This window comes from Pseudomonas sp. H1_D04 (assembly GCF_054683855.1).
Genome location: NZ_CP162826.1, coordinates 172,309 through 229,509 on the forward strand (window position 1 = coordinate 172,309; position 57,201 = coordinate 229,509).

The window sequence follows — 57,201 nt, forward strand, 5'->3', positions numbered from 1 at the left end:
ACCCTCGATTATCTGTTCGTAATTCTGGTGACGCTGATCACCGTCGCGGCAGTCAAGGTCATCGGCGCGATTCTGGTCGGCGCCCTGCTGGTGATTCCAGCGGCGGCGGCGCGCCTGTTGAGCCAGTCGCTCAAAGGTTTCTTCTGGGTCTCGGTGGTGATCGCCACCGTCAGTACCCTGTGCGGGATCCTGCTGCCGATCATCTTCGACCTGCCGATTCCTTCCGGTGCCGCGATCATCCTGATGGCCGGTATCGCTTTCGCTTTTGCCGCCATCGCGCGCGGCACCGTGCCCAGCCTCAAAGGGAACTTTGGATAATGCGCTCTGTTCTTCAGCCTCTCGCCTTGGCCATCGCCTGTTTAATCACTCCGCCGCTGATCGCCGCCGAGGCAGTAAAACCGGCTGCCCACGCCGCCAAACCGGTCAAGGTGCTGGCGTCGCTGCCAATCACTTATGGCCTGGCCGAGGTGCTGCTCAAAGGCACCGACGTGCAGCTTGAGCGCGCAGCCCCGGCCAACCTGCCGGGCTCGCGCCAGGTGTCGTACTTCACCGGCCGTGGCGCCTCCGCACTGAGCGCGCTAGCCCAGGACGCCGACGCCGCCATCGGCCTGCGCTCGCTGTGGGCAGATGACCCGCTGTACCCCGTGGCACGGCGCAGCAACATCCGCATTGTCGAAGTCGATGCCGCACGCCCCGTGGACGGCGGGTTGCCAGGGATCGCCGTGCAACCGGGCGTCGCTGACGGTTTGAACAGCCAACCATGGCAATCGAGCAATAACCTGGGGCGCATGGCCGATGTCTTGTCCACCGACCTGAGCCGCCTGGCACCGGGCGCCAAGGTGAAAATCGACGCCAATCTGGCTGCACTCAAGCAACGCCTGCTCAAGCTCACCGCCGACAGCGAAGCCCGGCTGGCCAAGGCGGACAACCTGAGTGTGGTCAGTTTGAGCGATCACTTTGGGTATTTGGTCAGCAGCCTGAACCTGGAACTGATCAGCACCGATGCGCGACCGGATGCCGAGTGGACACCTGAGGCGTTGCACACACTCAGTACCGAATTGAAGGACAACGATGTGGCCGTGGTGCTGCACCATCGCCAGCCGAGTGATGCGGTGAAAGCCGCCATCACGGCAGGCGGCTCGACATTGCTGGTGCTGAATGTCGACGGTGCAGACCCGGTGACGGAGTTGGAAACCAATGTGGATCAGGTGATCAAGACGCTCAGTCACTGATATGGAGGTGACCAGCATCCTGTTTTAGGGCTGCTTTGCAGCCCAGCGCAGGGCAAGCCTGCTCACTACAGAAGCAAGCTCAGCGCCGGGAGAGCGGTGGTTAAACCACATCCACGCCCACATGAATCGCATCATGCCGCCAGAACTCCAGGTCGCAGTCGATCAAGCGCTGGTGCTGGTCATAATTAACCCGAGCAATCCGCAAACCCGGGCTGCCCACCGACACGCGCAATGCGGCGGCGGCTTCCACCGGCAGTGACGTCGGCACAATCTCGAAGCGCACCCGTCCGTAGTGCAAGTCGTATTTGCGCACGTACAACTCGGTCATCGACTGATTCAGGTCGCACTCAAGAATCCCGGGGAAATATTGCGGGTTCAGGTAGTGCTCCACATACAACACCAGTCGCCCATCGATCCGCCGGCTTCTGCAGATCTGGATCACGCTGGACAATGCCGGCAGTTGCAGCCATGCACACACCGCCGCCGATGCAGGTTGCAGGCGCGCCGAAATCACTTCGGTGGACGCCACGCGGCCCTGGTCGTTGACCATCGCGTGAAAGTGGCTGCGCTGCATCAGGTTGTAGGCCAATCGTGGCGGCGACACGAACCAACCCCGGCGTTCCTCGCGATAAATCTGCCCTTGGGCCTCAAGTTGTAACAAGGCTTCCCGCACGGTAATTCGGGTGGTACCGAACAACTCGCTGAGCTTGCGCTCGGCGGGCAGTTTGCTTGCAGGCGGCAAAAGTCCATGGTCGATCTGCTCTTGCAGCGCCAGGCCGATGGATGTCACCGCCTTGATTGCCTCATCACGCATCAACGTTACCTATCTGGACTAGACCAGCACCGTTCAGGTGCATAAAAGCTCCGCAATCGGGCCCTTGCGACTGCGTGCAAGCGTAGGCATTGCAGATGACCGACAGATGACAGCCCGCCTCAAGTGCATGCCGCACCTCTTGCAATACACCGGCCAAGTCCAGAGCCTACGGGCACTTGGGCATGGTCTACGCTCAGCCTGTGCCGAGCGACATCGGCGCGTTAAAAACGACAACGACATGAAACTGTCATCCATCGAGCCTAAATTGGCTCAGGTATTGCTCTGACCTAGACCAACACCACCGCAAACGTTCATAAAAACGCAGCGTTGAAAACGCCCAAAGGAGCTTCGGATGAAACAGCTTTTCCTGGCATCACTGTTAGGCTCGACCATTGCCATGTGCACCGCCGCCATGGCCGCTGATACCGATCTAAAAACCTTGGAAGCCGCCGCGAAAGCGGAAGGCGCCGTCAACAGCGTCGGCATGCCCGATGACTGGGCCAACTGGAAAGGCACCTGGGAAGACCTGGCCAAGACCTACGGCCTCAAGCACATCGACACCGACATGAGCTCGGCCCAGGAGATCGCCAAGTTCAAGGCCGAGAAAGACAACGCCAGCGCCGACATCGGCGACGTTGGCGCAGCGTTCGGTCCGATTGCGGTGAAGCAGGAAGTCACCCAGCCGTACAAACCGTCCACCTGGGCTTCGGTGCCGGACTGGGCGAAAGACAAAGACGGTCACTGGGCCCTCGCCTACACCGGCACCATCGCGTTTATCGTCAACAAGAAGCTGTTGCACGGTTCCGAAGTCCCCACCAGTTGGGCCGACCTGCAAACCGGCAAATACAAAGTCTCGGTGGGTGACGTGAGCACCGCAGCCCAGGCCTCCAACGCCGTGCTGGCGGCGGCCATCGCCAACAAAGGCGATGAAAAGAACATCGCGCCAGGCCTGCAGTTCTTCACCAAGATCGCCCAGCAAGGCCGGCTCGGCCTGTCCAACCCGACCATCGCCACCATGGAAAAAGGTGAAGTCGAAGTAGGCATCGTCTGGGACTTCAACGGCCTGAGCTACAAAGCCAAGATGGCCAACCCGGATGACTACGTGGTGCTGATCCCCTCGGACGGCTCGGTGAAATCCGGCTACACCACCATCATCAATAAATACGCCAAGCACCCGAACGCCGCCAAGCTGACCCGCGAGTACATCTTCAGCGATGCCGGCCAACTCAACCTGGCCAAGGGCAATGCGCGTCCGATCCGTGCGGAAACCGACCTGAAACTGCCGGCTGAAATCGCCAAGAACCTGATTCCGGGCGAGCAGTACACCAAGGCCAACCCGCAACCGATCAAGGATGCCGATGCCTGGGAAGCGACTTCCAAGAAGCTGCCGCAGCTGTGGAATGAGCAAGTCATCGTAGAGATGAAGTAAGGGTTTTATCCCACATTGGAGCTCCAGTGGAGATCCAATGTGGGAGGGGCTTGCCCCCGATGACGGTGGATCAGCTAACAAATCCGTTGCATGACACACCGCTATCGGGGGCAAGCCCCCTCCCACATTTCTGACCCCGTTCCTCCAGAGGAATTGAGCCAAGTCAATCGTTGCGGAGCGCTCTCCCCCATGAAGCACACTGTCATCCTTGTCGTGCTCGACGGCCTGAACTTCGAGGTTGCCCGACACGCCATGGGGCACTTGCAGGCCTATGTCGGCGCAGGACGCGCAGCCCTCTACAAGCTGGAATGTGAACTGCCCTCGCTGTCCCGCCCGCTCTATGAATGCATCCTCACCGGCGTGCCACCGGTCCAGAGCGGTATCGTGCACAACCAGGTCGCGCGCCTGTCCAACCAGCGCAGCATTTTCCATTACGCCACCGACGCAGGTCTTAGCACTGCGGCTGCGGCTTACCATTGGGTCAGCGAGTTGTATAACCGCACGCCCTTTCTCGCCGCTCGTGATCGCCATACCGACGACACGACGCTGGCGATCCAGCACGGACATTTCTACTGGAATGACCATTACCCCGATTCCCACCTGTTCGCCGACGCCGAAAGCCTGCGACTCAAGCACGCGCCGGACTTTCTGCTGGTGCACCCGATGAACATCGACGACGCCGGCCACAAGCACGGCCTCGACAGCGCGCAATACCGCAACAGCGCACGCTCGGCCGACATCATCCTGGCTGACTACCTGCAAGGCTGGCTCGACGCAGGCTACCAAGTGCTGGTGACCGCCGACCACGGCATGAACAACGACCGCTCCCACAACGGCCTGCTGCCGGAAGAACGTGAAGTGCCGCTGTTCGTCCTCGGCGATGCCTTCAGCCTGGATGCCAACGCCACGCCGAAACAGACCGACCTGTGCGGCACCGTCTGCGAACTGCTGGGCGTGCCCCACGACAAACCTGTATGCCGGGAGCTATTGAAGTGAATGCCATGACTCGCGGCAAATGGCTGGCATTGCTGTGCCTGGTGCCCTTCGCGCTGTTCTTTATCGTGTTCGAGATCGCACCGCTGGTGTGGGTGCTGATCAACAGCCTGCAAACCGAAGAGGCCGGCTGGGGTCTGGAAAACTTCACCCGGATCTTCAGCTCGAAGTTCTACCGGCAAGCGATCCAGTTCAGCCTGGAGATCAGTTTTTACTCCAGCATTTTCGGCATCATCATCGCCACTCTCGGCAGTTATTCGCTACGCCGCGTCGATGGGCCGCTGCGCAACTTCGTTACCGCCTTCGCCAACATGACGAGCAACTTCGCCGGCGTCCCCCTGGCGTTCGCGTTCATCATTTTGCTGGGGTTCAACGGCAGCATCACTCTCATGCTCAAGCAGGCCGGGATCATTCAGGACTTCAACCTGTATTCCAAGACCGGGCTGATCATCCTCTACACCTACTTCCAGATCCCCCTCGGCGTGTTGCTGTTGTACCCGGCCTTCGATGCGCTGCGTGAAGACTGGCGTGAGTCCGCGTCGTTGCTCGGCGCGAATGGCTGGCAGTTCTGGCGGCACATTGGTTTACCGGTGCTGACGCCTGCGCTGCTGGGCACCTTCGTGATCCTGCTCGCCAATGCCTTGGGCGCCTACGCCACGGTCTACGCCTTGACCACCGGCAACTTCAACGTGCTGCCAATCCGTATCGCAGGGCTGGTCTCCGGCGATGTGTCCCTGGATCCGAACATGGCCAGCGCCTTGGCCGTTGTGCTGGTGGCGCTGATGACCGTGATCACCGTGGTCCATCAACTGCTGCTCAAGAGGAGCTACCATGTCTCGCGCTGAAGCCGGCCCGGCCTCCCTTTACCACCGCGTGGTGGTGTACCTGCTCTTTGCGATCCTGGTATTGCCGTTGGTGGGCACGTTCGTTTACTCGATTGCCAGTAGTTGGTCGGCAACCATCCTGCCGGCGGGCTTCACCGTGAAGTGGTACGTGCAGCTCTGGAGCGACCCGCGCTTTCTGATGGCCTTCGGGCAGTCGCTGCTAGTGTGCGTGGGCGCGTTGATCCTGTCGGTGGTGCTCATTCTGCCGCTGCTGTTCGTGGTGCATTACCACTTTCCCAAGCTCGACGCGCTGATGAACATCCTGATCCTGCTGCCCTTCGCGGTGCCGCCAGTGGTGTCATCGGTGGGCCTGCTGCAACTCTATGGTTCCGGGCCGTTGGCAATGGTGGGCACGCCATGGATTTTGATCGGCTGCTACTTCACCGTGGCGCTGCCGTTCATGTACCGGGCGATCACCAACAACCTGCAAGCCATCAACTTGCGCGACCTGATGGACGCCTCCCAACTGCTGGGCGCCAGCACTTGGCAAGCGGCGATCTTCGTCGTGCTGCCCAACCTGCGCAAAGGCTTGATGGTGGCGCTGCTGCTGTCGTTCTCGTTCCTGTTCGGCGAGTTCGTGTTCGCCAACATCCTGGTGGGCACCCGCTACGAGACCCTGCAGGTGTACCTCAACAACATGCGCAACAGCAGCGGACACTTCACCAGTGCCGTGGTCATTTCCTATTTCTTCTTTGTGCTGGTGCTGACCTGGGCCGCCAATATCTTGAACAAGGACAAAAGCCAATGAGCTTCGTCAGCGTCCAACACTTGCAAAAGGGCTACTCCGGTACTCCCGTGTTTAGCGATATCAACTGCGAAATTGCCAAAGGCGAGTTCGTCACCCTGCTCGGCCCGTCCGGGTGCGGCAAGTCCACGCTGCTGCGCTGCATTGCAGGTCTGACCTCGGTGGACAGTGGGAAAATTCTGCTTGATGGCCAGGACATCGTTCCGCTGAGCCCGCAGAAAAGAAACATCGGCATGGTCTTTCAGAGCTACGCGCTGTTCCCCAACATGACCGTGGAACAGAACGTCGCCTTCGGTCTGCGCATGCAAAAGGTCAACGCCGACGACAGCCACAAGCGCGTGCAGGAAGTACTGCAACTGGTAGAGCTCAAAGACCTGGCCGGGCGCTACCCGCACCAGATGTCTGGCGGCCAGTGCCAGCGCGTGGCCCTCGCCCGCTCCCTGGTGACACGCCCACGCCTGCTGCTGCTGGATGAGCCGCTGTCGGCGCTGGATGCACGCATTCGCAAGCACCTGCGTGAGCAGATTCGCCAGATCCAGCGCGAACTGGGGCTGACCACGATTTTCGTGACCCATGATCAGGAAGAAGCCCTGACCATGTCCGACCGCATCTTCCTGATGAACCAGGGCAAGATCGTGCAAAGCGGCGATGCCGAGACCCTCTACACGGCGCCAGTTGACGTGTTCGCCGCCGGTTTTATCGGCAACTACAACCTGCTCGACGCCGACAAGGCCAGCCAATTGCTGCAACGCCCGATCAGTGGGCGCATCGCGATTCGCCCCGAAGCCATCGAATTGAGCCGCAGCGGCGAACTGGATGCACTGGTGCGCAGCCACAGCCTGCTGGGCAACGTGATCCGCTACCGCATCGAAGCGCGCGGCGTGGAACTGGTGGTCGATGTGCTCAACCGCTCGGCGGACGATCTTCACCCGGATGGTCAACGCCTGGCACTTTCCATCGACCCCAGTGCGCTGTGTGAAGTAGCCTGATGCAACGATTTACAAAGAGAGCGTGACGGATGGCATTGGTAATTTTTGATCTGGACGACACCCTGATCCACGGCGACTGCGCCACCCTGTGGAGCGAGCAGATGGGCCGCCTGGGATGGGTCGACCCCGAGTCGTTTATGCGCAGGAACAACGAACTGATGGACGCCTACAGCCGCGGCGAACTGGCCATGGAGGACTTCATGGACTTCAGCCTGGAGCCAATGATCGGCCGCACCCCGGAAGAGATCGATCACCTGGTCGAGCCATGGGTGGAGGACGTGATTGAACCGCTGATCTACAGCGAGGCCACCAAGACCATCGCCAGGCATCGTGCGAATGGCGACCGGATTTTGGTGATTTCGGCATCGGGAACGCATTTGGTGAAACCGATTGCGGCGCGAATCGGTATTGATGAGGTGTTGGGGATTGATCTGGACGTGAGCCGTGGCGTGTACAGCGGCCGTACCGTGGGTGTACTCACCTACCGCGAAGGCAAGATCACGCGATTGCTGGATTGGCTGGAGCAGGAACGTGAGACATTGGATGGCGCGTACTTCTATTCGGATTCGCGCAATGATCTGCCGTTGCTGCTGAAGGTGGATCACCCGCAGGTGGTGAACCCGGATCCGGTGCTGCGCGAGCATGCAGAGAAGGCTGGTTGGCCAATCCACCATTGGATCTGACACCCGCTATCTTGAATTGAAATCCAATCAGGCGAATGTGGAGGGGGCTTGCTCCCGATGCCGGTGGGTCAGATGAAATATTCTTCACTGACACACGGTTATCGGGAGCAAGCCCCCTCCCCATTTGGTCGCATTTCAATTCAAGGTCAGGTCACGCTTTCGTCGATCACCAACACCAACTTCCCTGAAATCTGGTTAGTCGCAAGCTCAGCAAACGCCGCCTCGGCATCCTTGATTGGGAAGGTCTTGGCCAACTGCGGGCTCAAGCGCCCTTCGGCAAACAACGGCCAGACATGCAGGCTCAAGTCACTGAACAGGTCTGCCTTGAACTGATCGTCACGGCTGCGCAGGGTCGAGCCCAACAACTGGATACGCTTGCCCAGCACTTGGGCCAGGTCCAACTGCGCTTCGCGACCGCCCATCAAACCGATCAACACCCAACGGCCGTCCAGCGCCAGCAGCTTTAGATCCAGCGCCGCATAGCTGCCGCCGACCCGGGTCAAGGATCACATCAAACGGCCCGAAATCCCGCAGCCCTTCGATCCCATCGGTACGTACCACGCCGCCCTGGGCGCCCAGGTCTTCACAGTAAGCCAGGCGTTGCGCCGAGCCGACGCTGACCCAGCACGGGCTGCCAAACGCCTTGCACAGTTGGATCGCCGCCGAGCCCACGCCACTGGCACCGGCATGCAGCAGCACTTTCTCACCGGGCTTGAGGCCCGCCAGTTGGAACAGATTGAGCCATGCAGTGCTGTACACCTCAGGCAAGGCCGCCGCTTCAATCAACGACAGACCTTCCGGCACCGGCAGCACATGGCGAGTATCTACCACCACCTCTTCGGCCATGCCACCACCGGCGAGCAGCGCACAGACTCGATCCCCCACTTGCCACGAGGAACCAGGCCCCACTTCGCTGATCACCCCGGAACATTCCAGGCCCAGCACAGAGCTGGCGCCAGGGGGTGGCGGATAGAGCCCGGCACGCTGTAATAAATCGGCGCGATTAAGACCCGCAGCCGCCACGCGAATGCGAACTTGGCCTACGTCACATGTAGGACTTGGTTCGTCCAACCACTCCACATGACCTTCAACGCCTTGCAATGCTTTCACAGTGCCTCCATAGTGAGTCTGGACTGAGCCCGTAGCAGTAGCGCGGGCTTTTTGCATTATGCGACCGGCCCCTATGGAACCGGCAACTTCAAAGACGGCCTAATATGCGTTATCAATTGCCCCCGCGTCGAATCAGCATGAAGCATCTGTTCCCCAGCACCGCCCTCGCTCTTTTCATTGGTCTCGGCTTCGCGTCGATGTCGACCAATACGTTCGCAGCCAACAGCTGGGACAACCTTCAACCGGATCGCGATGAGGTGATTGCCAGCCTTAACGTGGTCGAGTTGCTTAAGCGCCATCACTACAGCAAGCCGCCGCTGGACGACGCTCGCTCGGTGATCATCTACGACAGCTACCTCAAGCTGCTGGATCCGTCGCGCAGCTACTTCCTGGCCAGCGATATCGCTGAGTTCGACAAGTGGAAGAGCCAGTTCGACGATTTCCTCAAGAGCGGCGACCTGCAGCCCGGCTTCACCATCTACAAGCGCTACCTGGACCGCGTCAAAGCGCGTCTGGATTTCGCCTTGGCTGAGCTGAACAAAGGCGTCGACAAGCTCGACTTCACCCAGAAGGAAACCCTTCTGGTGGATCGCAAGGACGCCCCTTGGCTGACCAGCACCGCCGCCCTCGATGACCTGTGGCGCAAACGCGTCAAGGACGAAGTGCTGCGCCTGAAGATCGCCGGCAAAGAGCCCAAGGCCATTCAGGAGCTGTTGACCAAGCGCTACAAGAATCAGTTGGCGCGTCTGGACCAGACCCGTGCAGAAGATATCTTCCAGGCCTACATCAACACCTTCGCGATGTCCTACGACCCGCACACCAATTATCTGTCGCCAGATAACGCGGAAAATTTCGATATCAATATGAGTCTGTCGTTGGAAGGCATTGGTGCCGTCCTGCAAAGCGACAATGACCAAGTGAAGATCGTGCGTCTGGTGCCGGCCGGTCCGGCAGACAAGACCAAGCAGGTCGCTCCGGCGGACAAGATCATCGGTGTGGCCCAGGCCGACAAAGAGATGGTCGATGTGGTCGGCTGGCGCCTGGACGAAGTGGTCAAGCTGATCCGTGGGCCGAAAGGCAGCGTGGTGCGCCTGGAAGTGATTCCGCACACCAATGCGCCAAACGACCAGACCAGCAAGATCGTGTCCATCACCCGTGAAGCGGTGAAGCTCGAAGACCAGGCGGTGCAGAAGAAAGTCCTCAACCTCAAGCAGGATGGCAAGGACTACAAACTGGGCGTGATTGAAATCCCGGCCTTCTACCTGGACTTCAAGGCCTTCCGCGCTGGCGACCCGGACTACAAGTCCACCACTCGCGACGTGAAGAAAATCCTGACTGAACTGCAGAAGGAAAAAGTCGACGGCGTGGTCATCGACCTGCGCAACAACGGCGGCGGCTCCCTGCAGGAAGCCACCGAGCTGACCAGCCTGTTTATCGACAAAGGTCCGACCGTGTTGGTGCGCAACGCTGACGGCCGTGTGGACGTGCTTGAAGACGAGAACCCGGGCGCCTTCTACAAAGGCCCGATGGCGCTGCTGGTCAACCGCCTCTCAGCCTCGGCCTCGGAAATTTTCGCCGGCGCCATGCAGGACTATCACCGCGCGTTGATCATCGGCGGCCAGACCTTCGGCAAAGGCACCGTGCAGACGATCCAGCCGCTGAACCATGGCGAGCTCAAGCTGACGTTGGCCAAGTTCTACCGGGTTTCCGGGCAGAGCACCCAGCATCAGGGCGTGCTGCCGGACATCGATTTCCCGTCGATCATCGACACCAAGGAAATCGGCGAAAGCGCTCTGCCGGAAGCCATGCCGTGGGACACCATCCGGCCGGCGATCAAGCCTGCTACGGATCCATTCAAGCCGTTCCTGGCACAGTTGAAAGCTGACCACGATACCCGCTCCGCCAAGGATGCCGAGTTTGTGTTCATCCGCGACAAGCTGGCCCTGGCCAAGAAGTTGATGGAAGAAAAAACCGTCAGCCTCAATGAAGTGGACCGTCGCGCGCAGCACAGCGATATCGAAAACAAGCAGCTTGTGCTGGAGAACGTCCGCCGCAAGGCCAAGGGCGAAGAACCACTCAAGGAGCTGAAGAAAGAAGACGAAGACGCGCTGCCGACCGAAGCGGATAAAACCAAGCCGGAAGACGATGCGTACCTGGCCGAGACAGGCCGGATCCTGCTGGACTACCTGAAAATCACCAAGCAGGTAGCCAAGCAGTAAATGATGGCGATTTAACGTGATCGCTCCCCAGAGTGTCATCATATAGACATCATTCTGTCGTGAAATGAAGGACCGCAGGCTCATCGCCTGCGGTCCTTTTTTTCGATCGAGATCACCATGACCATGACCGAACAGCTGAATGCATTGGGCTCTATCCTGGCTCAACGCAGTTTGCACAGCCTGTTCCAACCGATCATCTGCCTGTCCGAACGGCGCATCCTCGGCTACGAAGCCCTTAGTCGTGGCCCGTCCAACAGCCCTCTGCACTCCCCCGTTGCGCTTTTCTCGGTGGCCAGGCAAACCGGGCGCCTCAGCGAATTGGAAATGGCATGCCGCGAAAGCGCGTGCCGACGCTTCAGCGATCAAAAGCTTCCAGGCAAGCTGTTCCTGAATATCTCGCCGGAATCCTTGATGGAAACGGCGCACCAACCGGGACGCACCCTGCAACTGCTGCGCGACTTCGGCATTCCGCCGAGCCAAGTGGTGATCGAACTCACCGAGCAAACCCCCACCGACGATTTCGACCTATTGCAAACCGCCCTGCACCATTACCGCAACATGGGCTTTTCAATTGCCTTGGATGATCTGGGTGCCGGCTATTCCAGCCTGCGCTTATGGTCGGAGTTACGTCCGGACTACGTGAAAATCGACCGGCACTTCATCGACGGCATTCATCAGGATGCACTCAAGCGCGAGTTTGTCGGTTCGATCCTGCAAATCGCCAGGGCCTCCCGTGCCCAGGTCATCGCCGAAGGTATTGAATTGCCGGAAGAGCTGGCGGTGTTGACTGAGATGGGCGTCGATCTGGTGCAGGGTTACCTGCTCTGCCGTCCACAGGAACAACCGCCACAAGAAGCACGGCTGATGTTGCCCAAGCCGGACCAGACCACGGTGACGCTCAACGACGAAGGCAGCGACCTCAGCGCCCTGCTCAATGAGCAACCGGCAGTGGATCAAGGCACCGCCACGGCCAAGGTGCTGGAAGCATTCCGCCGCCAGGCCAACCTCAACTCCCTGGCGGTGCTGGATGAGCGTGGGCACCCCGTTGGGATCGTCCATCGGCACTCGCTGTCCGACGCGCTGCTCAAGCCGTTTGCCACTGACCTGTTCGCTCGCAAACCCATAAGTCGCTTGATGAGCACTGACTTTCTGGCGGTGGAGCTGAGCCAGTCACTGCAGCAGGTCAGCCGCTTGCTGACCAGCCGCGCAAGGCAACGTATCGAGGAAGACTTCATCATCACGCTCAATGGCGATTACCTGGGCCTGGGCCGAGTGATCGATGTGCTTAAGCTGATCACCGAGTTGAAAATCCAACAGGCCCGCTACGCCAACCCGCTGACGCTGCTGCCCGGCAATGTACCGATCCAGCAGTGCCTGACACGGCTGTTGCAGCAACAGCGCGAGTCAGTGATCTGCTACGTGGATATCGACAGCTTCAAACCGTTCAATGACATCTACGGCTACGGGCGTGGGGATGAGGTGTTGCTGTGCCTGGCGCAGTGCTTGAACGACCGGGTCGACCCCAGCCGCGACTTCGTCGGGCATATCGGCGGCGATGATTTTCTGCTGGTGCTAGGGCCACAGGAATGGCGCAAGCGGCTCAACCAGTTGCTGGATGACTTCCATACCCAATGCCGGCGTTTCTACCGCGCCGAGCATCTCGACGCTGGTTGCTTTGTGGCGCTGAACCGTCAGGGCGTGCGCCAGGAATTTGCGCTGCTGTCGTTGTCGATTGGAGTGGTGCATTTGTATCCACAGGCCTGTGGACAACTCGATGCCAGCCAGTTGGCGGAATTGGCGTCGCAGGCCAAGCACCATGCCAAGGATGTGGCTGGTTACAGCATCCATGTGATCGACAGCATGGACATGTTGCCCCAGACGCTTTAGGCCTCGGCCGACTCCGGATACTCGTATTCGAACACCCGCACCACTTCGGAGGCATGCCAGGACGCCGCGGCCACGCCATCGGAGGGTCCGCTGAAGCGCCCGAGGCGCTCCACGCATTCAAAGAAGCCGGTACGCGGCAGGCGGCTGGCGCCCTGGCTGATCACCAGGGAGCTGCGCAACGGTTGCTCAGCCTTGGCGTCCAGTGCCGCTAGGTGCTCCAGAGCAGCGGCCAGGGTTTGCATCGCCGGCGTCGGAAACTGCAGGCGCTCCAGCAGCGCGCGGTAAGTCAACAGATGGCGCTGGCGGCGCGCCTGGTCCAGTTCGTTAAGTAACCCATCCCAATGCTGACGGCTGATACGTAGGCTCAAGATTCATCCCTCCAACCTGCAACGCCCAATTCCCAGGCCAGGCTGCGTCGTATCGCGGCATCCGGCTGACGTTCACCACTTTCGATCAATCCGAGATACGACGGGCTGATGCCCACGGTGCGAGCCAGCACTTCAATCGCCAGGCCCTTGTTTTCACGCAAACCGCGCAGGTCTGCGAGCGGGCGCAAGTCCTGGTCAGGTGCGGCTTGGACAGTAGGAGAATGAGGCGGTGAAGGCTGTTGCTGACCGGCAGCTTTTAGCAGCGCCTGGTACTGATCCCATGGCAACACCGCGTACTCGGGTTCGCCATTGCGTGAAATTATCTGAATATCCATGACTGCCCCGTAGGATAACTGCACTTACTGAGTAAGCTCTTTCCTTAGGAGTGTAATCCTAACAGCCACAAAGGTCGCAGGGGATAGCTGCCTCATCCGTTTTTTTGCGGGTTTTCCTTAGCCAGCAAGGCCGGTGTCGCAGGCAAACGCTCAACCACCGCGAGCTTTTCCGGGCGCTGCGCATCACGCCAGGCGCGAAAAGCGCTCAGTTCGCCCTCTAGGGTCTTCATGACCCACGCAAGTACGGCGATATCATCGAGCATGCCGAACATCGGGATAAAGTCCGGAATCGCATCAATCGGGCTGAGGAAGTACATCAGCCCCGCTACCACCGAGATCAGCGCCTTGGGGCTGATCGCCCGATACTCTCCCCGCCAGTACGCGAGGCACAGGGCCTGGAGCAGTTTGAAATCATCCTTGAGCTTGCCCAGGCGATTGCCCTGGCTTGACCCCTTGGCGGCCACCGCGAACAGCAGAGTCGGCAGGCGCCCACGGCCCAGCAAGCGTGCAGCCATGGGTAGGAAACGGGTGAAATTGAAGGGTGGTTTCATCTGTCACTCCAGTTCCATCAAACAGAAAGGTTATCCACACAAATTGTGGATAACCTTGTGAACAGAGCCTGTTTTACTGGCTGAAAGCCACGGTTTAAAAGGCTTTCAGTCAGATCGGGCGTTTTTTGCGCACATCAAAAAAACCCAAGATTTCATTGACTTGGCGGTTGTGTGCGGCTAGTGCTGCCTTAGCCTTATATCAGACTGCCACTGGCCAGGGATGTTCGTTTGGATTTGCCCAAACCGCAATGTAAGTGCTTCAGAAACAACAACGCCCCGTCGAGACGGGGCGTTGTGTGTTCAGGCGCCTATTACTTCTTGGCGGCTGGTGCGTCAGGAGCTTCAGCCTTGGCTGGGTCCTTGATGGCCAGCAGTTCCAGGTCGAATACCAGCACGGAGTTGGCTGGAATCGCCGGGCTTGGGCTCTGGGCGCCGTAGGCCAGGTCGGACGGGATGTACAACTCGACCTTCTCGCCGACGTGCATCAGTTGCAGGCCTTCGACCCAACCTGGAATCACGCCGCTGACCGGCAGGTCAATCGGGCTGCCGCGATCCACGGAGCTGTCAAAGGTGGTGCCGTTGGTGAGTTTACCGGTGTAGTGAACAGTCACCACGTCAGTCGGCTTAGGCTGTGCGCCGTCAGCTTTCTTGATGATCTTGTACTGCAGACCGGAAGCGGTGGTGACGACGCCGTCTTTCTTGGCGTTGTCTTCGAGGAATTTCTTGCCGGCGGTTGCCGACTCTTCGCTCATTTTGGTCATGCGTTCTTCAGCACGTTTTTGCAGTGCGGCGAACGCTTCAACCAGTTCGTCGTCTTTGAGCTTCTGCTCTTTCTTGCCAACGGCATCTTCGATGCCCTGGGCTACTGCTTTGGAATCCAGGTCATCCATGCCTTCTTGAGCAAGGCTTTTGCCCATGTTCAGGCCGATGCCGTAGGAAGCTTTTTGCGCCGGGGTTTTCAGCTCTACGCTGGTCTGCGAATCACAACCCGCAAGTACCAGGCTAACCAGGGCCACCGCCGCCGCCAACCGATGCTGTTTCATGCTATTTCCTTGTTCATGCGCCAATAGGGCATTCGAATAAAGTCGCGAGCTTATCAGGCGGCCACGACCAATGGCTACCGGCATGTGAGCAGGAAACTTCCGATAAGTTCACGTGTTTAAAAGCATTTTCATTCATGATGGGCGTCCGCGACGGATCGCGGGACCGCCTCTCATAAGGCTCATGGCCACTTGCCGCACTTATGGCGTAGTGGCATAACAACGCTACAACTCGACAAGGATAGTTATCTTGCGCATTTTTTCCCGTGTTTTACTCCTGATATTCGCCATTCTGGTCCTATCACTGGCCGTGGTGCTCTATTACACCGTTAACCCCAAGCTACCGAACTACGTGCCCGTGGAGCAGGTGCACTATCAGGATCAATGGAGCGCCGCCGACCGCCAGACCTATTACTTCACGCCCCAAGGCACCCAGGTAAAAGGCCTGCATTACGACTGGTTCACCGCCTTGGAGCTGCCGTTCTCCGAGGGACGTTTTGCCACGCCAGAGTACCTGGCGCGCTTCGGTTTCCTTGTGGATCCCAAGCAAGTGCCCACCGCGCAAAACCCCGGCAACCTGCCGGTAGGTTTTGCCCGACATAAAAACGCGGGCAGCAACGTTGAGTACTTGGACATCACCTGCGCCGCCTGCCACACCGGCGAGCTGCACTTCAAGGGTCAGGCCCTGCGGATTGACGGCGGCTCGGCCCAGCATGTGCTGCCCTCCAGCGTGCCGACACTACGCGGCGGCAGCTTTGGCCAGGCCTTGGTCGCCAGCCTCGCAGCGACTTATTACAACCCATGGAAATTCGAACGCTTCGCCCGTCAGGTGCTGGGTGATCGTTACGACGCCGAACACAGCCAACTGCGCCAGGACTTCAAGCAGTCGCTGAACAAGTTCCTAAAAGTCGCCTGGAACGATACACACCGCGGCCTCTACCCCACCGAAGAAGGGCCGGGCCGTACCGACGCGTTTGGCCGCATTGCCAATGCCAGCTTCGGCGATGCCATCTCCCCGGAAAATTATCGCGTCGCCAACGCACCTGTGGACTACCCACAGCTGTGGGATATCTGGACCTTCGACTGGGTGCAATGGAACGGCTCGGCCCAGCAACCGATGGCACGGAATATCGGCGAAGCCCTCGGTGTGGGGGCGACCCTGACGTTTTTCGATGGCGCTGGCCAACCGCTTCAAGGCGATGCGCGTTACCCGTCCAGCGTACGAGTGCGCGACCTCCACCTGATCGAAGAAACCTTGCAACGCCTCAAACCGCCCACCTGGCCCGAAGAATTGTTCGGGCCTATCGACAAGCCCCTCGCCGCTCAGGGCCGCGCGCTGTTCGCCGAGAACTGCGCCGGCTGCCACGTGCCCACCGTCAGCCAGGAAGGTGGCCGCCCTGTGCAGACACTGAAAATGCTGCCGGTGGACTACATCGGTACCGACCCCGGCACCGCCACCAACATCGCAGACCAGCGCTATGACCTCAGCGCCCTGCAATGGGACCCTGCGGAGCTGTCCAAGCTGAATGTCCAATTGCACCCGACGCCAACCGAACCCCTGGACCTGAAAAAAATGTCCGTGGCCAAGGGCCTGGCGTATGTCACCGCCTTCGTCGAAGACCACGCTTACCGCGCCGCCGGTGTCACACCGGCCGAACGCCCGCGCCTGGATGGTTTTGGCCTTCCGATTGGCGTGCGCGAGCTGCGTGCCTACAAGGCCCGTCCACTGGCGGGCGTGTGGGCCACCCCGCCATTCCTGCATAACGGTTCGGTGCCGACGATCTACCAACTGCTCTCGCCCCAGGACGAGCGCAGCACCACGTTCTATAAAGGCACCTTCGACTACGACCCTCGCCATCTCGGCTTCGAGACTGCGGCGTTCAAGAATGCTTTTCTGTTCGATACCAAAATTACCGGCAACCACAACAGCGGCCACGAATTCCGTGCAGGCGCTCGTGGCAAAGGCGTCATCGGCCGTGGCCTGCAGCCGCAGGAACGCTGGGCGCTGCTGGAATACCTCAAAGTGCTGGGCGGCCCGCTGGAGCAACAATTGCCATGATGATTCGATCTCGATACGACCAACCGTCCCTGCTCGCCCGCCTGTGGCTGCGCATTGGTAGGTTTCTCGGCAAGACCCTGTTGTGGCTGGTCGGACTGGGCTTGCTCGGCTGGCTGGCCGCTACCGCCTGGTATGCCTGGCAGCACAGCGGGCCGGTGTCGCCGGATGAACACGTCCCGGCAGGTGAAGCCGCGATGACTCAGGGCATCATCCAGACGGCAGTGCGCATCGTTGACCAGCACCGCGAAGGCACGCGCTACCTGCGCGATGCCCATGCCAAGGCCCACGGCTGCGTGAAGGCCGAAGTCAGCGTACTGGCGGATCTCGACCCGGCATTACGCCAGGGTGTATTCGCCGAACCGGGCAAGACCTGGCAGGCCATGATGCGGTTGTCCAACGGCAACGCCTACCCGCAGTTCGACAGCATTCGCGATGCCCGGGGCATGGCGCTCAAGCTGTTGGACGTGCCGGGCAAACAACTGCTGGCCGACCAGCAGACCCGCACGGAACAGGACTTCGTGATGTTTAGCCATCCGAACTTCTTTGTCAGCGATGTGGCGGAATACGCGCAGAACATCGGCGCCCAGGCCGATGGCAAAAAAGTCTTGGCGTTCTTCCCCAAGGCTGACCCACGCACTTGGCAGGTGCGTCATCTATTTATCGCCCTGGCAACCCTGGCACCAGCCCCGGCAAGCCCGACGCAAACTACGTATTTCTCGGTATCGCCCTACAAGTTCGGCGCGGCGAATGCCAAGTTCCGCGTGGCGCCAGACCCGCAGAGCTGCCCGGAATACGTCCTGCCCAAACAGAACCAGGACCTGCCGAACTTCCTGCGCAGCGCCCTGAGCCAGCAGTTGTCCACGGACCGCGTCCCGGCGTGTTTCGTGCTGCAGATCCAGCGGCAGAACCCGCAGAAATTCATGCCGATCGAAGACACCAGCATCGAGTGGAAAGAAAGCGATGCGGCCTATGAAAGCGTGGCCAAGGTGCGGATCCCTGCTCAGGATTTCGATACACCTGAACTGAACCTGGCATGTGACAACCAGTCATTCAACCCGTGGTTCGGCGTGGAAGAACACCGCCCTATCGGTGGTATCAACCGCTTGCGCAAGGCGGTGTACGAGGCCGTCAGCGATTACCGCCACAGCCGCAACGCCCCGTAAAGAGTGCGTAATAATGGGCCCGGCGTCGTAAGGATTGCGTCGGGTCTATTGAGGCGCTTTCGCCGTAACTCTACCGTGGACGCCTACTCCATCACGTAGGACGCCCATCGTGGAAAACTCAACCCTAGGCATGATCGTGCTGACCATAATCGCCGTGTTCGGCACGGCCTCTTTTTGCTTCGAGCATTTGGCCACGCGCCAGCCACGCAAGAAAAAGGTCAGGTAGCCTCAGCGGTCCGTTTCAAGTCGTCCTGACGGGTCGACATTCATGCGTGAGTGAGGTACCAGCGCCAGTCCTGCTCTCCGACTTCAGCATTGAATTGACGGAACTCGCGCCACTTGATTGCCAGGAACACCTTCAGGAATTCAGCGCCCAGCGCCTCACGTGCCCAGGTTGAGCGTTGCAGTGCCTGCAACGCTGTCAGCCAGTCGGTGGGTAGAAAATCGGTCGCCTGTTCATAGCCATTCCCCACAATCGCCGCGCCGGGATCGCTTTGATGAGTGATGCCGTGGTGAATACCCGCCAGTAACGCGGCAGCGGCGAGATAGGGGTTGGCATCGGCACCGCAAATGCGGTGTTCGATGTGCCGACTGATGGCGGGGCCGCTGGGCACGCGGAACGACACCGTACGGTTGTTGACGCCCCAACTCTTAGCCAGCGGCGCGTAACTACCGGTCTGGAAGCGTCGATAGGAATTGGCATGGGGGCAAAATATCGCCAGCGAGTCAAACAAGGTCTCCATCATCCCGCCGATGGAGTGCCGCAACAGTGGCGTACCCTGTGGGTCTTCACTCGCATACAGGTTATTCCCGTGCTCGTCGGCCAGGCTGACGTGCAGGTGCATACCGCTGCCGGCCTGATCGCTGAATGGCTTGGCCATGAAGCACGCTTGCAGCCCATGTTTGTTGGCCACCCCCTTGACCAGGCGTTTGTAACGTACGCCTTCATCAATGGCCTGGAGTGCGTCGAAACGATGCTCCAGCGTCAACTCGACCTGGCCTGGCGCGTACTCGGATATCGCCGTACGTACCGGCAACCCCTGCAGCGCGCACGCCGCGTAGAGGTCATCAAGAAACGGTTGAAGCTGCTCCAGCTCGTATACGCCATAGACCTGTGGAGCAACAGGGCGTACGCCATTGGTCTGCAACGCCGGCTGCGGCCGACCGTTGACGTCGCGTTGTCGGTCCAGCAGGTAGAACTCCAACTCAACGGCCATGACCGGATGGAATCCATCGGCTTTCAGCCGCTCAATGGTGTTCACCAGTACGTGGCGCGGGTCCGCCGGTGCGGCGGGAATACCTTGGGTCGGGTGCATGCTCACCTGCACTTGACCGGTGGGGTTGGTGCGCCAGGGTTGCAAGGTCAGGCTTCCCGCCAAGGGGTACGTCCAACAATCGGCGTCAGCAACATCCCAGACCAAGCCTGTGTCTTCTACGTCTTCACCCTGCACGGTCAAGGCGAGAATGGAGCTTGGCAATGGCCGACCATTTTCGTAGATCGCCAGCAGTTCGTCGCGATGCAACAATTTGCCCCGTGGAACGCCATTCGCGTCGATAAGGAACAACTCGATGCTCAGCACTTCAGGGTGGGCGGCCAGATAATCTACGGCCTCTTTTTTATCCGCAAATTGCATGTCAAACCTCTTAGCGCTTATTCAAGCGACTGGCAGTATTTAAGAACAATGGCGTTTTCAGACGTGCAGTTATGAAGCGATAACCCGCGCGCCAGGTAGGGCAAGCAGGGTGGTCAGCGCGTTATCCAACTCAGCGATCAGCCTGTCGATATCCGCATCACTTGTTTGCGGACAGCACAGGGTCATGTTGTGAAAAGGCGTGATCAGGATTCCGCGGTTGATGAGATAAAGATGCAGCGCCATTTGAAGGCTGTCATGAAAAGCCGCCTCGGCTTGCGCGCCTGTTCTTGGCGAGGTAGCACAGAATTGAAACTCACAACGCGCGCCCAACTCTGTGACAGACCAGTTCAGTTGGTGCCGCTTGAACAACTCTCGAAATCCCTGGGCCAGCCTTGAGGCCAGGGGCAACATGTGCTCGTATGCAGACTCTGTCATGACCTCTTCAAGACTGACGCGCATGCAACGCATCGCCAGGGCATTGGCGGACAGCGTCGTTCCCATGCCACTGTGGCCATGCCCGCCGCTCTCCTCGCTGATGGTCTTCTGGACGTCGCGCATAGCCGAGGCGACTGGCTCGCTAACGCCAAACACCGCGCAAGGCACGCCACCTGCAATGGGTTTACCCACCACGAAAAAGTCGGGTTTCAAATCCCACTGGCGAGTGCATCCACCGAGGCCGGTGGAAATAGTGTGGGTCTCATCAATGACCAACAGGCTGCCATATTTAAGGGTCAGCTCTCGGCACTTTTGCATGAACCCCGGATCCGGCAGGACCATGCCAATGTTCGTCATCGCCGGCTCGCACATCAGCGCGCACACATCGCCCTGGGCTAACGCCGCCTCCAGTGCGGCGACATCGTTGAAGGGGATGGATCGACTGTATTGGCTCAAGTCGTAGGCTTGGCCCACAAGACCTGAACGGTGCACTGTTTTGCCGTCGCGGTAGCGCACCATCACGTCATCCACGGTGCCGTGGTAGCAGCCATCGAACACCAGCAAGACGTTGCGCTGGGTGATCGCGCGCGCCCAGCGCAGCACATACCGGTTGGCGTCAGTCGCATTGGCGGTCACTTGCCAGTAAGGCAGCTTGAATCGCCGAGCCAGCAACTCGCCGCAGACCACCGCGTCTTCGCCCGGCAGCATCGTGGTCAAGCCATTATTCGCCTGCTCGGTTATGGCGCGGACAATAGGATCAGGTGAATGACCAAACATCGTGCCGGTGTCGCCAAGGCAAAAGTCTATGTATTCATGCCCGTCAACGTCGGTGAAGCGCGCCCCTTTTGCACGCTGTACGAAGAGCGGCGAAGGCATCGACCAGTCGCTCATCCAGTGCATGGGCACACCGTTGAACAGATTCGCCTTGGCGCGCTCGGCCAGCGCCAGTGAAGTTGGGTTGTTTTCTATAAACCGGGCACGCTCGGAGGCGGTAAAAGCAGCAATCGCTGATTCACTAATTCCACTTTTCGACATGATCAATACCCTATGTTAATTATCAACTTAATTAAAAGTCCGTTGCTGAATGACAGCCGGATACAGCTCAAAGAACTCAACGGTTCTTTGATACATCGCGCTTTTATAAATCTCGGTTATAGCCCCCGCCCAATATCGTGGATTGAGCGCGCTAAAGCGTATTCAAACTTAATAATCGCCGTGAGGGGCTTTGTTCTCGACCAGACAGTTACCGCCATCCACTACGAGGACTTCCCCAGTGATGTAACTGGCGTCAGGCGATGCCAGAAATGCAACCGCCGCCGCCACTTCGCGGGGGCTGCCTGCGCGCCCAATCGGGGTGAAGCGCCCCGCCTCGGCTTCAACGGGCGTGGTTGAGCCCGTGGTGATCCAGCCGGGGGCCACGCTGTTGACGGTAATCCCCTGCTTGGCGACTTCAAGCGCAAGCCCCATGTTCATGCCCACCATCGCTGCCTTGGCGGCGCTATAAGCGGCTTCCCCCGGATTGCTCCCTCGGGTGCCCGTGGTGGAACTGATATTGACAATGCGCCCGTAACTTCTCGCCCTCATACCGGGCAAAACGGCCCGTGTCAGAAGAAAAGCGGTCGTTACGTTTCTGGCCAGTGAAAGATTCCACTCATGCAGTTCCATCGTTGCCAATTCCGAGAAAACTTCAGGGCTTCCTTGCATGGACATACCGGCATTGTTCACCAGAATATCGACCCGCCCCCAGACTGACGCGGCCCATAGGCCGAATTCACGCACCTGACGTTCATCGGTTAGGTCAGTTGCCCGGCCTTCAACTTCAAACCCTTCTGCGAGTAACTCTTTAACTCGATCCTCGATGCGGTTGCTGCTAGCGGTGATGATCAATCTCGCGCCCGCTGCACCCAGCCTGCGTGCGATCGCCATACCAATACCCGCTTCACTTCCGGCACCACTGATAAGTGCCACTTGCCCCCCTCAAATCAGTATTTAACATGGTGTTCCCCACGTACTTAACTTGTAATAGAAGTGGAAATTAGGCTAATAAATCTGATAAATAAAGACGATCATCATCAGAAAATCTGACAACCACCATGGCGTTTACCAGTGAGTCACTGAAAGTTTTCCTTGCGGTTGTCGACAGCGGCTCCTTTTCTGCCGCCGCACGCAAATTGGGCCGGGTACCCTCGGCCATCAACATGGCGGTGTCGCAGCTTGAAGCAGAGCTGGATTTATTACTTTTTGACCGATCAACCCGCAAAGCCATTCCTACAGCCGCCGCCAAAGCACTTGAGCCCCAGGCACGACAGGTCGCCAGCCAGCTAAACCTGCTGGACGCCCATGCTCTCCAGCTTCATCAAGGGTTGGAGGAGCGCCTGGTCCTTGCGATGGCGCCGGAGTTGCAAACAGGCGTATGGAATCGTCCGCTGTCCATTATCGCCAGCGAGTTCCCCACGCTTGAAATCGAGATTCGCTCCGCGTCCCATCCGGAAGCGATGCGCATGCTCCATGAGGGACGTGTGCAATTGGCACTTGGATTTGAACGACCAGGGCTCGACGAGCGCGAGACGTTTCTTGAGGCGGGAAGCCAGTTGCTGGTGGCCGTTGCCTCTCCTGATCATCCTGCCGCCGCCGGCAAGAAAAGCCCCTTAAGTGAAGAGCAACTGGTCAACGTTCGGCAGATCATCGTGGCCACTGGAGGACCTACCGACTCTGATCCACGTGTTGTGCTGTCACGGCGCATTTGGCACAGCGACAATTACCTGGCAACGCTGGACCTGGTGCAGCAAGGATTGGGCTGGGCTTATCTTCCACAGCCGCTGGTACAACCCTTAATCACTTCGGGTGCATTGACGGAGGTGGTGTTTGACTACATGCCAAGTCAGATGCGGTTATGGGTCGATATCATCTGGGTAAAGAACCGCCCCCTGGGGCTGGCAGCGAGTCGCTACCTGAGCCTGATGCGCAAGATTGCCGAGGGCGAGCCGCGTCGTGTTTGAGAAAAAATACTCGCCGTATGGCTCATTGCGGCCACTGCTCAAGCAGTATCGAGACGAATTTTTCCGCTGCCGGCGAGAGCGATGCCCCGCGGCGGTAGACCAGGCCCAATGAGCGGTTTACCACTGGCTCGATCAACGGGACGCTGACCAAAGTGGGATGATCTTCCGCCGGCATGGCCAGGCTCGGCATCGCCGAAACCCCCAGCCCAGCCTCCACCAGCCCCAGCGAAGTAGAGAGGTGCTGGACTTCGTAGAACCATTGCGGCCGCCAACTCAAGCCAGACAGCGCGTGATCGAGCAGCATCCGGTTACCGCTCAGGCGCCCTACCCCGATAAGACGGTAATCGCTCAATTCAGACCAGGTGACCGAACTGCGTCCGGCCAATTCATGATCACGCCGGCACGCCAATACAAAAGGTTCGCTGACCAATGGGACGAACTCAATGTCCGGGTGCTGCCCACTCATCATATTGATACCGAAGTCGGCTTCCCCGCGCAGTACCGCTTCAAGCCCCTCATTGGCACTCAAATCCAGTAGACGGATGCGGATTTTTGGATAGCGCTCGTTATACAGGCGGATCACTGAGGGCAAAAAATAGAATGCGGCAGTAGGGATGCACGCCAGGGTGACACGGCCAATCTGGCGTTCGGCCAATTCACGGATATTGAGAATCGACTCATCGAAGTCGTCCAGCAACCGACGTGCCTTTGGAAGAAAGTCACGGCCGACGCTCGTGAGGCTGACCTTGCGCGTGGTGCGATCAAGCAATGCGGTGCCCAACCCCTCTTCCAGCTTTTTTATCCGCCGACTGAGTGCGGGTTGAGACAGGTGCAAGGCATCAGCTGCTTCGTGAAAGCTCCCAAGTTCGGCGATTTTCACGAATGATCGGATATCGTTTAGCTCATATTCCATGTCTTATCTCGTCAGCAGAAGGCGTCAAAAAGAAATTCAGCGTAAATTTATCATTCGCAAAACGCAATAATCGCTTCAATTTTTGCATTTGAAACATTTTTTAAAGCTTGAGACTCTTGCTCCAAGAACATCAATTACACCGATTGATCAACAAGAGTCAGTGTCATGCAAAGAATTCCCTGTGTGCTGATGCGTGGTGGTACCTCAAAAGGTCCGGTTTTTCTCGACTGGGACTTGCCCGCAGCCGTTGAGGCCCGTGACGAACTGCTACTCAACCTGATGGGCTCCGGCCATGAACTGGAGATCGACGGAATTGGCGGTGGCAATCCGCAAACCAGCAAGGTTGCGATTGTCAGCCCTTCGCTGCACCCGGATGCGGACGTTGATTACTTGTTCGTTCAAGTGATGGTTTCACAACGCCGGGTCGACAGCGCACCCAACTGCGGCAACATGCTGTGCGCGGTTGGCCCGTTCGCCATCGAACAGGGCCTGGTCAAAGCCACCCAAGAGCGCACTCGTGTGCGTATTCGCAACGTAAACACTGGGACGTTCATCCATTCCGAGGTGTACACACCGAATGGCAAAGTCAGTTATGAGGGTGATACCGCCATTGATGGCGTGCCCGGTACCGCAGCGCCGGTGCAATTGACCTTCCTGGATGCAGCCGGCAGCAAGACTGGCAAACTCTTTCCCACCGGCAACACGCAAGACGTCATCGACGGCATTGCGGTGACCTGTATCGACATGGCGATGCCCATGGTGCTCGTCGAGGCCAGCCAACTGGGCAAGCGTGGCGATGAGACCCCTGCGGAACTGGACGCTGATAAAGACTTCCTGCGACGCCTTGAGACACTGCGGCTTCAGGCCGGCTTGGCCATGGGCTTAGGCGATGTCAGCAACAAGGTAATTCCCAAGCCGGTCCTGGTGTCGCCTGCGAAAGCCGGCGGTACGATTCAGGTTCGCTATTTCATGCCACACAGCTGCCACCGCGCGCTGGCCATTACGGGCTCGATTGGTTTAGCGACCGCGTGCGTGATAGAGGGCAGCATCGTCGCGCAGATGCTCGGCGGGATCAGTACGCCGCGCCTTGAAGCGGTGCGTATCGAACACCCGAGCGGCGGAATTGATGTCGTATTGTCCTACACCGGCGTCAACGGTGAGACAATTCAAGCGTCCGTCGTACGCACCGCGCGCAGGCTTTTTTCCGGTTACGTCTACGCCACTGACTCTCAGCGCCTCGCCGGATAATTCCGGCGGTCGTTGGCATTTTTGCATCCGCACAATTCTAAAAATGGGTGATGCCATGAAAGTTGTTAAATCGCTCTACTTCCAGATTCTCTGCGCCGTGGTGCTCGGCATCGTCGTCGGGCATTTCTGGGCCCAGCAGGCCATTGCACTCAAACCGCTGGGTGACGCGTTCATCAAACTTATCAAGATGATGATTGCCCCCGTGGTGTTCTGCACCATCGTCACCGGCATCGCCGGGATGAGCGACAAACGCTCGCTCGGACGCCTGCTCGGCAAAACCATGCTGCTGTTCTTCGTCCTGACGGTGATCAGCCTATTGATTGGCCTGGTCGCGGTGTACGTGTTCCAGCCGGGCGCCGGCATGAACATTGATCCCACCCAGTTGAGCACTAAAGGATTGGCCCAATACACGGAGTCGGCCGCAAAGCTTGGGGTTGTGGAGTTTTTCATGCACATCATTCCCGAGACTTTTATCGGCGCCTTCAGTAAAGGTGAGGTGTTGCCGGTGCTGTTTATTGCGGTGTTGTCCGGCTTTGCCTTGTCGTCGCTGGGCGAGCGTGGCAAACCGGTACTCGACGTGCTCGAATCCGCCTCGCAAATGGTCTTCAAGATCTTTTCTTACCTGATGCGTTTTGCACCGGTCGGCGCTTTTGGGGCCTTGGCGTTCACTGTCGGCCAGTACGGCATCACCTCGCTGGGTTCGCTGGCGAAGTTGATCATGACCTTGTACATCGCCTGCGGCTTTTTCGTCTTCGTGGTACTGGGTAGCATTTGCCGCGCCAACGGCTTCAGTCTGTGGAAACTGCTGCGCTACTTTCGGGAAGAGTTCCTGGTGGTACTCGGCACCTCTTCCACGGAACCTGTGATGCCGCGCATGCTGGAGAAACTCGAAGCACTGGGTTGCAAAAAAGGCGTCGTGGGCCTGGTACTGCCCACCGGCTACTCGTTCAACCTGGACGGCACGGCCATCTACCTCTCGTTGGCGGCGATTTTCATTGCCCAGGCCTGCAACATCGACCTGAGCCTGACGCAAATCATCACCATGTTGGCGATCATGCTGTTGTCCTCCAAAGGTGCCGCCGGCGTTACTGGCAGCGGGTTCGTGGCGCTTGCCTCGACCCTGACGGTCATTCACGACATCCCATTGGCCGGCCTGGCATTGCTGATCGGCGTTGACCGCTTCATGTCTGAAGCGCGCGCCCTGACCAGCCTGGCCAGTAACGCTGTAGCAACGGTAGTGATTTCGATGTCTGAAAACGCCTGCCACCGCGAAACGCTGAACCGGATGCTCGACGCAAAATCTTCCGAGGCACCAGGAAACGCCTGGAAAGATTTGAAGGTCGCCAAACGCGCCTAGAGAAAACCGGATAACACCTCCCCCCTGACTTGACTGACCCCCCTCCCCGCCAGGCGCCGTTGTGCCGCCCGGCGGGTCAGGGCTCGTGCGCCTCGGCGTCAGCCATTTTTACGATAACAACAAGAGAATCGTTCTATGCTCGCTTTCCTTGGCTTGGCCATGGTGGTCGTATTCACCTTCCTCATCATGACGAAACGCTTGTCGCCGATCGTCGCACTCACTGTGGTGCCTATTGTCTTCGCGGTCATAGGTGGCTTTGGCGGCACCACCGGCAAGATGATGCTAGACGGCCTGAAAATGGTCGCACCGTCTGCCGCACTGCTGTTGTTTGCCATCCTGTTCTTCGGCCTGATGATCGACGCAGGCTTGTTCGACCCGCTGATCCGCAAAATCCTGAAGCGGGTCAATGGCGACCCGATGAAGATCGCGGTAGGTACTGCCTTACTGTCGTTGCTGGTGGCTCTCGATGGCGACGGCACAACGACCTACATGATCACCTGCGCAGCGATGCTGCCGCTATATAAACGTATCGGCATGAACCCGATGATCCTCGCGACCATCTCCATGCTGTCGCTGAGCATCATGAGTGGCATGACGCCCTGGGGCGGCCCCGCGACACGGGCTATTGCCGCGCTGGGCCTGGATGCCGGTGAATACTTCGTGCCGTTGCTGCCGACCATGATCGGCGGTGCCCTGTGGGTGATCTTCACGGCCTTCATACTGGGTCGCGCAGAGCGCAAACGTATCGGCAACGTGCAACTGCAAAGCGGCGGCGGCGATTGCTACATCAACGCGATTCTTGAGGACACACCCCACAAACGTCCGAAGCTTGCCTATGTCAATCTGGTGCTGGTGATAGCAGTGATGGCGGCCCTGGTGATGGGGCTGATGCATTCCGCGATCCTGTTCCTGATCGGCTTCGTGCTCGCGCTGATGATCAACTACCCGCAATTGGACATTCAGAAAGAACGCATCCTGGCGCACTCGGGCAATGCCATGACTGTGGTGTTGCTGGTATTTGCCGCCGGGATCTTTGCCGGGATCTTCTCCGGCACAAAGATGGTGGATGCCCTGGCACAGACCCTCGTCGACTGGATCCCGCCGTCCTGGGGTCACCTGTTTCCATTGGTGGTTGCCATCACCAGCATGCCGCTGACCTTTGTACTGTCCAATGACGCTTACTATTTTGGTGTGGTGCCGATCCTGGCCAATGCCGCCGCCGCTTATGGCATCGACCCGCTTGAAATCGCGCGCGCCTCGATCCTGGGGCAGCCCGTTCACCTCATGAGTCCGCTGGTGGCCTCGACCCTGTTGCTGGTGGGCATGGTCGATCGCGATATTGGCGACTTCCAGAAGGCCACCGTCAAATGGGCCGTGCTGACCTCTCTGGTCGTCACCGCGCTGGCCTTGTTGACCGGGGCCATCAGCCTGTTCACCTGATTCACCCACAACCTCTGCTGCCTTCCATCGCGCCTCACTCACGAGGCGCGTGTCGCCCTGTACCCCAAATAACAACAACGAGTCATTTGCCATGAACCATGTGTATACCCGTCGGGCTTTGTTTTGCGCGTTAGGCCTGGTACCCGTCGCAGGGGCCAACGCCGAAGGTTTTATTGATGACAGCAAACTCAAGCTGCAACTGCGTAACGTGTATTTCAACGAGAACTTTCGCGACGAGCACGGCTTGAGCGCACGGGCTGCGCGCACCGCAAAAAGCGAACGCACCGAGTGGGCCCAGGGATTTCTGCTGGACTATCAGTCCGGATTTACCGCCGGCACCCTCGGCTTCGGCGTGGATGCCCTGGGGCTGTATGGCGTAAAGCTTGATTCAGGGCGCGGTCGCAGTGGTACCGGGCTTATGCCGGTGCATGATGACGGGCGAGCGGCCGACGAGTTTGCCAGCGCCGGCGCTACCGCAAAAGTCAGGTTCGCTAAAACCACCGTCAAGTACGGCACCTTGCTGCCCAAGACGCCGGTGCTGATTTACAACGATGCACGCTTGTTGCCCCAAACCTACCAGGGCACCCAGGTCAGCAGCACCGACATTGAGAACCTGACCGTCACCGGAGGGCATCTGGACCGTTTCAAATTACGGGACTCCACCGACAGCGTGCCGATCGTGCCTGATGGCTACAGCGGGGAAAAGTCGGGCGATTTCAATTACGCCGGGGCCGAGTACAAATGGGGTAAGAATGTTCGCCTGAGCTATTTCTACGGGGAGCTGGAGAACTTTTACCGACAGAACTTTGCCGGCATCCAGCACGACCTTCCGCTTGCCGGTGGCGTGCTGACCAGCGACCTGCGCTACTTCAACAGCGTTGATAGCGGCTCTGCCTACGCAGGCAAAATCGACAATGACATGCTCAGCGGCCAGTTGTCCTACGTGATCGCAGGCCATACCGTCGGAGGCGGCTACCAAACCCTTCGCGGTGATGCCGGTTTACCCTACATCAGCGGCGCAACCGTCTACTCATTCAGTAATGCGGGCATCGGCAAATTCATTGAGGAGGATGAGAAGACCTGGATGCTCAACTACGGGTACAACTTCGCCGCCGTCGGCGTGCCCGGCTTGACCTTTTCAACGCGCTACCTGAGCGGCAATGACGGCAAGTCCACGACCACGGTCAAGGAATGGGAGCGTGATACCGAGCTGGCTTACGTTGTGCAAGCCGGCACGTTCAAGGGGCTGGGCGTGCGCATGCGCAACTATGTCTACCGTTCTGAGTTCTCCCGCGGCCGCGACAGCAATCGCCTCTACCTCACCTATGACATCGCCCTTTGGTAAGTCGACGATCGCGGCCCTTGCGGCCGCGTTCATACAGATTCAGGTGAGGAACCCCAAGCATGCTGTTTAAAAACAAAGTACTGATGCTGGTGCTGGCCCCGGTGGTGCTGTTGTCCACGGTGCTGGCGCTGACAACGAGCACCACTCTGCTGTCGAGCGCCGAGCAAGAAGTCACGGTGACTCGGGAACGCCTGCTTGATGAAAGCCGGGAGCGCTTGAAAGACTACGCCAACCTTGCCCGAACCTCAGTAGCGGAACTGTATGCGCAGGCAGAGACGGGGGACAAAGCAACGCGTGCGCTGGCGATCGCGCGACTGTCCCAAATGAAGTATGGGGACGACGGCTATTTCATCGGTTACGACAGTCAGGTCGTACGCCTGTTTCGAGGCGACAGCCGCGAAGGCGTCGGCACTAACATGAGCGACCGCAAAGACAAGAATGGAATTTACCTGAACCGGGAAATGGTGGCCGCAGCGAAGAACGACACCCACTTCGTCAATTATTCAGGCGCCCTGATCAATACGGATAAAGTCGTTCCCAAGCTTGCTTACAGCTTTTACCTGCCTGCTTGGGACATGGTCGTGGTCACCGCGATTAACCTGGACAGTATCGAAAGCCAGGTTGCCAAAGTACGAGGGGAAATCCATCAGCGCGTGCGCAGCCTTGTCTATGGGATAACCGTCATCGCCTTGGTTGCGCTCGGAATCACCGGCGTGCTCGCCTTGTTATTGGTTAAAAGCAGCCTGCGCCCCCTGTCACGGATTCGTGAGCACCTTGATGAGATCGCAGCGGGCGAAGGCGATCTGACGCGGCGCTTACCCATCAGCCGCGACGAGTTCGGCCAGGTGGCCGTGTCGTTCAATGCCTTCGCGGATAAGATTCATGGGCTGGTCAGCCAGATCGTCGGCATGGCCCGAGAGTTGAATACATCGGTCACCCAAGTGGCCGAACAGAGCAAATGCATCGATAAGGTTATGGAACAGCAACGCCAGGAAACCGATCAGGTCGCCGCAGCAATTAATCAAATGTCATCCGCGGCGCAAGAGGTAGCCATCAGTGCTCAGAGCGCTTCAGATGCAGCAGGCGAAACCGATTTGCAGGCCCAGCACGCCAGGCAGGTCGTCAATGAAAGCATCGCCCGACTGGGCACCCTGACCGAGGACTTGTCCGCGGGAGGCGTCTCGTTGAAAAGCCTGCAAGGCGATGTAGAAGGCATTGTCACGGTGCTTGATGTCATCCGCTCGATCGCCGAACAAACCAACCTTCTGGCACTTAATGCCGCGATCGAAGCGGCACGAGCCGGGGACGCGGGGCGCGGATTTGCAGTGGTTGCCGATGAAGTACGCGCGCTGGCAAGCCGGACGCAGCTTAGTACCCAGGAAATTCAAGCGATGATCGAGCGCCTTAACCTGGCCACAACCAAGGTCGTCACTGCGATGAGCCATTCAGGCGCAGCAGGTCATGGTGCCAGCCTGCACGCGGAACAAGCCGGGCAATCGCTGGGCAAAGCGGTCGAGTTGATCGTCACTATCAATACGATGAACGCGCACATCGCCAGCGCCGCGCAAGAGCAGACGTCGGTCGCCGAAGAAATCAATCGGAGCGTCCATCAGATAGCCCACGCGATTGAAAACGTCGCAGACCAGACGCAAAGCGGCGTACACACAGTCGATGAACTGTACGCCATCGGTCATCGCCTTGAAGGCCTGTTGAGGCAATTCAAGATTTAACCGGGACGTCGGTTTGTTCAGGTTGCAACGTTGCAAGCGCTGGGCTCATTGCCCGATATCGCCACTTACCAAGTGGATCGGCTGACACACAGCTGTCCTATCGTCGAAATGGACAACGAGTCCTACCGCCTGCAACACAGCACCTTGGCCGCCCAGAGAAAGATCAAATCGTGTGAACGAAAGCGCAAGGACAAAGAGGGTATCGAGGACGATGAGCCGTTTGAACTGCACCGTAGACACCGTTCAGCAGGCCTGCATGCGGTGGGGCCAGATGAGTCTTCAGCGAAGACACTGCTGCTAAGGTCATCCACAATTATTGGGACAACAATCAGCAATCGGCCGTGGATCAATTTTCAAGTGGCTGGAGGTGGAATCCAGTGGATTCCAGAAACGAAAAAAGCGGCACAAGGCCGCTATTTCCGTGGCTTTCAGGCGCTCAGTGGGCCTTGGCGGAAGCAAATATGGCGCAGCGGACGGGACTCGAACCCGCGACCCCCGGCGTGACAGGCCGGTATTCTAACCGACTGAACTACCGCTGCGCGTAACACATGAAGCGAATGGTGGGTGATGACGGGATCGAACCGCCGACCCTCTGCTTGTAAGGCAGATGCTCTCCCAGCTGAGCTAATCACCCTTCGTTTCGGTGTGGGCGCATCATACACCAAAAAATCGTAATGTCTTGATTTAAATGCAATTTATTTAAAAAAAGTTTCCAGCACGACTTTTTGCCATATTTCGGGCAAAAAAAACCCGCTCAATGAGCGGGCTTTCTGTGGTGACCTGGCGTTCAGCATTCCAGGTTACCGAATATGGCGCAGCGGACGGGACTCGAACCCGCGACCCCCGGCGTGACAGGCCGGTATTCTAACCGACTGAACTACCGCTGCGCGTAACACATGAAGCGAATGGTGGGTGATGACGGGATCGAACCGCCGACCCTCTGCTTGTAAGGCAGATGCTCTCCCAGCTGAGCTAATCACCCTTCGTCTCGGTGTGGCGCGCATTCTACGGAGCGACCCTAGGTCTGGCAAGCACTTTCTTAAATCTTTTTTTTGAGGCCTTCCAATGGCTTAGGCAGGGTTGGCCTGGGGCGCTATCAAGAGAATAATGCCCCCCTTTGTATAAAGGAGAGACTCACCCCATGTGGTTCAAGAACCTGCTTATCTATCGCCTGACCCAAGATCTGCCTGTTGATGCCGAGGCGTTGGAAGCGGCCATGGCCACCAAACTGGCGCGCCCTTGTGCAAGCCAGGAGTTGACCACTTACGGTTTCGTCGCGCCTTTCGGTAAAGGTGAAGACGCTCCCCTGGTCCACGTCAGCGGTGACTTCCTGCTGATTGCCGCGCGCAAGGAAGAACGCATCCTGCCGGGCAGCGTAGTGCGTGACGCACTTAAAGAGAAAGTCGAAGAGATCGAGGCCGAGCAGATGCGCAAGGTCTATAAGAAGGAACGCGATCAGATCAAGGATGAAATCATCCAGGCCTTCCTGCCACGCGCATTTATCCGTCGCTCGTCGACCTTCGCCGCTATCGCGCCGAAACAAGGCCTGATCCTGGTCAACTCGGCCAGCCCGAAACGCGCCGAAGACCTGCTTTCCACACTGCGTGAGGTGATCGGCACCCTGCCAGTACGCCCACTCACCGTAAAAACCGCGCCAACCGCGATCATGACCGACTGGGTCACCACCCAGAAACCGGCCGATGACTTCTTCGTCCTCGACGAATGCGAGCTGCGTGACACTCACGAAGACGGCGGCATCGTGCGCTGCAAGCGTCAGGACCTGACTGGCGAAGAAATCCAGTTGCACCTGACCACCGGCAAAGTGGTGACCCAACTGTCCCTTGCCTGGCAGGACAAGCTGTCCTTCATGCTCGACGACAAGATGACCGTCAAGCGCCTGAAGTTCGAAGATCTGCTGCAAGATCAGGCGGAACAGGACGGCGGCGACGAGGCACTGGGTCAACTGGATGCGAGCTTTACCCTGATGATGCTGACCTTCGGTGAATTCCTGCCGGCGTTGATCGAAGCACTCGGCGGCGAAGAAACGCCACAGGGCATCTAAGCCGTTTGAAGATCAAAATGTGGGAGGGGGCTTGCCCCGATTACGGTGTTTCAGCTACGCACATGTTGGCTGACATACCGCCATCGGGGGCAAGCCCCCTCCCACATTTGATCGCATTTACACTTCAAGAATCTAACAACAAGGACACCCCCATGCGCGCACTCGCCGCCTTGAGCCGCTTCGTCGGCAATACCTTCGCCTACTGGGTGCTGATTTTCGCCGTGCTCGCCTTCCTCGAACCGAGCTGGTTCATCGGGCTGAAAAGCGCCATCGTCCCGCTGCTGGGTCTGGTGATGTTCGGCATGGGGCTGACCCTAAAACTCGAAGACTTCGCCGAAGTCGCACGCCACCCGTGGCGCGTGGCACTCGGCGTGGTTGCGCACTTTGTGATCATGCCGGGTGTGGCCTGGCTGCTGTGCCAGGCATTCCACCTGCCGCCGGAAATTGCCGTCGGCGTGATCCTGGTCGGTTGCTGCCCAAGCGGCACATCGTCCAACGTGATGACGTGGTTGGCCCGGGGCGACCTGGCGCTGTCCGTGGCCATCGCTGCTGTCACCACCCTCCTCGCCCCGCTGCTCACGCCAGCTTTGATCTGGCTGCTGGCCTCGGCCTGGCTGCCGGTATCGTTCATGGAGCTGTTCTGGTCGATCCTGCAAGTGGTGCTACTGCCGATCGTGCTTGGAGTGATCGCACAGCGCGTACTTGGCGAGCGGGTTCGCCACGCGGTGGACGTATTGCCACTGGTGTCGGTGGTGAGCATCGTGATCATCGTCGCGGCAGTGGTTGCCGCCAGCCAGGCGAAGATTGCCGAATCTGGCCTGCTGATCATGGCCGTGGTGATGCTGCACAACAGCTTCGGCTACTTGCTGGGCTACTTCACTGGGCGACTGTTCAAGCTGCCGTTGGCACAACGCAAGTCGCTGGCACTGGAAGTCGGCATGCAGAACTCTGGGCTGGGCGCCGCGTTGGCCAGTGCGCATTTCTCGCCACTGGCGGCAGTGCCGAGTGCACTGTTCAGCGTCTGGCACAATATTTCCGGGGCGTTGCTGTCGACGTACTTCCGACGCATGAGCGAGAAGGAAGACCGTCGCATCCTGGAGAACACCCCGCAAACTTGATCGCCCGATCCGTTTTCGGCACTCTACGGGCTTCGCGGGGACGACCTCGCGACGCCAACGAGCGTTGAATCCGGGGACGACCCCGCCTGAAGAAGCGAGGTCATCATGTCCTGGATCATTCTGTTTTTTGCCGGGTTGTTTGAAGTCGGCTGGGCCGTCGGCCTGAAGTACACCGACGGTTTCAGCAAGCCACTGCCCACCGCCCTGACCATCACCGCCATGGCTATCAGCCTCGGCCTGCTGGGGCTGGCCATGAAGGAACTGCCACTGGGTACCGCCTACGCCATCTGGACCGGGGTGGGTGCGGTGGGCACCGTGATCGCCGGTATTATCCTGTTTGGGGAATCCATGGCGTTATTTCGGTTGGCCAGTGTGGCGCTGATCATTTGCGGACTTATTGGCCTCAAGATCAGCACTTAGGCCGCTACCGCCATCAAGGGCTAGCCCCCTCCCCCATTTGACCAAGCTGTTGTGACGAGCGCGGTCTAATGGAGGAAGGGGCTTGCCCCCGATGAGGCCAATACATCCAGTACAGAACTACCTGACACTCCCCCGCAAAACACCAACCACCGCCTGCAACTGCTCAGGCGTCGCCGCCTCTGCATCGACAGGCTCGCCAGCTACCAACACTACCCGCGACCAGATCCGATGGAAAATCCCCTTGTTCGGATCGCGGCTGAAGAAACTTCCCCACAACCCCTGCAACGCCATCGGAATCACCGGTACCGGCGTCTCCTCCAAAATCCGCGTAACTCCACCACGAAACTCATTCATCTCGCCATCGGCGGTCAATTTGCCTTCCGGGAAGATACACACCAACTCGCCTTCCTTCAGGTACTGGGCAATTCGCGTGAAGGCCTTTTCGTAGATCTGAATATCTTCATTGCGTCCGGCAATCGGAATCGCACCAGCAGTGCGGAAGATGAAGTTGAGCACCGGCAAGCGGTAGATCTTGTAATACATGACAAAACGGATCGGACGACGCACCGAGCCGGCAATCAACAGCGCATCGACAAAGGACACGTGGTTGCACACCAGCAAGGCCGCGCCCTCATCAGGAATGGCCTCCAGGTTGCGGTGTTCCACGCGGTACATGGAATGGCTGAGCAGCCAGATCATGAAGCGCATGGTGAACTCAGGGACGATCTTGAAGATGTAGGTGTTGACCGCGATGTTGAGCAGCGACACCACCAGGAACAACTCAGGGATCGACAGCTTGACCACGCTCAGCAACAGGATCGAAACAATCGCCGACACCACCATGAACAGAGCATTGAGGATGTTGTTGGCAGCGATCACGCGCGCGCGCTCGTTTTCGGCGGTTCGTGACTGGATCAGCGCATACAGCGGCACGATATAGAAGCCGCCAAACACGCCGAGGCCAAGGATATCGATCAACACCCACCAGGCCTGGCCGTAACTGAGCACCGCCAGCCAGTCATTGGCCTGCACGTTCTGCGGAAACCCGCCAGAGTGCCACCACAGCAACAGGCCGAACACCGTCAAGCCGAATGAACCGAACGGCACCAGGCCGATTTCGACCTTACGCCCGGAGAGTTTTTCGCACAGCATTGAGCCGAGGGCGATGCCCACCGAGAACACCGTGAGGATCAGGGTCACCACGGTTTCATCGCCATACAACCATTCCTTGGCGTAGGCCGGGATCTGGGTCAGGTAGATCGCGCCGACAAACCAGAACCAGGAGTTGCCGACAATGGAGCGTGACACCGCCGGCGTCTGCCCCAGCCCCATGCGCAGGGTGGCCCAGGACTGGGTGAAAATATTCCAGTCCAGGCGCAGTTGCGGCGTAGACGCCGCTGCTCGTGGAATGCTGCGGCTGGCCAGGTAACCCAGCACCGCCACGCCGACAATCGCCACCGCCACGATCGGCGCGTAATGGGTGGACGACATCATGATCCCGGCACCAATGGTGCCGGCCAGGATCGCCAAAAACGTGCCCATTTCCACCAGGCCATTACCGCCCACCAGCTCATCTTCGTGCAGAGCCTGGGGCATGATCGAGTACTTCACGGGGCCGAAAAGCGCCGAGTGAGTGCCCATGGCAAACAGCGCCAGCAACATCAATTCTAGGTGGTTAGTCAGGAAGCCCGTGGCGCCCACGGCCATGATCACGATCTCGCCGATTTTGATCACGCGGATCAGTGCGTCCTTGTTGAATTTCTCGCCAAACTGCCCGGCCAGCGCCGAGAACAGGAAGAACGGCAGGATAAACAACAAGGCGCACAGGTTGACCCAGATCGAGCGGTCACCGTCGATGGTGAGTTTGTAGAGGATCGCCAGGATCAGCGATTGCTTGAAAATGTTGTCGTTGAAAGCGCCCAGCAACTGGGTGATGAAGAACGGCAGAAAACGCCGTGTGCGCAGCAAGGTGAATTGCGAAGGATGGCTCATCGTCGTCCGTGTTCCTGCGTGGCCTGAAGGCTTATAGGTTGTCAGGCCAAGACTTTACCTAATCCCGCTTACTTATTCGCTAGGCCTGCAATGCATGGCGAAACAAAAAGCTCACCTTTATAAGCGCCTTGCACGGTGCGCTTGGCCACGATCAACCACATCAGCGTCAATGCCATCACCAACACGCAACCAAATACACTGAAGAACCCCAGTTGCAACAGACTCGCCAGCTTTAACGTGGCCAGGGCGTACACGCCCAGCGGGAAGGTAAAGCCCCACCAGCCCAGATTGAAGGGAATGCCAGCGCGCAGGTAACGCAGGGTTATCAGTACAGCGATGAGCATCCACCACAAGCCGAAGCCCCACAGGGTGATACCAGCAACCAGGCCGAGACCATTGGCCATTTCACCCACGCCAGGCAAGCCATTGGCGGCAAAGATCGCTGGCGCATCGCCGCCCAGTAGCAACATGCCAAGGGCACCAGTGCCAATGGGGCCGAGCGCCAGCCAGCTCGACGCAGCCATGTTGGCGTGAGGCAGTTTATGCAGGGCCATGCGCAACATCAGGATGGTCAAAATGCTGAACGCCACCGGCAGGGAAAACGCCCACAACACGTAGCTGGTCACCAGCATTACCAGTTGCGAGTGAGCGTCCGCCAGGTGCGGTGCGAGCAGGCCACCGCTGGCTGCAGCGACTTCGGCGGCGACCACCGGCAACAGCCACACGGCGGTCATCTGGTCGATGCTGTGTTCTTGGCGGGTGAACATCATGAAGGGGATGAGCACACCGCAGGCCAGTGCCATCGCCACATCCAGCCACCACAGGGATTCGGCCAGCGGGATTACATCGCCACCCCAACGCGGCAGGCCAAACAGCAGCAAGCCATTGAGAATGGTCGCCAGGCCCATGGGAATGGTGCCAAAGAACATCGAGACAGTGGAGTGCCCGAAGATCCGCCGCGCCTCGTGGAAAAACATCAACCAACGCGCGGCATACAAGCCACTGAACAGGATGAACAGGCCGATGGTGAACCACCACAACCCTTCGGCAATGGCATGCAAACCGGGCATATTTACCGGCAACTGCGTCAGGGCCAGCGCCAGTACGCCGGTGCCCATGGTCGCGGCGAACCAGTTGGGGGTGAATTGGCGAATCACTTCCCGAGGACGGGCCAGGTGACTGAAGGGCTTGTAGCTGATGGCATTCGAGCAGGTCATGATGAAAATCCTCTTCCTCGCATGAGGTTAAGACCATCATAGAACCTGATCGAATATCTATATAACGGGTAATATCTCTAACTGTTATCTACTTTGCAGATATGCAGGCCGCCTTGGACTTTGCCGAATCCTGCAGCAGCAACGCGACCAACGCCCCGAGGGCCAGCAGAATGAGGACTGCGCCGTAACCGTCGGTGGTGGCGATCAGGCCAAAGCTGCGAATCAGGTTGCCCGCCAGCAGCGAAGGCAAACAAAACGCCAAATAACTCAGCACATAGAATGCCGACATCAAGCCTGCGCGTTCATGGGGAAAGGCCAGCGGCACCACACTGCGCAATGCGCCGAGAAAGCCGGCGCCGAAGCCGCTGCCGGCGATCAACGTGGCGATAAAAAACAGCGGCAGGCTGGCGCTGTGCACTGCCGTGAGGATCAGCGCCACCCCCACAGCCAACAGCGCAGCGCCCAGGCGCAGTACCTTACTGGCCGGTCGATTGCGCAGGTTGAAGATCACCAGCGCCCCGCTCAACGTCAGCACCGCCACCAAGCCACCACCGATAAGGTTCGACGTAGAGCCTGTCGCCGCCCGCACCAGCGACGGCGCCAGGGACAAGTAAAAGCCCCCCATTGCCCACACCGCCACGTCCACCGGCAGCGAAAGCCACAACGCTCGACGCGCCTGGGGCGGCACATGCAGCGTTGGGCGCAGCGATGCCACTGCACCGGGAATGCGATCAACGGTTTCCGGCAGGCGCCATACATAAAGCGCCTGCACCAGCATCAGCGCCAGCAGCGTCCAGTAGATCAACTGCGTCGGCAGCGGCGCGAACTCCACCAGCAAACTGCTGCCCATCGCCCCGCACGCCATACCCAGCAGAGGCGCAACACTGTTGACCAGCGGGCCCTGTTGACGGTCGGTGTCGAGCAATGCCGCGCCCAGCACCGCCGTGGCCATCCCGGTGGCAAACCCTTGCACGGTACGCGCGGCAATCAGCCAGGCCACGCTGCCCTCATTGATGAACAGCAGCATCGCCAGCATATTCAGGACCAACGCAGCAAAAATCACTGGCTTGCGTCCCAGGTGGTCCGACAGAGAGCCCACGGTCAACAGCGCCGCCAAGAGGCTCAAGGCGTAAACGCCAAAGATCAACGTGAGCATGCCTGCCGAAAAATGCAGCCCCTCCTGATACAGGTGATACAACGGTGTCGGCGCGCTGGAAGCCGCTAGAAACGTCAGCAACGTGATCGCCAGGAACACCAGGCTCGAACGATGAGAAATACGGCTGGACATAGGCACGCTCCACTAAAGCTAATATTTTGCTTTTGCGGAGTGTGCTACTGACCAACGCTTAAAGCAAATTCTTTGTGTTAAGGTCATAAACATGGCGATTAAAGAAGGCCTCCGCCCGGGGGGTCGTAGTGCCCGGGTACAAGAATCCGTTCATTCGGCCGTGCGTGAGCTGCTGAAAACCCAGGAGCGCTCCAGTGTCACCGTGCCGATGATTGCCACCCGCGCAGGCGTCACGCCCTCGACCATCTACCGGCGCTGGGGCGACCTTTCCATGCTTCTGGCCGATGTGGCGCTGGCACGCATGCGGCCTGATAGCGAGCCGGCCAACACCGGGACCCTGCGCGGTGATCTGCAAGCCTGGGCCGAGCAATATCTGGATGAGATGAGTTCGGAACCGGGGCGAAACATGATGCGCGACGTGCAATGCAGCCTGACACCCGGGTATTGCGTGAGCATCTTGAGTGGGCAGCTTCAGGCGATTGTTGATCGTTATCCAGATGACAACCCGCCCAGCGTCGACCGCCTGATCAACTTGCTGGCGGCGCCGACGGTGTTTCGTATTCTGTTCTCAACCGAGCCACTGAAAGTTGAAGAACTGCACGCGCTGATCGAACTGGCACTGAAGGCCTGACACAAAACCAAATGTGAGAGGGGGCTTGCTCCCGATTGCGATGTGTCAGCTACAGATAAACTGACTGACATAGCGCAATCGGGAGCAAGCCCCCTCCCACATTTTTTACGCGTTCGGGTCAGTACTCAGGTACGCATCCCACGCCCGCTCACCAGCAACTTCGCGCAACCGATATACAACACCACCGTCGCCACGATCATGAAAGTGATCGCCACACTGATCTTGATATCCGACACACCCAGGATGCCGTAACGGAACGCGTTGACCATATGCAGCACCGGGTTGGCCAGCGACACCGTCTGCCAGAACGGCGGCAGCAAAGTGATGGAGTAAAACACCCCGCCCAAGTAAGTCAGCGGCGTCAGCACAAAGGTCGGGATGATCGAAATATCATCGAAGTTGCGTGCGAATACGGCGTTGATGAAACCCAGCAGCGAGAAAATCGTCGCCGTCAGCACGACCACCAGAATGGTGACCCCGAGGTGATGCACTTGCAGGTGGGTGAAGAACAGCGACAGCAGCGTCACGATCACACCGACCATCAAGCCACGCAACACACCGCCAGCGGTGTAGCCAAGCAGGATAGTGTGCGGCGATACCGGCGAGACCATCAGTTCTTCGATGGAGCGCTGGAATTTGCTGCCGAAAAAGCTTGAGACCACGTTGCCGTAGGAGTTGGTGATCACCGACATCATGATCAGGCCCGGCACGATGTACTCCATGTAAGTGAAGCCGCCCATATCACCGATCTGCCGGCCGATCAGGTTACCGAAGATCACGAAGTACAGAACCATGGTGATCGCCGGAGGCAGCAAGGTCTGCGGCCAGATCCGGGTAAAGCGCTTCACTTCGCGGTAAACGATGGTTTGCAGTGCGACGAGGTTGGGTTGCAGTTCGGAACTCATACCGCCACCTTCGTCAGATTTTTCTCCACCAGGGACACGAACAACTCCTCAAGGCGATTGGTTTTGTTACGCAGGCTCAGCACTTCGATGTTCTGGGTCGCCAGCTGCGTAAACAGCGCGGTAATGCCCATGGCTTTATCCACTTGGACTTCCAGGGTGTGGCTGTCCACCAGGCGGCTTGGGTAGCCAAGCAATTGCGGCGGCGCCGACAGATTGTTCTTCAGGTCGAGCAGGAAAGTCTCCACATGCAACTGGCCCAGCAGGTTACGCATGCTGGTGTTCTCGACGATGGTGCCGTGGTCGATGATGCCGATGTTGCGGCACAACTGTTCAGCCTCTTCCAGGTAATGGGTGGTGAGGATGATGGTGATGCCCTTCTCGTTCAGCTCGGTGAGGAAGGTCCACATCGAGCGACGCAGCTCAATGTCCACGCCGGCGGTGGGCTCATCGAGGATCAGCAGCCGCGGCTCATGCACCAGGGCGCGAGCAATCATCAGGCGACGTTTCATGCCGCCGGACAATGAACGGGACGGCACGTCGCGCTTGTCCCACAGGCCCAACTGGGTCAGGTACTGCTCGGCGCGTTCCTTGGCAACTTTCGCCGGGATGCCGTAGTAACCGGCTTGGGTCACGACGATGTCGAAGGTTTTTTCAAACTGGTTGAAGTTGAATTCCTGGGGCACCACGCCGATGGAACGCTTGAGCGCCGCCGGGGATTTGTCCAGGTCATGGCCGAAGATATTCACCGTGCCGCTGGTTTTGTTGACCAGGGTGGAGAGGATGCCGATGGTGGTGGATTTGCCGGCACCGTTGGGGCCGAGCAAGGCGAAGAAATCACCTTCGGCAACGTCCAGATCGATACCACTCAGGGCCTGGAAACCGTTGCCGTAGGTTTTGGTTAGCTGCCGGATGGACAGAGCGGAACTCATATCGGAATACGCACCAAAGAAGGGAATAGAAAGAGTAGATGAGCGCGCAGCGCACGTAGTTCAACGGCGGCGCATGACAAGCATGGTGCTTGGCTGCGCCGCACAAGTACAGTCACCTGTATTAATAGTCAGTATTAAGTCAACGCGGTCATGACCGCTTTGCGATAAGCCGGACGCTGTTGCAGACGCTGGTACCAGGCTTCCAGATGGGGCATTGCGGGGCGCTCGATGGGCATCTCGAACCAGGCATACGCAAAGCATCCCAGGGGGATATCGCCTATGCCGAACGCGTTGCCGGACAAGTAAGGCTGCTCGGCGAGGGCTTGATCGACTGTTTTGAGCGCATCGATACACGCCTGGCGCCCGGCGTTGATACTGTCCCAGTTCTGTTTTTCCGCCGGAGTACGCAGGACACCCCAGAACACCGCTTTGAAGGGCTCAGCCAGGGTGGAGGTTGTCCAGTCCATCCACTTCTCTGCGCTTGCTCGGGCTTGCGGGTCGCTCGGGTAAAATTCCGACGCATGCTTCGCGCATAAATAACGCACGATGGTGTTGGATTCCCACAACACAAAGTCACCGTCCTGAATCATCGGCACCCGCCCATTGGGGTTCAGTGCCCGATATTGCGGGGTGTCGACCACACCAAAAGCCCCGCCCGCATCAATTGCTTCATAGTCCAGGCCGAGCTCCTCGGCGCACCATAGTGCTTTCCTGACGTTTGATGAATTTTTTACGACCCCAGATCTTCAGCATGACCGCGCCTTATTGTTGATGAACATGGCTATGGACGCAGCAGCATACGCCGGTTCACCCGCGGCTTAAATCGCTCTGCATATCACCCAACAGGTTTGGCATGTCTTCGACAAACAGGTGCGGGTAGCATTTCTGAATATGGGTGAAGAACAAATGCTCGGGTACATCAGCAAATTGCCCATGGTCCACCACGTACTCCATCGAGCGTTGGCCCTGACGATTGAACGCGTGAAACACACTGTCGTTGAGCCCATCAAATTCCAGCGGCGGCACATCAAACACCGCGCACAATTGCTGATTGAACGCCGGCGTGGCTTTGACCCAGCCACCGTTCAGGTGCAGCTCGGTGTAACCGTGCATGGCGAACACATCACTCTTGAGCAACGCGAGCAGACGCGGCGTCGACAGGTGATTGCGCACATCCGCCAGGCCTATGCGCGCCGGGATACCACAGTGGCGCGCGCAGGCAGCGAGCAACGTGGCCTTGGGCACGCAGTAGCTCTCACGGGTAGCCAGGGCGTAGCTGGCATTCAAGGTGTCTGGGTCGCGGCTGAACGTGTAGGGGTTGTAGCGCACCGCCTCACGCACGGCGTAATAGAGACTGACTGCCTGGTCAGTTAAATCCGCGCGGGTTCCGCGATGTTTTTCCGCGAACTCCACCACCGCAGGGTGGTCACTATCGATGAAGCGGCTGGGACTCAGGTACGTTTCCATGAGTGTTATCTCCGAAGGAAGCCTGGAGTTTAGCGACAGGTCTGCCATAGAGATAACGACGATTCGGCCAAATGTCGGCGCCTGTAGATCGGTGCTTTGCGTACAACTCGTTACACCCTGACTGCCGCGCTTTCTCGGATGCCGACTAAGCTCCTTGGTGGTTTCGCCCCTGGTTTCACGGAGGATTGAATATGCTGTTGTTGTGGATACTGGTTCTGGTGGTCGGCATTGCCTACCTGGCACACCGCCGCACCGCGCCCCTGCCCGCCTTGGGCGTGGTCGCCGTCTACCTGCTGGCGATGGGCGCTTGGAGCCATGCACCGGGCTGGCTGCTGCTGATCTTCTGGGTGCTGATCGCCGCCGTCGCAGCGCCGTTGCTGCTGCCCGACCTGCGTCGCCAATACTTCACCAAGCCGCTGTTCAGTTGGTTCCAGAAAGTCCTGCCGCCCATGTCCGAAACCGAGCGCGATGCCATCGACGCGGGCACCGTGTGGTGGGACGGCGAGCTGTTCAGCGGTCGCCCCGATTGGGACAAGTTGCTTGCCTACCCCAAGGTCCAACTGACCGAAGAGGAGCAGGCCTTTATCGACGGCCCAACCGAAGAACTCTGTGCCATGGTCAGCGACTGGGAAATCGGTCAGGCCATGGACCTGCCTCCAGCCGCCTGGGAGCACATCAAGACCCACGGTTTCTTCGCCCTGATCATTCCCAAGGAATATGGCGGCAAAGGCTTCTCCGCCTACGCCCACTCCCAGGTCGCAATGAAGCTTGCCACCCGCAGCGGCGACCTCGCCTCAACCGTGATGGTGCCCAACTCCCTCGGCCCGGCCGAGCTGCTGCTGCACTACGGTACCGACGAACAACGCAACCACTACCTGCCGCGCCTGGCTCGTGGCGATGACATTCCATGCTTTGCCCTCACCGGCCCACTGGCAGGGTCCGATGCGGGCGCCATGCCCGACACGGGCGTGATCTGCAAAGGTGAATGGGAAGGCAAGGAAACCCTCGGTCTTCGCCTGAACTGGGAAAAACGCTACATCACCCTTGGGCCGGTCGCGACCTTGCTCGGGCTGGCCTTCAAGGCCCATGACCCGGACCACTTGCTGGGCGAAGAGGAAGACTTGGGCATCAGCCTGGCGTTGATTCCCACCGACACTCCTGGCGTGGAAATCGGCCGTCGTCACCTGCCCCTGGGCGCCGCGTTTATGAACGGCCCCAACTCTGGCAAAGATGTGTTTATCCCCCTGGAATTCCTCATCGGCGGCCAGGAAATGCTCGGCAAGGGCTGGATGATGCTGATGAACTGCCTGTCGGTGGGCCGTTCGATTTCCCTGCCAGCAGTCGGCACCGGCGCTGCCAAGTTCACCAGTCTGGTGACCGGCCAATACGCCCAGGTGCGCGAGCAGTTCAACGTACCGCTGTCGGCCTTCGAAGGCATCCAGGAAGCCCTGGCTCGCATCGGCGGCAACGCCTGGCTGATGGACAGCGCGCGCATGCTCACCGCCAATGCCGTCGACCTTGGGGAAAAGCCTTCGGTGCTGTCGGCGATTCTCAAGTACCACCTGACCGAACGGGGCCGCGAGTGCATCAGCCATGCCATGGATGTGCACGGCGGCAAGGGCATCATCATGGGCCCAAACAATTACCTGGGCCGTAGCTGGCAAGGCGCACCGATCTTCATCACCGTGGAAGGCGCGAACATCCTCTCGCGCAACCTGATGATCTTTGGCCAGGGCGCCATCCGCTGCCATCCGTTCGTACTCAAGGAAATGGCCCTGGCCGGCCGCGAAGATCACGACCAGGCGTTAAAGGAATTCGACGGCCTGCTGATGCAGCATATCGGTTTTGCCGTGAGCAACGCCGCCAGCACCCTGGTACTGAACCTCGGTATTGGCCGCTTTGAGAAAGCGCCGGGCAACCGCTTGAGTCAGGGTTATTTCCGTGCGCTGAACCGCCAAGCTGCGGCGTTCGCCCTGCTAGCGGACTTGAGCATGATGCTGCTGGGTGGCGAATTGAAACGCCGCGAACGCCTGTCGGCACGCCTGGGGGATGTACTGAGCCATATGTACCTGGCCTCAGCGGCGCTCAAGCGTTATCACGACCTGGATTCACCGGACCACCTGGAACCGCTGTTCGCCTGGGCCATGGAAGAAAGCCTCGGCGAGTCGGAACGCGCGCTGGATGAGTTGCTGAGCAACTTCCCAAACAAGGTGCTCGGATGCCTCTTGCGGGTGATCGTATTCCCGTTCGGCCGTCGCCACACGGGGCCGTCCGATGCACTGGATGCCGAAGTGGCCGCAGTGATAGGCCGCCCTAAAGGCGATCCAACCCTGGAAGAATTGCTGGCCGGCTGCTATCGCCCGCAATCGGCGGACGATCCGGTAGGCGCCCTGCAACATGCCTACGACCTGCTGGGTGCCAGCCATCCGCTGCAGAAAAAACTCCACACTGCGCTCAAAAGCGGCCAGGTCAAACCGAGCGCCGGCGAGCATGCCATTGACGCAGCACTGCACGCCGGGGTGCTGCAACCGGCCGAAGCACAGACTCTGCGTGACGCCGAGGCAGCACGACGCAAGGTGATCGACGTGGATGATTTCAGTAAGGAAGAGTTGACCCAGGCTGAGGGTAAAGTCCGCTGAGTCGAGCGGTCATATAAATACGGGCGCGAGGGCTATATACTCTCGCGCCCGTTTTTGCTTTAGAGGACTTATCTCGTGTCCAACGTCGTTGCCGATCATCTCGTCTTGCTCGACCACCTGCGCAGCATCCTGGTTGCCGTCGGCGAAGCCGAACAGGTGCCCGAGGAAAGCCACACCCTGTTCCTGGAGCGCTTCGACGAATTGCGCGCGCTGCTGCCCATCGACCCGATCGAAAGCCAGTACCTGGGGCAGGACTTGATGAGCCAGGTCATCCTGCGCTACCCGCAAATTGCCCACCTCGTACCACGCGATCTGCTGTGGTTCTTCGGCGGCGACTGCCTGCACTTCATGCCCGACGAAGAACTGGACCTTTACCAAGCCTTGGAAGAACGTCGCTTTGAGGCCGAACAGAACGACGAACCGTTCGACTGGAACCAGGAAAAACAGTTGCTGGCCATGCCCCAGGATCAGAGCAAGCACTGATCAGCCAACCACACCAGAGGGCCGACGCAACGTCGGCTCCTTCGCCATACACTCCACCAAATAATCAATGAACACCCGCAGCTTAGGCGGCAGGTAGCGCGTGGGCGAATGCAGCAACCACGCCTCGCCATGGTAGGACGCAATAAAATCCCACCCCGGCAGCACCTGCACCAACCGCCCCTCCTCCAATGCATGACGCGCTGTAAAGTACGGCAAGCTGCCAATCCCCACATGCTGCAGCACCGCATCCAGCCGCACGCCGGTGTGGTTAGCGGCATAACGCCCACGCACGCTGACGGTCACCGCCCTACCACCCTGGCGAAACTTCCAGCGCGAGTCGCCCGGGGTTTCGCCAAGGTAGATACAGCTGTGCTCCAACAAGTCGTGGGGATGCTCCGGTGTACCGTGCTCGGCCAAATACTGCGGCGTAGCGCAAAGCAAATGTTCAATCGGCAATAGCTGGCGCCCCACCAGGCCCGGCGGCGGGCTGTCGGTGATGCGAATGCTCAGATCAACATTGTCATCGATCATGTCCACCTGCCGGTCTTCCAGTATCAATTGCACATCCACCTTGGGATATCGCCGCAGGAACTCGGGCATATGCGGATGCACCACAAACCGCCCGACCGCCTTGGGCACACTGACACGCACCAGGCCCTCAGCCTCATGGGTGAATTGACCGCTGATTTCCATCACCGAGCGCGCAGCGCTGACCATCTCCTGGCAGCGCTTGAATACCTCTTCCCCCCCGTCGCTCAGGCGCAGTTTTCGCGTGGTACGTTGCAGTAACCGGGTAGCCAGGGCTTTTTCCAGGCGCGAAATACTGCGACTCACCGCCGACGGCGAGACACTCAGTTGCCGTGCCGCTTCGGAGAAGCTGCCGGTCTCTACCACCTTGACGAAAATCGCCATTTCACCCAGCAGCGGTAACGGAAGATTGATGCTCATGACGCACAGGTCCATTGATAATTGAGCGGATTATCACCTAATCCGACAGCATTTATACTGCCCGCAGAACCCTGATGCGGATGTAGAAAATGACCGAGCGCCTGTTTTTCACCCATGACCACCTCACCGCAGAGCTTGAAGTGCTGGGTTGCACGCCCTTTGAGGACCAGTTTGCGGTCATTTTGCAGTCGACGATTTTTCATCCCCAAGGCGGCGGCCAGCCGTCCGACACCGGTTGGCTGGGTGAAGCCCGGGTACTGCGCGTCACTCAGGAGGTTGATCGCGTGGTGCACTATCTCAACCAACCTGTGCCACTGGGCGCCATCAATGCGCGGGTCGATGAACCACGCCGCGCCCTGCACACGCGCCTGCATTCCGCCGGGCATTTGATCGGCAACGCCGGCGAAACCCTGGGCTGGATGCCAATCAAGGCCCACCACTGGCCGGGCGAAGGCAAGATCACCTTTATCCGTGGCGAAACCGCGCAAGCCATCGACGCCGAAACCCTCCAGCAGCAGATCAACCAATGGATCGCCGCAGACTACCCACGCCATATGACCCTGGACGAAGGCATCCGCGAAGTAGGTTTCGGCGAGTTGCCCACGTACGCATGCGGTGGCACCCATGTGCAAACACTGGGCGAGCTGGGTGAGGTGACGATCCTTGCCTTGTCGGAAAAAAAGGGCGCGCTGTCGGTACGTTACAGCCTTGACTAAACCGCAATCGCTCTCGCCGAGCACCATGAGCTGCGCGGCCTCTAAAACGGAGGTCACGACGTTGCGAAATAAGCATTCAAGGGGGCTATCGAGTTTTTAGATAAGCCTTCTTACGGCCTCCCCGGCACACCTTTGCAGTGTTAGTGTGTGGAAATGTTTCTGACACATTGATCAGAAATCTCCTACTTTCCCTTTGCAAAGGAATGCCTTTAGCCATGCACTTCCCTCTCAAACATTTGGCGGCTGCTACCCTGTTCGCGGCGAGCCTTTCGGTGATGAGCACTCCCGTCTTTGCCAATATCACCCCGCAGCAAAGCACGGCAATTCTGAAGAGCTTCAACGAAACTTCGGTCACCGACTTTCGTGGTTTCCTCAGCACACTAGCCAAGGGAGACCTGGGCAAAACGGCGGATGTAGGCCCTGCAATCAGCGTCTTCCTCGACAACCAGACCCTGACCGCCGACCAGCAGAACGAGATCCATCGCTTGCTGGGTATTTACACCCGAGTTAAATACGGAAAAGCCGCCCTAGAAACTCTGCGCGAACTGGTGGAAATCCCAACCTTCAACGTAGACGGTGTTCCGCAATACAAGAATCCAGAATTCACCCGGATTGCCGACAAGCTACAGGCCCTGGCCAAGACCTTTGACCTGAACTTCCGTAACGTCGACAACCGCGTGTACGAAATTTCCCTGGCAGGCAGCGGCGACGAAGTGGTGGGCATCCACGCCCACGCCGACGTGGTGCCGGTAACCCCGGAAAACTGGGTACTGAAAGACGGCACCAAGCTTGATCCGTTCAAGGTCACGCTGATCGGCGACCGCATGTATGGCCGTGGTACCGAGGATGATAAAAACGGCATCGTGGTGGCTATGTATGCCATGAAAGTGATCAAGGAAGAAAAGCTGCCGCTGGCGCGCAATTTCAAACTGCTGGTGGATACCACCGAGGAGACCTCCGGAGACGCGATCCCTTACTACTTCGAACGCAACCCGACACCGCAATACAACCTTGCGCTGGATGGCGGCTATCCGGTGGTGATTGCCGAAAAAGGTTATGGCACCGTCATGGCCACCTTCCCCCGCCGCAAAGGGGAAGGCAAAGGCGCAGAAATCATCGCAATGACCGGCGGCATGGCCACCAACCAGATTCCATCGGCGTCGGTGGCCACGTTTATCAGCGACAACCCTAAGGAATTAGCAGCCAGCCTCCAAAAGGCCGGCACGGAATACGTCAAGCGCAACGGTGGCGATTTTGAGGTGAGCGCCAAGGTCAACGGCAAGGACGTCAAGCTGACTGTCACCGGCGTGTCGGCGCACTCCTCCGAGCCGGAGTCCGGCATCAACCCGGTCGCGCGCATGCTGGAGCTGATTCACAGCGTCGACGGCAAGATCGCTCTCAAGCACAACCACATCACCGACGCTGCGCGGTATGCGTCCGACAATTGGGGCCTGGATTACTTGGGTGGCAAATTGGGCGTGGGTTTTGCGGATGATTTCATGGGCCCGCTGACCACCTCACCGACCTTTGTCGGGCTGGACGAAAAGGCTTTCAAGCTGGCAGTCAACCTCCGGGTGCCGAAGGGTAAATCCCCGGAGCAGCTCAAGGCCGAGATCGCCGACAAGTTGAGCGCCTGGGACAAGAAAACCAAGATCAACGTGGACTTCACCTACTCGGTGGCCGAGCCGATGTTCCGCAACCCGGAAGGTGAATGGGTGAAGGCCTTGCTCGCGGTAGCCAGCGAAAACCTGGGCATGGAACACAAGTTCGGCACCTCGGCTGGAGCGACCTCCGTGCACGAGTTGCCCAACGGTGTGCAATTTGGCCTGGCGCGACCGGAAGTGAAGTACACCGGGCATACCGACAATGAGTTCAAGACGGTCGACCAGTTCTTGCTGGATCTGCAGATCGTCACCGAAATGATGGGGCGTATCGGACAGCTGCCCAAGCTCTGATAGCGACTGAAGCGCTCCCCAACAACAAACGCCGATCATTGCTGATCGGCGTTTTTGTGTGCGGCGCAGGGGTTAACGCGTCAACCCGCCGCGCCCAGGAACGGCAGCGCCAGATACAACTTGATCACCACCGCATTGGTGATATCGATAAAGAATGCGCCCACCATCGGCACCACCAGAAACGCAATCTGTGACGGCCCGAAGCGTTGCGTCACCGCCTGCATGTTGGCAATCGCCGTCGGCGTGGCACCGAGCCCGAACCCGCAGTGCCCTGCGGCCAGCACTGCCGCATCGTAATTGCTGCCCATGACCCGGAACGTGATGAAAATCGCAAACAGCGCCATCAGCAACGCCTGCGCGGCCAGAAGGATGACAATCGGCAAGGCAAGTGCTGCCAGGTCCCACAGCTTGAGCGACATCAAGGCGATAGCCAAGAACAACGACAGACTGACATTGCCCAGCACCGATACCTCGCGCTCGAACACCTGATGCCAGCCCAGCGCCGACAAGCCGTTACGCAGCACGACGCCTACAAACAGCACACAGACGAAAGTGGGCAACTCCAGTGCTGTGCCTTGAAGGAAGCCGTTGAGGTAGGTGCCGACCTGGAGGCTGATCGCAAGCAACGCGAGGGTTTCGATGAATGAGAACGGGGTAATCAAACGCTCCCTGTTCGGTTGCTCGAAGCCCTTGGGCAGGCGTGGCTGCACCTGCTCAATACCAGGCACCTGGACCCGCTTGATCAGCAAGCGGGCAACCGGACCTCCAATCAAGCCCCCGAGTACCAAGCCGAAGGTTGCGGAGGCGATCGCCAATTCTGACGCGGAGGCCACGCCATACTTCTCGCTGAACACAGTCCCCCAGGCGGCACCCGTACCGTGTCCGCCTGACAGCGTCACCGAGCCGGCGAGCAAGCCCATCAACGGGTCGAGTCCCAAGGCCTTGGCCAATGCGATGCCCATGGCGTTTTGCACCACCAGCAGTGTGGTCACGACCAACAGAAAGATCGCCAGGATTCGGCCGCCTTTCTTCAAACTGGCGAAATCCGCGTTCAGTCCAATAGTGGCGAAAAATGCCAGCATCAACGGGGTTTGCAACGAAGGGTCGAAGCGCACCTCAATATCGGCCAGCCCCCGCAACGCCAAAAGCACTAAAGCGACCACCAGGCCGCCGGCTACCGGCGCGGGAATATTGTAGGCGCGTAAAAAGCCTATGCGGGCAACCAGCCAGCGGCCAAGCAAAAGCACAAGGGACGCGGCGACCAGGGTTGAATAGAAGTCCAGCTGTAACATCCGGGCAGCTCTCTGAGGTGAACAAGGAAAATAGGCACGCCAGAGTAGAGACAGCGGGACCAATTCGCATCAACCTCACGGAAAGTACAGACTATTCCTACAAGACCCACCACATCAGCGGCGCAGCAGATGGCTTTACCAGGAAAAGCACATCTGGAACCGGCAAGAATGAAAAAAGAGACCGAAGCCCCTTTACGTAAATCGCAGGCAAAAAAAAGCCACTCGCTTGAGTGGCTTTTTTCTTGAATATGGAGCGGGAAACGAGACTCGAACTCGCGACCCCGACCTTGGCAAGGTCGTGCTCTACCAACTGAGCTATTCCCGCAAATGGCGTCCCCTAGGGGACTCGAACCCCTGTTACCGCCGTGAAAGGGCGGTGTCCTAGGCCACTAGACGAAGGGGACACGCTACTGAAACACATGATGTGTATTTCAGTGCCCAGAGGCCTCATCCGAAGACTTGGTCCTGGTTTCACTCAGCGCCGCCCGAAAGCAACACTGCTTAAAATGGAGCGGGAAACGAGACTCGAACTCGCGACCCCGACCTTGGCAAGGTCGTGCTCTACCAACTGAGCTATTCCCGCAAATGGCGTCCCCTAGGGGACTCGAACCCCTGTTACCGCCGTGAAAGGGCGGTGTCCTAGGCCACTAGACGAAGGGGACACGCTACTGAAACACATGGTGTGTATTTCAGTGCCCAGAGGCCTCATCCGAAGATTGGGTCCTGGTTTCACTCAGTGCCGCCCGAAAGCCACACTGTTTGTAAATTGGAGCGGGAAACGAGACTCGAACTCGCGACCCCGACCTTGGCAAGGTCGTGCTCTACCAACTGAGCTATTCCCGCATTTGGCGTCCCCTAGGGGACTCGAACCCCTGTTACCGCCGTGAAAGGGCGGTGTCCTAGGCCACTAGACGAAGGGGACACACGTACAACATTCACTACTCAACGCGTTTCGCTGTGTGCTTTACGCTTTAAGTGGCGCGCATTCTATGGATGGATTGGGGGATCGTCAACCCCCAAGGATAAATTTATTAAAATCAATGACTTCGCCCGCGTTTACCAGCCGTTGCGAGCATTCTGCCCGTCCGCACCTTGACGCCTATATTCTGGCACCCGACAAGACGTTATAGTTCGCCCTGGCAAATAATGGCAATGTGCATCTACGCAGGGAGCGCTTGTCTATATAGAAGAAACTACCAGGGCAGCTGGTCGATCAGCCCTATCCGATAGCCGGCCCAGTCACTACACTCCATTGCAAACCCTATAAAGAGGTCACACCGGTGACACCACTCATGATCACCCTGCTGGTAATAGCCGGGATCGTAATACTGATCGCCATTGGCTATATGAACCACGTGGTGGAAAACAACAAGCTGGAAAAGCAGCGCGTCCAGATCGAGCTTAACGATCGCCTGCGCCGTTGCGGTGAGATCACCGAAACATTCCCAGGCCAACTGATGACCCCGGCGCTCAAACTGTTGTTGACCCGCCTGGAACTCAACGTGAACCAGCGCCTGTTGAACCTCAACAAGACCAGTGCTCCTATTAAAGCGCGCATCACTGAGCTGAACACACTGGTGGCCCAGGGCGAATCCATCCCGGTCAACAACCCCCCGGCACCGATCCAGACCGAAGCCAAGGCCAAGGACGTGCGCTTCCTGCTAGAAGCCCTGCACGGCCAGGTCACGCGCGCAGCCCAGGACGGTTTCCTACCCTCCAACGAAGCCAAGCATTGGATCAAAGAAATCCGCCATATCCTGGTGCTGCTGCACATCGAGTTCTTCAACAACCTCGGCCAGCACGCGCTGCAGCAGGGCCAACCGGGCCAGGCACGCCTGGCCTTCGAGCGTGGTGTGCAGTACCTGCGCAAACAGCCGGAGCCGGTACTCTACAGCGCCCAGCTGCAATTGCTGGAAGGCCAACTGGCCCGCGCCAACTCCACCGTGCTGGCTAACAGCAAACAGGCCGCAGAAGAGGTCAACGAACTGACCCAAGGCATGAAAGAAGTCGACGCCGACGCCGAGTGGAAGAAGAAAGTCATCTACGATTGATCCTCGCAAAATAATAGGTGCCATCATCCTGGCACCTATCCTCCGCCCCCCGACTAGCGTAAAAAAGTGCGCCTCACTCCGTGAAGTCAGAGGCCTGCTATGCCTATCGCCGTCATTGATGGACAACCCCTGCACTACCTCGACCAAGGCACCGGCCCGGCCGTGCTGCTGGGCTCCAGCTACCTGTGGAACCGCGACATGTGGGCACCGCAGATCGACGCCCTGTCGCAACAGTACCGTGTGATCGTGCCCGAGCTATGGGGCCACGGTGAATCGGGCCAACTGCCCACGCAAACGCGATCCCTCGACGACCTCGCACGCCAGACCTTGGCCCTGCTGGATCACTTGGCTATCACGCAGATCAACCTGGTGGGCCTCTCGGTCGGCGGTATGTGGGGCGCGCGCCTGGCGTTGCAGGCCCCCGAACGCATCAACAGCCTAATACTGATGGACACCTACCTCGGCGCCGAGCCCGAGGCCACGCGCCAGTATTACTTCTCGCTGTTCAAGATGATTGAAGACGCCGGCGCCATTCCCGAGCCGTTGCTGGATGTGATCGCACCGATCTTCTTCCGCCCGGACATCGACCGCGAATCAGCGCTGTACCAGGACTTTCGCACGTCACTGCGGGCCTTTTCCCGAGAACGCCTGCTGCAGAGCGTCGTGCCCTTGGGCCAGTTGATCTTCAGCCGCGACGACGTGCTGGAGCAACTACCGCGCCTGGACGCCGATACCACTTTGGTGATGTGCGGCGAGCAGGACAAACCTCGTCCACCCGTCGAATCCAAGGAAATGGCCGAACTGATTGGCTGCGCACTGACGTTGATTCCAGACGCAGGGCATATCTCCAGCCGGGAGAACCCGGACTTCGTCAACGAAGCGCTGCTGACCTTTCTCGCAAACCACGCTTGATCGCCCTCCCCTTTGATCGCAGCCTCGGTGCTGCGATCAAAGGCGGAAATGCCCCACCATCCCCTTGAGCTCCGCCCCCAACTGCGCCAGCTGGATACTCGACGCCGCATTGCCCTGCATGCTCAACGCCGATTGATCGGCACTCGCACGAATACTGGTGACGCTACGGTTGATCTCTTCAGCCACCGAGCTTTGTTCCTCAGCGGCAGCGGCGATCTGCTGGTTCATCTGCTGGATCAACGACACCGCCACTGCGATGCTGCCCAGGGCGCTCTCGGTTTCCAGGGCATCGCTGACCGCCAGTTTGACCAGCTCACCGCTTTGCTGGATCTGCTGCACCGATGATTGCGCCGCGCTGCGCAAGGTGCTGACCAACCGCTCGATTTCTTCGGTCGATTGCTGGGTACGCTTGGCCAGCGCCCGCACTTCATCGGCCACTACCGCAAAGCCACGGCCCTGCTCACCCGCACGGGCAGCCTCGATGGCCGCGTTCAGGGCCAGCAAGTTGGTCTGCTCCGCCACGCTTTTGATCACGCCCAACACAGTGCCAATGTTCTGGATTTCGGCACTGAGGCTCTCGATGCTCGCACTGGCATTGTTACTGGAAGTGGCCAGCAACTCGATGCGCTGCAAACTCTGGCGCACCACTTGCTGACCGCTGTCGACCTTGTCATCCGCGGTCTGCGCGGCTTGCGCGGCCTCTTCAGCGTTGCGCGCCACATCGTGCACCGTGGCGGTCATCTGGTTCATAGCAGTGGCCACCTGCTCGGTTTCCTCCTTCTGGCTGCTGACCTCGACATTGGTTTGCTCGGTCACGCTGGAGAGCGACTGCGCCGAGCTGGCCAATTGCTCGATACCGGCCTGCAGGCCGCTGACCATCTGGCTCAGGCCGTTGCCCATCTGTTGCATCGCCTGCATCAACTGGCCGATTTCATCACGACGACTGACCTCCATACGCCCGCTCAAATCCCCGGCGGCAATCTGCTGCGCCACCGCGATCACACTGCGCAGCGGCGCGACGATCAAACGGGTAATCACCCACGCTGCAATCAGCCCCACCAGCAAAGCCAGGGCCGACGAGACGATGATCAACATCGCGTTTTTTTTCAGTTGTGCCTGCATCGACAGGTCTTCGGCGTCATAGGCCTGGTTGACCCGGCTGACCACCAGAGCCGCCCGGTCATGCAGTTGTTTGTAGACCACTTTTTCCTGGGCCAACAGGCCGGTGTATTCACCCAGCTTCTCGCTGAACGCGGCAATGTGCCCTGAGACTTCATTGAGCACCGTCTGATAACCGGAGTCCTTGACCGACGTTTTCAGTTGCTCGACTTGAGCAAGAGCCTGGTCAGCCTGCTCGATCTTGCCTTGCTCGGCATCCTCAGCATCCACTTTGCGGCTCTGGTCCAAGCGTACGTGGGCTTCGTTCATGGCCTGCAACATCAAGCGCGACACCTGACTGACCTGTCCAGCCTGCTCGATAAACTCGGCGCCCTCCTTGCCCTGGCTTTCCTTGAGGCCATAAGCCCCGTCGTCCGCCAGGCCGGCCTGCAACACGTCCAGGTTGTTCGCCACGCTGGACACTGACCAAGTGGCCATTTCCAGCGCCAGATCCTTGGTCTGGGTCAGCTCGACAAACTCATCGAACGCCTGGCGGTAGGCGACCAGGGCCTGCTCGACGTCAGTCATCACCGGCACATTCGCCGCAGACTGTGCCTTGAGGGCGGCGGCCTGGGCCGCCAAGGCGTCAACGCTTTCATGCAGGGCGTCGACGGCCTTGGGGTCGGCGTGCAGCGCGTAGTCCTGCTCGATCAGGCGTACCTTGAGCAAGCCGCTGTTGAGAGAAGACATGGCCTTGAGCCCCTCGAAACGCTGGCCAACGGTCTGCAGGGACCACACGCCGATAGCTGCTACCAAAGCCGTCAGCAGAAGCACCAGCATGAAGCCCAAACCCAGTTTTTTCGCCATACCGAGGTTGGCGAAACGTCGTTGCACGCCTGAAATCATTGCACTTGAATCCTCTTGCAATGGCAGATGCCATCAAGCCCGATTGACATCCAGCGAGATTCGCAACCACAAGGCACTGAGCACAAGACGTTGGCGCCACAATAATGGCAAAAAGCTACACGCTCGTCGTTTTCAGAATGGTCGAGGTCGATCTGGTAGGCCCCATGGCACGGAACAATGCCAAAGCCCGTGGATCAGTTGCATAGGCCACATTGATGCGCAGCCAATCACAGGGCTCCGCCGTTGGGCTGAACAACGCCCCGGGAGACAACAACACTCCCAGACGTCGGGCACACCTCTGCAGCAGCGAAGGTTGCGCCTCCCCCGGCCGCGCCCACAGGAACATGCCTCCGGCAGGCACCGCGAACACCTCCCACTCTTCGTCTTCCAGCACTTGCAGGGTGGCTCTCATTTCAGTGCCCAGTCGCTTTCGCAGGCGCTGTACCCATTTGCGATAGGTGCCATTGGCCAATAGCGTAGCAACCACCGCCTCGGCAAACCGCGAGGTGCCGAATCCGGTCAAGGTCTTGAGGCTGGCCAGTTGCGTGATGATCGCCGAACTGGCAGTGA

General features: G+C 58.8%; 47 protein-coding genes, 10 tRNA genes and 4 pseudogenes (2 of these 61 cut by a window edge). 29 read left to right on the plus strand and 32 right to left on the minus strand.

The annotated features are described in order from the left end of the window. Both AB4N82_RS00810 and AB4N82_RS00815 read left to right on the plus strand, forming a co-directional pair. Nucleotides 1–318, plus strand: partial view of a metal ABC transporter permease gene (locus AB4N82_RS00810; protein ID WP_032886010.1) — the 3' end only. Its footprint begins 582 nt before the window's first position; 318 of the gene's 900 nt are visible here — the last part of the coding sequence; the start codon falls outside the window, past its left edge; its stop codon occupies nt 316–318. Further along, nucleotides 318–1,232, plus strand: coding sequence for a metal ABC transporter solute-binding protein, Zn/Mn family (locus tag AB4N82_RS00815; protein ID WP_122764333.1), 915 nt, complete (start codon nt 318–320; stop codon nt 1,230–1,232). Before AB4N82_RS00810 ends, AB4N82_RS00815 begins: the two co-directional genes overlap by 1 nt. Before the next feature lie 100 nt (nt 1,233–1,332). Here the strand turns inward: AB4N82_RS00815 and AB4N82_RS00820 are convergent, their stop codons facing one another. Continuing rightward, nucleotides 1,333–2,046 carry a UTRA domain-containing protein gene (locus AB4N82_RS00820; RefSeq protein ID WP_032886008.1) on the minus strand — a complete coding sequence of 238 codons (714 nt, stop codon included), beginning with the start codon at nt 2,044–2,046 and terminating at the stop codon, nt 1,333–1,335. Between the two features lie 352 nt (nt 2,047–2,398). On the opposite strand from AB4N82_RS00820, the gene AB4N82_RS00825 reads away from it, so the two are divergent. From AB4N82_RS00825 to AB4N82_RS00850, 6 genes are all read left to right on the plus strand, one after another. After that, on the plus strand, nt 2,399–3,475 hold the full coding sequence (locus AB4N82_RS00825; protein WP_032886007.1) for an ABC transporter substrate-binding protein: 1,077 nt from the start codon (nt 2,399–2,401) through the stop codon (nt 3,473–3,475). Between the two features lie 189 nt (nt 3,476–3,664). Then, nucleotides 3,665–4,471, plus strand: a complete 807-nt coding sequence (locus tag AB4N82_RS00830; RefSeq protein ID WP_122764334.1) for an alkaline phosphatase family protein — start codon at nt 3,665–3,667, stop codon at nt 4,469–4,471. Nucleotides 4,472–4,476: 5 nt separating this feature from the next. After that, on the plus strand, nt 4,477–5,313 hold the full coding sequence (locus AB4N82_RS00835) for an ABC transporter permease (protein ID WP_163033160.1): 837 nt from the start codon (nt 4,477–4,479) through the stop codon (nt 5,311–5,313). Next, on the plus strand, nt 5,300–6,100 hold the full coding sequence (locus AB4N82_RS00840) for an ABC transporter permease (RefSeq protein WP_032886004.1): 801 nt from the start codon (nt 5,300–5,302) through the stop codon (nt 6,098–6,100). The genes AB4N82_RS00835 and AB4N82_RS00840 overlap by 14 nt, the downstream gene beginning before the upstream one ends. Then, nucleotides 6,097–7,086, plus strand: coding sequence for an ABC transporter ATP-binding protein (locus AB4N82_RS00845; RefSeq protein ID WP_032886002.1), 990 nt, complete (start codon nt 6,097–6,099; stop codon nt 7,084–7,086). The genes AB4N82_RS00840 and AB4N82_RS00845 overlap by 4 nt, the downstream gene beginning before the upstream one ends. Before the next feature lie 29 nt (nt 7,087–7,115). Beyond that, nucleotides 7,116–7,769, plus strand: coding sequence for an HAD family hydrolase (locus tag AB4N82_RS00850; RefSeq protein ID WP_122680065.1), 654 nt, complete (start codon nt 7,116–7,118; stop codon nt 7,767–7,769). Nucleotides 7,770–7,915: 146 nt separating this feature from the next. Here AB4N82_RS00850 and AB4N82_RS00855 read toward each other — a convergent pair. After that, nucleotides 7,916–8,879: pseudogene (locus AB4N82_RS00855) on the minus strand (zinc-binding dehydrogenase). Between the two features lie 137 nt (nt 8,880–9,016). Here AB4N82_RS00855 and AB4N82_RS00860 point away from each other — a divergent pair. Continuing rightward, on the plus strand, nt 9,017–11,098 hold the full coding sequence (locus tag AB4N82_RS00860; RefSeq protein ID WP_177434250.1) for a carboxy terminal-processing peptidase: 2,082 nt from the start codon (nt 9,017–9,019) through the stop codon (nt 11,096–11,098). Between the two features lie 117 nt (nt 11,099–11,215). After that, on the plus strand, nt 11,216–12,985 hold the full coding sequence (locus AB4N82_RS00865) for a bifunctional diguanylate cyclase/phosphodiesterase (RefSeq protein ID WP_032886476.1): 1,770 nt from the start codon (nt 11,216–11,218) through the stop codon (nt 12,983–12,985). Here AB4N82_RS00865 and AB4N82_RS00870 read toward each other — a convergent pair. The 4 genes from AB4N82_RS00870 to AB4N82_RS00885 all read right to left on the minus strand — a co-directional run bounded on the left by AB4N82_RS00870 (nt 12,982) and on the right by AB4N82_RS00885 (nt 15,282). Continuing rightward, nucleotides 12,982–13,353: a hypothetical protein gene (locus AB4N82_RS00870; RefSeq protein ID WP_005786715.1), complete on the minus strand. Its 372-nt coding sequence runs from the start codon at nt 13,351–13,353 to the stop codon at nt 12,982–12,984. The two genes, AB4N82_RS00865 and AB4N82_RS00870, sit on opposite strands and share 4 nt — an antisense overlap. Further along, entirely contained in the window at nt 13,350–13,688 is a 339-nt protein-coding gene (locus AB4N82_RS00875) for a helix-turn-helix domain-containing protein (protein ID WP_122680067.1), read from the minus strand. Before AB4N82_RS00875 ends, AB4N82_RS00870 begins: the two co-directional genes overlap by 4 nt. 92 nt (nt 13,689–13,780) lie before the next feature. Further along, nucleotides 13,781–14,239 (minus strand): YkvA family protein, encoded by a 459-nt coding sequence (locus AB4N82_RS00880; protein ID WP_010211619.1) that lies wholly within the window; start codon nt 14,237–14,239, stop codon nt 13,781–13,783. A gap of 311 nt (nt 14,240–14,550) precedes the next feature. Then, complete coding sequence (locus AB4N82_RS00885; protein ID WP_032885995.1) at nt 14,551–15,282, minus strand: FKBP-type peptidyl-prolyl cis-trans isomerase; 732 nt, start codon at nt 15,280–15,282, stop codon at nt 14,551–14,553. Between the two features lie 247 nt (nt 15,283–15,529). Here AB4N82_RS00885 and AB4N82_RS00890 point away from each other — a divergent pair, with 247 nt between their 5' ends. Next, nucleotides 15,530–17,338, plus strand: coding sequence for a di-heme-cytochrome C peroxidase (locus AB4N82_RS00890; RefSeq protein ID WP_032885994.1), 1,809 nt, complete (start codon nt 15,530–15,532; stop codon nt 17,336–17,338). Further along, nucleotides 17,335–18,501 carry a catalase family protein gene (locus tag AB4N82_RS00895; protein WP_122752742.1) on the plus strand — a complete coding sequence of 389 codons (1,167 nt, stop codon included), beginning with the start codon at nt 17,335–17,337 and terminating at the stop codon, nt 18,499–18,501. The genes AB4N82_RS00890 and AB4N82_RS00895 overlap by 4 nt, the downstream gene beginning before the upstream one ends. Nucleotides 18,502–18,767: 266 nt before the next feature. Here AB4N82_RS00895 and AB4N82_RS00900 read toward each other — a convergent pair whose 3' ends face one another. From AB4N82_RS00900 to AB4N82_RS00910, 3 genes are all read right to left on the minus strand, one after another. Next, nucleotides 18,768–20,135, minus strand: a complete 1,368-nt coding sequence (locus AB4N82_RS00900) for a glutamine synthetase family protein (RefSeq protein WP_122764336.1) — start codon at nt 20,133–20,135, stop codon at nt 18,768–18,770. A 69-nt stretch (nt 20,136–20,204) separates the two neighbouring features. Then, nucleotides 20,205–21,605 (minus strand): aspartate aminotransferase family protein, encoded by a 1,401-nt coding sequence (locus tag AB4N82_RS00905; RefSeq protein ID WP_122680071.1) that lies wholly within the window; start codon nt 21,603–21,605, stop codon nt 20,205–20,207. A gap of 168 nt (nt 21,606–21,773) precedes the next feature. Then, nucleotides 21,774–22,496 carry an SDR family NAD(P)-dependent oxidoreductase gene (locus AB4N82_RS00910; protein WP_460105106.1) on the minus strand — a complete coding sequence of 241 codons (723 nt, stop codon included), beginning with the start codon at nt 22,494–22,496 and terminating at the stop codon, nt 21,774–21,776. A 167-nt stretch (nt 22,497–22,663) separates the two neighbouring features. Between AB4N82_RS00910 and AB4N82_RS00915 the strand changes: the two genes are divergently transcribed. After that, complete coding sequence (locus tag AB4N82_RS00915) at nt 22,664–23,569, plus strand: LysR family transcriptional regulator (protein WP_032885989.1); 906 nt, start codon at nt 22,664–22,666, stop codon at nt 23,567–23,569. A 22-nt stretch (nt 23,570–23,591) separates the two neighbouring features. Here the strand turns inward: AB4N82_RS00915 and AB4N82_RS00920 are convergent, their stop codons facing one another. Beyond that, nucleotides 23,592–24,482, minus strand: coding sequence for a LysR family transcriptional regulator (locus tag AB4N82_RS00920; protein ID WP_032885988.1), 891 nt, complete (start codon nt 24,480–24,482; stop codon nt 23,592–23,594). Between the two features lie 165 nt (nt 24,483–24,647). Between AB4N82_RS00920 and AB4N82_RS00925 the strand changes: the two genes are divergently transcribed. The 6 genes and pseudogenes from AB4N82_RS00925 to AB4N82_RS00950 form a co-directional block, all read left to right on the plus strand. Further along, complete coding sequence (locus tag AB4N82_RS00925; protein ID WP_032885987.1) at nt 24,648–25,730, plus strand: 4-oxalomesaconate tautomerase; 1,083 nt, start codon at nt 24,648–24,650, stop codon at nt 25,728–25,730. A gap of 43 nt (nt 25,731–25,773) precedes the next feature. After that, nucleotides 25,774–27,087: a dicarboxylate/amino acid:cation symporter gene (locus AB4N82_RS00930; protein WP_032885986.1), complete on the plus strand. Its 1,314-nt coding sequence runs from the start codon at nt 25,774–25,776 to the stop codon at nt 27,085–27,087. Nucleotides 27,088–27,222: 135 nt separating this feature from the next. Continuing rightward, nucleotides 27,223–28,527 carry a citrate:proton symporter gene (locus AB4N82_RS00935; RefSeq protein ID WP_122764337.1) on the plus strand — a complete coding sequence of 435 codons (1,305 nt, stop codon included), beginning with the start codon at nt 27,223–27,225 and terminating at the stop codon, nt 28,525–28,527. A gap of 91 nt (nt 28,528–28,618) precedes the next feature. Further along, nucleotides 28,619–29,872, plus strand: a complete 1,254-nt coding sequence (locus tag AB4N82_RS00940; RefSeq protein WP_095184287.1) for an OprD family porin — start codon at nt 28,619–28,621, stop codon at nt 29,870–29,872. 59 nt (nt 29,873–29,931) lie between these two features. Further along, on the plus strand, nt 29,932–31,602 hold the full coding sequence (locus AB4N82_RS00945; protein ID WP_122764338.1) for a methyl-accepting chemotaxis protein: 1,671 nt from the start codon (nt 29,932–29,934) through the stop codon (nt 31,600–31,602). A gap of 69 nt (nt 31,603–31,671) precedes the next feature. Beyond that, nucleotides 31,672–31,824, plus strand: a pseudogene (locus tag AB4N82_RS00950) (AAA family ATPase); the annotation flags it as partial. A gap of 240 nt (nt 31,825–32,064) precedes the next feature. Here the strand turns inward: AB4N82_RS00950 and AB4N82_RS00955 are convergent. The 4 genes from AB4N82_RS00955 to AB4N82_RS00970 all read right to left on the minus strand — a co-directional run bounded on the left by AB4N82_RS00955 (nt 32,065) and on the right by AB4N82_RS00970 (nt 32,584). Beyond that, a tRNA-Asp gene (locus AB4N82_RS00955) sits at nt 32,065–32,141 on the minus strand. Nucleotides 32,142–32,160: 19 nt separating this feature from the next. Next, nucleotides 32,161–32,236, minus strand: a tRNA-Val gene (locus AB4N82_RS00960). A 176-nt stretch (nt 32,237–32,412) separates the two neighbouring features. After that, nucleotides 32,413–32,489 (minus strand) — tRNA-Asp (locus tag AB4N82_RS00965). Between the two features lie 19 nt (nt 32,490–32,508). Next, nucleotides 32,509–32,584, minus strand: a tRNA-Val gene (locus AB4N82_RS00970). 159 nt (nt 32,585–32,743) lie between these two features. On the opposite strand from AB4N82_RS00970, the gene rdgC reads away from it, so the two are divergent. From rdgC to sugE, 3 genes are all read left to right on the plus strand, one after another. Then, nucleotides 32,744–33,664, plus strand: a complete 921-nt coding sequence (gene rdgC / locus AB4N82_RS00975; protein WP_010567523.1) for a recombination-associated protein RdgC — start codon at nt 32,744–32,746, stop codon at nt 33,662–33,664. Nucleotides 33,665–33,816: 152 nt separating this feature from the next. Beyond that, nucleotides 33,817–34,782: a bile acid:sodium symporter family protein gene (locus AB4N82_RS00980; RefSeq protein ID WP_032885981.1), complete on the plus strand. Its 966-nt coding sequence runs from the start codon at nt 33,817–33,819 to the stop codon at nt 34,780–34,782. A 105-nt stretch (nt 34,783–34,887) separates the two neighbouring features. Further along, nucleotides 34,888–35,202: a quaternary ammonium compound efflux SMR transporter SugE gene (gene sugE / locus AB4N82_RS00985; protein WP_095184284.1), complete on the plus strand. Its 315-nt coding sequence runs from the start codon at nt 34,888–34,890 to the stop codon at nt 35,200–35,202. A gap of 117 nt (nt 35,203–35,319) precedes the next feature. Here sugE and AB4N82_RS00990 read toward each other — a convergent pair whose 3' ends face one another. The 3 genes from AB4N82_RS00990 to AB4N82_RS01000 all read right to left on the minus strand — a co-directional run bounded on the left by AB4N82_RS00990 (nt 35,320) and on the right by AB4N82_RS01000 (nt 39,699). Further along, nucleotides 35,320–37,194, minus strand: a complete 1,875-nt coding sequence (locus tag AB4N82_RS00990) for an MFS transporter (protein WP_032889250.1) — start codon at nt 37,192–37,194, stop codon at nt 35,320–35,322. Nucleotides 37,195–37,262: 68 nt separating this feature from the next. Further along, complete coding sequence (locus tag AB4N82_RS00995; protein WP_460104181.1) at nt 37,263–38,411, minus strand: TDT family transporter; 1,149 nt, start codon at nt 38,409–38,411, stop codon at nt 37,263–37,265. 88 nt (nt 38,412–38,499) lie between these two features. Then, nucleotides 38,500–39,699 carry an MFS transporter gene (locus tag AB4N82_RS01000; RefSeq protein WP_122765363.1) on the minus strand — a complete coding sequence of 400 codons (1,200 nt, stop codon included), beginning with the start codon at nt 39,697–39,699 and terminating at the stop codon, nt 38,500–38,502. Between the two features lie 91 nt (nt 39,700–39,790). On the opposite strand from AB4N82_RS01000, the gene AB4N82_RS01005 reads away from it, so the two are divergent. Further along, nucleotides 39,791–40,330: a TetR/AcrR family transcriptional regulator gene (locus tag AB4N82_RS01005; RefSeq protein ID WP_095184280.1), complete on the plus strand. Its 540-nt coding sequence runs from the start codon at nt 39,791–39,793 to the stop codon at nt 40,328–40,330. Nucleotides 40,331–40,455: 125 nt separating this feature from the next. On the opposite strand, the gene AB4N82_RS01010 is transcribed toward AB4N82_RS01005, so the two are convergent. The 4 genes and pseudogenes from AB4N82_RS01010 to AB4N82_RS01025 all read right to left on the minus strand — a co-directional run bounded on the left by AB4N82_RS01010 (nt 40,456) and on the right by AB4N82_RS01025 (nt 43,631). Continuing rightward, a complete protein-coding gene (locus AB4N82_RS01010; protein WP_032889243.1) occupies nt 40,456–41,235 on the minus strand; it encodes an ABC transporter permease in 780 nt (259 codons plus the stop codon). Further along, nucleotides 41,232–42,164 carry an ABC transporter ATP-binding protein gene (locus AB4N82_RS01015; RefSeq protein WP_095184279.1) on the minus strand — a complete coding sequence of 311 codons (933 nt, stop codon included), beginning with the start codon at nt 42,162–42,164 and terminating at the stop codon, nt 41,232–41,234. Before AB4N82_RS01015 ends, AB4N82_RS01010 begins: the two co-directional genes overlap by 4 nt. A gap of 134 nt (nt 42,165–42,298) precedes the next feature. Continuing rightward, nucleotides 42,299–42,917, minus strand: a pseudogene (locus AB4N82_RS01020) (glutathione S-transferase family protein). Between the two features lie 54 nt (nt 42,918–42,971). After that, nucleotides 42,972–43,631, minus strand: coding sequence for a transglutaminase domain-containing protein (locus tag AB4N82_RS01025; RefSeq protein ID WP_122765362.1), 660 nt, complete (start codon nt 43,629–43,631; stop codon nt 42,972–42,974). 191 nt (nt 43,632–43,822) lie between these two features. Here AB4N82_RS01025 and AB4N82_RS01030 point away from each other — a divergent pair, with 191 nt between their 5' ends. Both AB4N82_RS01030 and AB4N82_RS01035 read left to right on the plus strand, forming a co-directional pair. Next, entirely contained in the window at nt 43,823–46,270 is a 2,448-nt protein-coding gene (locus AB4N82_RS01030) for an acyl-CoA dehydrogenase (RefSeq protein WP_122765361.1), read from the plus strand. Between the two features lie 75 nt (nt 46,271–46,345). After that, a complete protein-coding gene (locus AB4N82_RS01035) occupies nt 46,346–46,753 on the plus strand; it encodes a PA2817 family protein (RefSeq protein WP_010567536.1) in 408 nt (135 codons plus the stop codon). Here AB4N82_RS01035 and AB4N82_RS01040 read toward each other — a convergent pair whose 3' ends face one another. Further along, complete coding sequence (locus tag AB4N82_RS01040) at nt 46,754–47,701, minus strand: LysR family transcriptional regulator (protein ID WP_032889233.1); 948 nt, start codon at nt 47,699–47,701, stop codon at nt 46,754–46,756. Between the two features lie 89 nt (nt 47,702–47,790). Here AB4N82_RS01040 and AB4N82_RS01045 point away from each other — a divergent pair, with 89 nt between their 5' ends. Both AB4N82_RS01045 and AB4N82_RS01050 read left to right on the plus strand, forming a co-directional pair. Then, nucleotides 47,791–48,417, plus strand: a complete 627-nt coding sequence (locus AB4N82_RS01045) for a serine-tRNA(Ala) deacylase AlaX (protein ID WP_032889231.1) — start codon at nt 47,791–47,793, stop codon at nt 48,415–48,417. A 215-nt stretch (nt 48,418–48,632) separates the two neighbouring features. Further along, the gene (locus AB4N82_RS01050) at nt 48,633–50,372 is read left to right on the plus strand and encodes a dipeptidase (protein ID WP_122765359.1); all 1,740 of its coding nucleotides are present in this window, start codon (nt 48,633–48,635) and stop codon (nt 50,370–50,372) included. 80 nt (nt 50,373–50,452) lie between these two features. On the opposite strand, the gene gltS is transcribed toward AB4N82_RS01050, so the two are convergent. The 7 genes from gltS to AB4N82_RS01085 form a co-directional block, all read right to left on the minus strand. Next, on the minus strand, nt 50,453–51,664 hold the full coding sequence (gltS, locus tag AB4N82_RS01055) for a sodium/glutamate symporter (protein WP_095184274.1): 1,212 nt from the start codon (nt 51,662–51,664) through the stop codon (nt 50,453–50,455). A gap of 249 nt (nt 51,665–51,913) precedes the next feature. Continuing rightward, nucleotides 51,914–51,989 (minus strand) — tRNA-Gly (locus AB4N82_RS01060). A 3-nt stretch (nt 51,990–51,992) separates the two neighbouring features. After that, nucleotides 51,993–52,068: transfer RNA gene (locus AB4N82_RS01065), tRNA-Glu, on the minus strand. A 103-nt stretch (nt 52,069–52,171) separates the two neighbouring features. Further along, nucleotides 52,172–52,247 (minus strand) — tRNA-Gly (locus AB4N82_RS01070). Nucleotides 52,248–52,250: 3 nt separating this feature from the next. After that, a tRNA-Glu gene (locus AB4N82_RS01075) sits at nt 52,251–52,326 on the minus strand. Between the two features lie 105 nt (nt 52,327–52,431). Next, nucleotides 52,432–52,507 (minus strand) — tRNA-Gly (locus tag AB4N82_RS01080). Nucleotides 52,508–52,510: 3 nt separating this feature from the next. Continuing rightward, a tRNA-Glu gene (locus AB4N82_RS01085) sits at nt 52,511–52,586 on the minus strand. A 358-nt stretch (nt 52,587–52,944) separates the two neighbouring features. Here AB4N82_RS01085 and AB4N82_RS01090 point away from each other — a divergent pair. Both AB4N82_RS01090 and AB4N82_RS01095 read left to right on the plus strand, forming a co-directional pair. Next, entirely contained in the window at nt 52,945–53,715 is a 771-nt protein-coding gene (locus tag AB4N82_RS01090; RefSeq protein ID WP_032889225.1) for a hypothetical protein, read from the plus strand. A 99-nt stretch (nt 53,716–53,814) separates the two neighbouring features. After that, a complete protein-coding gene (locus AB4N82_RS01095) occupies nt 53,815–54,627 on the plus strand; it encodes an alpha/beta fold hydrolase (protein ID WP_032889223.1) in 813 nt (270 codons plus the stop codon). A gap of 36 nt (nt 54,628–54,663) precedes the next feature. On the opposite strand, the gene AB4N82_RS01100 is transcribed toward AB4N82_RS01095, so the two are convergent. The 3 genes and pseudogenes from AB4N82_RS01100 to AB4N82_RS01110 form a co-directional block, all read right to left on the minus strand. Further along, the gene (locus AB4N82_RS01100; protein WP_447096971.1) at nt 54,664–55,545 is read right to left on the minus strand and encodes a methyl-accepting chemotaxis protein; all 882 of its coding nucleotides are present in this window, start codon (nt 55,543–55,545) and stop codon (nt 54,664–54,666) included. Continuing rightward, nucleotides 55,522–56,631: pseudogene (locus AB4N82_RS01105) on the minus strand (HAMP domain-containing protein); the annotation flags it as partial. The pseudogene AB4N82_RS01105 and the gene AB4N82_RS01100, both read right to left, overlap by 24 nt. 115 nt (nt 56,632–56,746) lie before the next feature. After that, nucleotides 56,747–57,201, minus strand: the end of a protein-coding gene (locus AB4N82_RS01110; protein ID WP_122755825.1) for an aminotransferase-like domain-containing protein. Its footprint extends 958 nt past the window's final position; only the last 455 of its 1,413 coding nucleotides appear in the window; its start codon lies beyond the right edge, outside the window; it ends in the stop codon at nt 56,747–56,749.

Bases quoted from the DNA above. Each gene is read 5' to 3' on its own strand.
- AB4N82_RS01040 (WP_032889233.1), bottom strand. From the start codon at position 47,701: ATGAGCATCAATCTTCCGTTACCGCTGCTGGGTGAAATGGCGATTTTC.
- AB4N82_RS00845 (WP_032886002.1), top strand. From the start codon at position 6,097: ATGAGCTTCGTCAGCGTCCAACACTTGCAAAAGGGCTACTCCGGTACT.
- AB4N82_RS01010 (WP_032889243.1), bottom strand. From the start codon at position 41,235: ATGAGTTCCGAACTGCAACCCAACCTCGTCGCACTGCAAACCATCGTT.
- AB4N82_RS00815 (WP_122764333.1), top strand. From the start codon at position 318: ATGCGCTCTGTTCTTCAGCCTCTCGCCTTGGCCATCGCCTGTTTAATC.
- AB4N82_RS00905 (WP_122680071.1), bottom strand. From the start codon at position 21,605: ATGTCGAAAAGTGGAATTAGTGAATCAGCGATTGCTGCTTTTACCGCC.
- AB4N82_RS01045 (WP_032889231.1), top strand. From the start codon at position 47,791: ATGACCGAGCGCCTGTTTTTCACCCATGACCACCTCACCGCAGAGCTT.
- AB4N82_RS00920 (WP_032885988.1), bottom strand. From the start codon at position 24,482: ATGGAATATGAGCTAAACGATATCCGATCATTCGTGAAAATCGCCGAA.
- AB4N82_RS00915 (WP_032885989.1), top strand. From the start codon at position 22,664: ATGGCGTTTACCAGTGAGTCACTGAAAGTTTTCCTTGCGGTTGTCGAC.
- AB4N82_RS00825 (WP_032886007.1), top strand. From the start codon at position 2,399: ATGAAACAGCTTTTCCTGGCATCACTGTTAGGCTCGACCATTGCCATG.
- AB4N82_RS00995 (WP_460104181.1), bottom strand. From the start codon at position 38,411: ATGACCTGCTCGAATGCCATCAGCTACAAGCCCTTCAGTCACCTGGCC.
- AB4N82_RS01030 (WP_122765361.1), top strand. From the start codon at position 43,823: ATGCTGTTGTTGTGGATACTGGTTCTGGTGGTCGGCATTGCCTACCTG.
- AB4N82_RS00840 (WP_032886004.1), top strand. From the start codon at position 5,300: ATGTCTCGCGCTGAAGCCGGCCCGGCCTCCCTTTACCACCGCGTGGTG.
- AB4N82_RS00940 (WP_095184287.1), top strand. From the start codon at position 28,619: ATGAACCATGTGTATACCCGTCGGGCTTTGTTTTGCGCGTTAGGCCTG.
- AB4N82_RS00900 (WP_122764336.1), bottom strand. From the start codon at position 20,135: ATGCAATTTGCGGATAAAAAAGAGGCCGTAGATTATCTGGCCGCCCAC.
- AB4N82_RS00880 (WP_010211619.1), bottom strand. From the start codon at position 14,239: ATGAAACCACCCTTCAATTTCACCCGTTTCCTACCCATGGCTGCACGC.
- AB4N82_RS00850 (WP_122680065.1), top strand. From the start codon at position 7,116: ATGGCATTGGTAATTTTTGATCTGGACGACACCCTGATCCACGGCGAC.
- gltS (WP_095184274.1), bottom strand. From the start codon at position 51,664: ATGTTACAGCTGGACTTCTATTCAACCCTGGTCGCCGCGTCCCTTGTG.
- AB4N82_RS01025 (WP_122765362.1), bottom strand. From the start codon at position 43,631: ATGGAAACGTACCTGAGTCCCAGCCGCTTCATCGATAGTGACCACCCT.
- AB4N82_RS01015 (WP_095184279.1), bottom strand. From the start codon at position 42,164: ATGAGTTCCGCTCTGTCCATCCGGCAGCTAACCAAAACCTACGGCAAC.
- AB4N82_RS01100 (WP_447096971.1), bottom strand. From the start codon at position 55,545: ATGCAGGCGATGCAACAGATGGGCAACGGCCTGAGCCAGATGGTCAGC.
- AB4N82_RS00820 (WP_032886008.1), bottom strand. From the start codon at position 2,046: ATGCGTGATGAGGCAATCAAGGCGGTGACATCCATCGGCCTGGCGCTG.
- AB4N82_RS01050 (WP_122765359.1), top strand. From the start codon at position 48,633: ATGCACTTCCCTCTCAAACATTTGGCGGCTGCTACCCTGTTCGCGGCG.
- AB4N82_RS00980 (WP_032885981.1), top strand. From the start codon at position 33,817: ATGCGCGCACTCGCCGCCTTGAGCCGCTTCGTCGGCAATACCTTCGCC.
- AB4N82_RS00925 (WP_032885987.1), top strand. From the start codon at position 24,648: ATGCAAAGAATTCCCTGTGTGCTGATGCGTGGTGGTACCTCAAAAGGT.
- AB4N82_RS00885 (WP_032885995.1), bottom strand. From the start codon at position 15,282: ATGAAACAGCATCGGTTGGCGGCGGCGGTGGCCCTGGTTAGCCTGGTA.
- AB4N82_RS00945 (WP_122764338.1), top strand. From the start codon at position 29,932: ATGCTGTTTAAAAACAAAGTACTGATGCTGGTGCTGGCCCCGGTGGTG.
- AB4N82_RS01095 (WP_032889223.1), top strand. From the start codon at position 53,815: ATGCCTATCGCCGTCATTGATGGACAACCCCTGCACTACCTCGACCAA.
- rdgC (WP_010567523.1), top strand. From the start codon at position 32,744: ATGTGGTTCAAGAACCTGCTTATCTATCGCCTGACCCAAGATCTGCCT.
- AB4N82_RS00935 (WP_122764337.1), top strand. From the start codon at position 27,223: ATGCTCGCTTTCCTTGGCTTGGCCATGGTGGTCGTATTCACCTTCCTC.
- AB4N82_RS00835 (WP_163033160.1), top strand. From the start codon at position 4,477: ATGACTCGCGGCAAATGGCTGGCATTGCTGTGCCTGGTGCCCTTCGCG.
- AB4N82_RS00865 (WP_032886476.1), top strand. From the start codon at position 11,216: ATGACCATGACCGAACAGCTGAATGCATTGGGCTCTATCCTGGCTCAA.
- AB4N82_RS00990 (WP_032889250.1), bottom strand. From the start codon at position 37,194: ATGAGCCATCCTTCGCAATTCACCTTGCTGCGCACACGGCGTTTTCTG.
- AB4N82_RS00910 (WP_460105106.1), bottom strand. From the start codon at position 22,496: ATGGCGATCGCACGCAGGCTGGGTGCAGCGGGCGCGAGATTGATCATC.
- AB4N82_RS00860 (WP_177434250.1), top strand. From the start codon at position 9,017: ATGAAGCATCTGTTCCCCAGCACCGCCCTCGCTCTTTTCATTGGTCTC.
- AB4N82_RS01005 (WP_095184280.1), top strand. From the start codon at position 39,791: ATGGCGATTAAAGAAGGCCTCCGCCCGGGGGGTCGTAGTGCCCGGGTA.
- AB4N82_RS00875 (WP_122680067.1), bottom strand. From the start codon at position 13,688: ATGGATATTCAGATAATTTCACGCAATGGCGAACCCGAGTACGCGGTG.
- sugE (WP_095184284.1), top strand. From the start codon at position 34,888: ATGTCCTGGATCATTCTGTTTTTTGCCGGGTTGTTTGAAGTCGGCTGG.
- AB4N82_RS00930 (WP_032885986.1), top strand. From the start codon at position 25,774: ATGGGTGATGCCATGAAAGTTGTTAAATCGCTCTACTTCCAGATTCTC.
- AB4N82_RS01000 (WP_122765363.1), bottom strand. From the start codon at position 39,699: ATGTCCAGCCGTATTTCTCATCGTTCGAGCCTGGTGTTCCTGGCGATC.
- AB4N82_RS00830 (WP_122764334.1), top strand. From the start codon at position 3,665: ATGAAGCACACTGTCATCCTTGTCGTGCTCGACGGCCTGAACTTCGAG.
- AB4N82_RS00895 (WP_122752742.1), top strand. From the start codon at position 17,335: ATGATGATTCGATCTCGATACGACCAACCGTCCCTGCTCGCCCGCCTG.